47 protein-coding genes (2 of these 47 only partly in view) are annotated in these 57,671 nt (G+C 34.6%); 27 read left to right on the top strand and 20 right to left on the bottom strand.

Annotation, left to right across the window (positions count from 1 at the left end):
• From HM990_RS10360 to HM990_RS10350, 3 genes are all read left to right on the top strand, one after another.
• On the top strand, nucleotides 1-438 hold the 3' portion of the coding sequence (locus HM990_RS10360; protein ID WP_178988867.1) for a YfhO family protein. 1,989 nt of this gene lie to the left of the window's left edge; 438 of the gene's 2,427 nt are visible here — the last part of the coding sequence; its start codon lies off the left edge, out of view; it ends in the stop codon at nucleotides 436-438.
• 64 nt (nucleotides 439-502) lie between these two features.
• Complete coding sequence (locus HM990_RS10355) at nucleotides 503-1,813, top strand: glycosyltransferase family 4 protein (RefSeq protein ID WP_229719247.1); 1,311 nt, start codon at nucleotides 503-505, stop codon at nucleotides 1,811-1,813.
• Between the two features lie 283 nt (nucleotides 1,814-2,096).
• Nucleotides 2,097-3,557, top strand: coding sequence for an oligosaccharide flippase family protein (locus HM990_RS10350; protein WP_178988866.1), 1,461 nt, complete (start codon nucleotides 2,097-2,099; stop codon nucleotides 3,555-3,557).
• Nucleotides 3,558-3,884: 327 nt separating this feature from the next.
• Here HM990_RS10350 and HM990_RS10345 read toward each other — a convergent pair whose 3' ends face one another.
• Both HM990_RS10345 and HM990_RS10340 read right to left on the bottom strand, forming a co-directional pair.
• Nucleotides 3,885-5,165 carry a hypothetical protein gene (locus tag HM990_RS10345; RefSeq protein WP_178988865.1) on the bottom strand — a complete coding sequence of 427 codons (1,281 nt, stop codon included), beginning with the start codon at nucleotides 5,163-5,165 and terminating at the stop codon, nucleotides 3,885-3,887.
• A gap of 180 nt (nucleotides 5,166-5,345) precedes the next feature.
• A complete protein-coding gene (locus HM990_RS10340; RefSeq protein WP_178988864.1) occupies nucleotides 5,346-6,035 on the bottom strand; it encodes a hypothetical protein in 690 nt (229 codons plus the stop codon).
• A 232-nt stretch (nucleotides 6,036-6,267) separates the two neighbouring features.
• Between HM990_RS10340 and HM990_RS10335 the strand changes: the two genes are divergently transcribed.
• Nucleotides 6,268-7,353, top strand: coding sequence for a DUF3667 domain-containing protein (locus tag HM990_RS10335; protein ID WP_178988863.1), 1,086 nt, complete (start codon nucleotides 6,268-6,270; stop codon nucleotides 7,351-7,353).
• Here the strand turns inward: HM990_RS10335 and HM990_RS10330 are convergent.
• Nucleotides 7,350-8,018, bottom strand: a complete 669-nt coding sequence (locus HM990_RS10330) for a hypothetical protein (protein WP_178988862.1) — start codon at nucleotides 8,016-8,018, stop codon at nucleotides 7,350-7,352. The two genes, HM990_RS10335 and HM990_RS10330, sit on opposite strands and share 4 nt — an antisense overlap.
• Nucleotide 8,019: 1 nt before the next feature.
• The gene (uvrA, locus tag HM990_RS10325) at nucleotides 8,020-10,809 is read right to left on the bottom strand and encodes an excinuclease ABC subunit UvrA (RefSeq protein WP_178988861.1); all 2,790 of its coding nucleotides are present in this window, start codon (nucleotides 10,807-10,809) and stop codon (nucleotides 8,020-8,022) included.
• A 305-nt stretch (nucleotides 10,810-11,114) separates the two neighbouring features.
• On the opposite strand from uvrA, the gene HM990_RS10320 reads away from it, so the two are divergent.
• Nucleotides 11,115-11,699 carry an RNA polymerase sigma factor gene (locus HM990_RS10320; RefSeq protein ID WP_178988860.1) on the top strand — a complete coding sequence of 195 codons (585 nt, stop codon included), beginning with the start codon at nucleotides 11,115-11,117 and terminating at the stop codon, nucleotides 11,697-11,699.
• A gap of 403 nt (nucleotides 11,700-12,102) precedes the next feature.
• Here the strand turns inward: HM990_RS10320 and HM990_RS10315 are convergent, their stop codons facing one another.
• On the bottom strand, nucleotides 12,103-12,762 hold the full coding sequence (locus HM990_RS10315) for an endonuclease III domain-containing protein (protein WP_178988859.1): 660 nt from the start codon (nucleotides 12,760-12,762) through the stop codon (nucleotides 12,103-12,105).
• 35 nt (nucleotides 12,763-12,797) lie between these two features.
• On the opposite strand from HM990_RS10315, the gene bcp reads away from it, so the two are divergent.
• Both bcp and HM990_RS10305 read left to right on the top strand, forming a co-directional pair.
• The gene (gene bcp / locus HM990_RS10310; RefSeq protein ID WP_178988858.1) at nucleotides 12,798-13,253 is read left to right on the top strand and encodes a thioredoxin-dependent thiol peroxidase; all 456 of its coding nucleotides are present in this window, start codon (nucleotides 12,798-12,800) and stop codon (nucleotides 13,251-13,253) included.
• 84 nt (nucleotides 13,254-13,337) lie between these two features.
• A complete protein-coding gene (locus HM990_RS10305; RefSeq protein ID WP_178988857.1) occupies nucleotides 13,338-13,745 on the top strand; it encodes a lipocalin family protein in 408 nt (135 codons plus the stop codon).
• A gap of 77 nt (nucleotides 13,746-13,822) precedes the next feature.
• Here the strand turns inward: HM990_RS10305 and HM990_RS10300 are convergent, their stop codons facing one another.
• Entirely contained in the window at nucleotides 13,823-15,277 is a 1,455-nt protein-coding gene (locus HM990_RS10300) for a TonB-dependent receptor (RefSeq protein ID WP_178988856.1), read from the bottom strand.
• Nucleotides 15,278-15,392: 115 nt separating this feature from the next.
• Here HM990_RS10300 and HM990_RS10295 point away from each other — a divergent pair, with 115 nt between their 5' ends.
• From HM990_RS10295 to HM990_RS10285, 4 genes are all read left to right on the top strand, one after another.
• A complete protein-coding gene (locus tag HM990_RS10295; protein ID WP_178988855.1) occupies nucleotides 15,393-16,154 on the top strand; it encodes an MBL fold metallo-hydrolase in 762 nt (253 codons plus the stop codon).
• 2 nt (nucleotides 16,155-16,156) lie between these two features.
• Entirely contained in the window at nucleotides 16,157-16,663 is a 507-nt protein-coding gene (locus tag HM990_RS10290; protein WP_229719246.1) for a hydrolase, read from the top strand.
• A gap of 357 nt (nucleotides 16,664-17,020) precedes the next feature.
• Nucleotides 17,021-17,149, top strand: coding sequence for a hypothetical protein (locus HM990_RS19955; protein ID WP_317166909.1), 129 nt, complete (start codon nucleotides 17,021-17,023; stop codon nucleotides 17,147-17,149).
• Between the two features lie 30 nt (nucleotides 17,150-17,179).
• Nucleotides 17,180-17,776 (top strand): DJ-1/PfpI family protein, encoded by a 597-nt coding sequence (locus HM990_RS10285; RefSeq protein ID WP_317166908.1) that lies wholly within the window; start codon nucleotides 17,180-17,182, stop codon nucleotides 17,774-17,776.
• 19 nt (nucleotides 17,777-17,795) lie between these two features.
• Here the strand turns inward: HM990_RS10285 and HM990_RS10280 are convergent, their stop codons facing one another.
• From HM990_RS10280 to HM990_RS10260, 5 genes are all read right to left on the bottom strand, one after another.
• Nucleotides 17,796-18,440 (bottom strand): alpha/beta hydrolase, encoded by a 645-nt coding sequence (locus HM990_RS10280; protein ID WP_178988854.1) that lies wholly within the window; start codon nucleotides 18,438-18,440, stop codon nucleotides 17,796-17,798.
• A 2-nt stretch (nucleotides 18,441-18,442) separates the two neighbouring features.
• On the bottom strand, nucleotides 18,443-18,775 hold the full coding sequence (locus HM990_RS10275) for a hypothetical protein (RefSeq protein WP_178988853.1): 333 nt from the start codon (nucleotides 18,773-18,775) through the stop codon (nucleotides 18,443-18,445).
• Nucleotides 18,775-20,028 (bottom strand): dihydroorotase, encoded by a 1,254-nt coding sequence (locus HM990_RS10270; RefSeq protein WP_178988852.1) that lies wholly within the window; start codon nucleotides 20,026-20,028, stop codon nucleotides 18,775-18,777. Before HM990_RS10270 ends, HM990_RS10275 begins: the two co-directional genes overlap by 1 nt.
• Nucleotides 20,025-21,950 carry a BatA domain-containing protein gene (locus HM990_RS10265; RefSeq protein WP_178988851.1) on the bottom strand — a complete coding sequence of 642 codons (1,926 nt, stop codon included), beginning with the start codon at nucleotides 21,948-21,950 and terminating at the stop codon, nucleotides 20,025-20,027. Before HM990_RS10265 ends, HM990_RS10270 begins: the two co-directional genes overlap by 4 nt.
• A gap of 93 nt (nucleotides 21,951-22,043) precedes the next feature.
• Complete coding sequence (locus HM990_RS10260; RefSeq protein WP_178988850.1) at nucleotides 22,044-23,051, bottom strand: glycosyltransferase family 2 protein; 1,008 nt, start codon at nucleotides 23,049-23,051, stop codon at nucleotides 22,044-22,046.
• Between the two features lie 436 nt (nucleotides 23,052-23,487).
• Between HM990_RS10260 and HM990_RS10255 the strand changes: the two genes are divergently transcribed.
• Entirely contained in the window at nucleotides 23,488-25,380 is a 1,893-nt protein-coding gene (locus tag HM990_RS10255; protein ID WP_178988849.1) for a M61 family metallopeptidase, read from the top strand.
• A 58-nt stretch (nucleotides 25,381-25,438) separates the two neighbouring features.
• Here the strand turns inward: HM990_RS10255 and HM990_RS10250 are convergent, their stop codons facing one another.
• The 3 genes from HM990_RS10250 to HM990_RS10240 form a co-directional block, all read right to left on the bottom strand.
• Nucleotides 25,439-26,623: a sensor histidine kinase gene (locus tag HM990_RS10250; RefSeq protein ID WP_178988848.1), complete on the bottom strand. Its 1,185-nt coding sequence runs from the start codon at nucleotides 26,621-26,623 to the stop codon at nucleotides 25,439-25,441.
• 96 nt (nucleotides 26,624-26,719) lie between these two features.
• A complete protein-coding gene (locus HM990_RS10245) occupies nucleotides 26,720-28,207 on the bottom strand; it encodes a S10 family peptidase (RefSeq protein WP_178988847.1) in 1,488 nt (495 codons plus the stop codon).
• A 588-nt stretch (nucleotides 28,208-28,795) separates the two neighbouring features.
• On the bottom strand, nucleotides 28,796-29,566 hold the full coding sequence (locus HM990_RS10240; RefSeq protein WP_178988846.1) for a TIGR02757 family protein: 771 nt from the start codon (nucleotides 29,564-29,566) through the stop codon (nucleotides 28,796-28,798).
• A 166-nt stretch (nucleotides 29,567-29,732) separates the two neighbouring features.
• On the opposite strand from HM990_RS10240, the gene HM990_RS10235 reads away from it, so the two are divergent.
• The 3 genes from HM990_RS10235 (at nucleotide 29,733) to HM990_RS10225 (ending at nucleotide 33,000) form a co-directional block, all read left to right on the top strand.
• A complete protein-coding gene (locus HM990_RS10235; RefSeq protein WP_178988845.1) occupies nucleotides 29,733-31,526 on the top strand; it encodes an NACHT domain-containing protein in 1,794 nt (597 codons plus the stop codon).
• Nucleotides 31,527-31,639: 113 nt separating this feature from the next.
• Entirely contained in the window at nucleotides 31,640-32,161 is a 522-nt protein-coding gene (locus HM990_RS10230) for a helix-turn-helix domain-containing protein (protein WP_178988844.1), read from the top strand.
• Nucleotides 32,080-33,000, top strand: coding sequence for an IS3 family transposase (locus HM990_RS10225; RefSeq protein WP_178991948.1), 921 nt, complete (start codon nucleotides 32,080-32,082; stop codon nucleotides 32,998-33,000). Before HM990_RS10230 ends, HM990_RS10225 begins: the two co-directional genes overlap by 82 nt.
• 112 nt (nucleotides 33,001-33,112) lie before the next feature.
• On the opposite strand, the gene HM990_RS10220 is transcribed toward HM990_RS10225, so the two are convergent.
• The 5 genes from HM990_RS10220 to HM990_RS10200 form a co-directional block, all read right to left on the bottom strand.
• A complete protein-coding gene (locus HM990_RS10220; protein WP_178988843.1) occupies nucleotides 33,113-34,153 on the bottom strand; it encodes a GMP reductase in 1,041 nt (346 codons plus the stop codon).
• Between the two features lie 166 nt (nucleotides 34,154-34,319).
• Entirely contained in the window at nucleotides 34,320-35,372 is a 1,053-nt protein-coding gene (locus HM990_RS10215; RefSeq protein ID WP_178988842.1) for a peptidoglycan bridge formation glycyltransferase FemA/FemB family protein, read from the bottom strand.
• Nucleotides 35,373-35,520: 148 nt separating this feature from the next.
• Complete coding sequence (locus HM990_RS10210) at nucleotides 35,521-36,699, bottom strand: acyl-CoA dehydrogenase family protein (protein ID WP_178988841.1); 1,179 nt, start codon at nucleotides 36,697-36,699, stop codon at nucleotides 35,521-35,523.
• A gap of 224 nt (nucleotides 36,700-36,923) precedes the next feature.
• A complete protein-coding gene (locus tag HM990_RS10205) occupies nucleotides 36,924-37,304 on the bottom strand; it encodes a RidA family protein (protein ID WP_178988840.1) in 381 nt (126 codons plus the stop codon).
• 138 nt (nucleotides 37,305-37,442) lie between these two features.
• Nucleotides 37,443-40,223 (bottom strand): putative LPS assembly protein LptD, encoded by a 2,781-nt coding sequence (locus HM990_RS10200; protein ID WP_178991946.1) that lies wholly within the window; start codon nucleotides 40,221-40,223, stop codon nucleotides 37,443-37,445.
• A gap of 110 nt (nucleotides 40,224-40,333) precedes the next feature.
• Between HM990_RS10200 and HM990_RS10195 the strand changes: the two genes are divergently transcribed.
• The 10 genes from HM990_RS10195 to bshA all read left to right on the top strand — a co-directional run bounded on the left by HM990_RS10195 (nucleotide 40,334) and on the right by bshA (nucleotide 53,888).
• Complete coding sequence (locus HM990_RS10195; protein WP_178988839.1) at nucleotides 40,334-41,452, top strand: N-acetylmuramoyl-L-alanine amidase family protein; 1,119 nt, start codon at nucleotides 40,334-40,336, stop codon at nucleotides 41,450-41,452.
• 54 nt (nucleotides 41,453-41,506) lie between these two features.
• The gene (locus HM990_RS10190; protein WP_178988838.1) at nucleotides 41,507-42,454 is read left to right on the top strand and encodes an MlaD family protein; all 948 of its coding nucleotides are present in this window, start codon (nucleotides 41,507-41,509) and stop codon (nucleotides 42,452-42,454) included.
• A 12-nt stretch (nucleotides 42,455-42,466) separates the two neighbouring features.
• Nucleotides 42,467-43,780, top strand: coding sequence for a (Fe-S)-binding protein (locus HM990_RS10185; RefSeq protein WP_178988837.1), 1,314 nt, complete (start codon nucleotides 42,467-42,469; stop codon nucleotides 43,778-43,780).
• 183 nt (nucleotides 43,781-43,963) lie between these two features.
• Nucleotides 43,964-44,746 (top strand): (Fe-S)-binding protein, encoded by a 783-nt coding sequence (locus tag HM990_RS10180; RefSeq protein ID WP_178988836.1) that lies wholly within the window; start codon nucleotides 43,964-43,966, stop codon nucleotides 44,744-44,746.
• A 286-nt stretch (nucleotides 44,747-45,032) separates the two neighbouring features.
• Nucleotides 45,033-45,554 (top strand): PH domain-containing protein, encoded by a 522-nt coding sequence (locus tag HM990_RS10175; RefSeq protein WP_178988835.1) that lies wholly within the window; start codon nucleotides 45,033-45,035, stop codon nucleotides 45,552-45,554.
• On the top strand, nucleotides 45,541-47,034 hold the full coding sequence (locus tag HM990_RS10170) for a PH domain-containing protein (RefSeq protein ID WP_178988834.1): 1,494 nt from the start codon (nucleotides 45,541-45,543) through the stop codon (nucleotides 47,032-47,034). Before HM990_RS10175 ends, HM990_RS10170 begins: the two co-directional genes overlap by 14 nt.
• Before the next feature lie 34 nt (nucleotides 47,035-47,068).
• Nucleotides 47,069-47,554, top strand: a complete 486-nt coding sequence (locus HM990_RS10165; RefSeq protein WP_178988833.1) for an ABC transporter ATPase — start codon at nucleotides 47,069-47,071, stop codon at nucleotides 47,552-47,554.
• 138 nt (nucleotides 47,555-47,692) lie between these two features.
• A complete protein-coding gene (gene serB, locus HM990_RS10160) occupies nucleotides 47,693-48,916 on the top strand; it encodes a phosphoserine phosphatase SerB (protein ID WP_178988832.1) in 1,224 nt (407 codons plus the stop codon).
• Nucleotides 48,917-49,520: 604 nt separating this feature from the next.
• Nucleotides 49,521-52,481 carry a glycoside hydrolase family 3 N-terminal domain-containing protein gene (locus HM990_RS10155; protein WP_178988831.1) on the top strand — a complete coding sequence of 987 codons (2,961 nt, stop codon included), beginning with the start codon at nucleotides 49,521-49,523 and terminating at the stop codon, nucleotides 52,479-52,481.
• A 270-nt stretch (nucleotides 52,482-52,751) separates the two neighbouring features.
• Nucleotides 52,752-53,888 carry an N-acetyl-alpha-D-glucosaminyl L-malate synthase BshA gene (bshA, locus tag HM990_RS10150; protein ID WP_178988830.1) on the top strand — a complete coding sequence of 379 codons (1,137 nt, stop codon included), beginning with the start codon at nucleotides 52,752-52,754 and terminating at the stop codon, nucleotides 53,886-53,888.
• Between the two features lie 191 nt (nucleotides 53,889-54,079).
• Here bshA and HM990_RS10145 read toward each other — a convergent pair whose 3' ends face one another.
• On the bottom strand, nucleotides 54,080-54,601 hold the full coding sequence (locus tag HM990_RS10145; RefSeq protein ID WP_178988829.1) for a DUF7935 family protein: 522 nt from the start codon (nucleotides 54,599-54,601) through the stop codon (nucleotides 54,080-54,082).
• 129 nt (nucleotides 54,602-54,730) lie between these two features.
• On the opposite strand from HM990_RS10145, the gene HM990_RS10140 reads away from it, so the two are divergent.
• Both HM990_RS10140 and HM990_RS10135 read left to right on the top strand, forming a co-directional pair.
• Nucleotides 54,731-56,302, top strand: coding sequence for a hypothetical protein (locus HM990_RS10140; RefSeq protein WP_178988828.1), 1,572 nt, complete (start codon nucleotides 54,731-54,733; stop codon nucleotides 56,300-56,302).
• 229 nt (nucleotides 56,303-56,531) lie between these two features.
• Nucleotides 56,532-57,671 carry the 5' end (the start) of an ATP-dependent helicase gene (locus HM990_RS10135; RefSeq protein WP_178988827.1) on the top strand. 1,200 nt of this gene lie beyond the right edge of the window, so the window shows 1,140 of its 2,340 coding nt (coding positions 1-1,140); the start codon lies at nucleotides 56,532-56,534; its stop codon lies off the right edge, out of view.

Here is a 57,671-nt window from a genome sequence, read left to right as displayed (position 1 = left end):
GTTGCTGACGCCAACCAAGAAATTTTGGCTCTGGATAGTTTGAATACTAAGACTTCAGCGGTTATTGAAAAATCGGTTCAGACTGAAAATAGTTTAAAAACAACCTATCAAGTTGATTCTACCGCTTCAATTCAGTTAAAAGAATACCAACCAAATTACTTAAAATACGAAACGAATAATAGCAATAATGGATTGGCGGTATTCTCAGAAATCTACTATGCTAAAGGTTGGAACGCTTATATCAATGGTGAATTAACACCACATTTTAGAGTAAATTATGTGCTTCGAGCATTAGAGATTCCAAAAGGAAATCACACGGTAGAATTTAAGTTTGAGCCACAAGTTGTAGAGACTGGAAGTAAAGTGGCTTTGGCGAGTTCTGTTGTATTGGGACTTTTGGTTTTGTTGGGTCTATATTTTACTTTTAGGAAAAAATAAAACTAGCTGTCACACTGAGCGCAGTCGAAGTGTCTTTGTTATAGTAAGTTAATTATTAATATTAATGAGATTCCTGCCTTCGCAGGAATTTAGGATGGGCAAAAAGATTCTTATCATAACCTACTATTGGCCACCAGCTGGAGGTCCAGGCGTACAACGTTGGCTCAAGTTTGTAAAATACTTGCCAGAGTTTGGTATTGAGCCTATTGTTTATTGTCCTGAAAATCCAAATTACCCTATTATTGACGAAAGTTTAGTCAGCGAAATTCCAGATCACATTACCATCTTAAAACAACCTATTAACGAGCCATACGGATTGGCGAGTTGGTTTTCAAAGGGAAGTTCTAAAAAAATCAGTTCCGGAGTTATCCCTAAAGTTAAAAAGCAATCCTTGATTGAAAAAGCGATGCTCTATATCAGGGGAAATTATTTTATTCCAGATGCGCGGAAAAATTGGGTAAGACCTTCGGTTGAATTTCTTTCAAATTATATAAAAGAACACGAAATAAAAACCATAATTACTACAGGGCCACCTCACAGTTTACATTTAATTGGCTTGCGGTTAAAAGCAGCATTGGGTGTGAAGTGGCTCGCAGATTTTAGAGATCCTTGGACAACCATTGGCTACCATAAAGATTTAAAATTGACTCAAGCTTCAAAAGCAAAACATTTAGAATTAGAGCATAACGTTCTAAATTCAGCTGATGAAATCATCGTTACAAGTAATCATACCAAAAACGAATTCCGAACCAAAACCAAGCAACCGATTTCGGTAATCACCAATGGTTACGATTCTCATAATATTAGTGTAGTAAAAAAGGACGAATTGTTTACTTTATCTCATATTGGCTCATTATTATCTGAAAGGAACCCTTTGGTTTTATGGGAATCGATTTCAGAATTAATAAAAGAGAATCAAGCTTTTTCTGAAGTATTTAAGTTACAATTAATAGGTGTAGTCAGCGATGATGTTATAGAATCGATTCACAAAAATGCACTTAAAAATCACGTTGATGTAGTTGGTTATGTTAGTCATGAAGTAGCCATAAAATTTCAAATGTCATCACAATTATTGTTGTTAATTGAAATCGACTCCGAAGACACCAAAGCTATCATACCAGGAAAAGTTTTTGAATATCTAATTTCTGAAACACCAATTTTAGCTATTGGCCCAAAGGATGCTGATGTGGCCCAAATCATAAAGTCCACCAACACAGGAACGTATTTTAATTACAACCAAAAGAGCGAATTAAAAGCACAAATTTTATCTTATTTCGAAGCCTTTCTGAACAACACCTTAAAGGTAAATGCGATTGGTTTACAGCCTTATAGTAGAAAAGCCTTATCCGAGAAATTGGCTAATTTAATTAAATAATTAGGCGTAAAAAGCCCGTATGTTTATCCTACAAGGTTTTAGAAACCTTGCAGGTTAGTGAAGTAATTTTAATGAGGTCACTTTGGAATTTAAAACTTTATAGTTGTATTTTGCTCATTACCAAATAAACATCAAAATAGTCAATTAAATTTGTTTCTAATTCCTTTATATTTCAACATAAAATTGAACCGTAACTTTGGCTATGATTAAATTTTCTATTTCATCTAAAGAAGTGATAATTCAAATTTACTATCAACCATTTTAATATTCATTTGGTAAAACTATGGGAATCGTATTAAACCAATCTTTCAAAAACACCTTAACCACATATTTGGGTTTCGGGATTGGAGCCATTAATACGCTTTTTCTTTATACCAATTTTTTAACAGATCAATATTATGGTTTGGTGGCATTTTTACTTTCAGCAGCGAATATTATGATGCCTTTTATGGCATTTGGAGTTCATAATGCCATTGTAAAGTTCTATTCCACTTTTAAATCAAAAAATAGCATCAATAGTTTTCTGACCTTGATGTTGTTTCTGCCACTACTGTTTATAATCCCAACTGTTTTTATTGGTTTTTTTGCCTATGATACTATTGTAGATTGGCTTTCAAATGAAAACCAAATCGTAGAAAGTTACATTTGGCATATTTTTGTTTTGGCGGTGTCTATGGCTTATTTCGAAATCTTTTTTGCATGGACCAAAGTGCAAATGCAAACCGTTTTTGGAAACTTAATGAAAGAGATTTTTCATAGAGTCTGTATTATGTTTTTACTGTTTGGCGTGTATTTAGATTGGCTCTCAGTGGACCAATTTATCATCGCCCTCGTTGGAGTCTATGTTTTACGAATGGTAATCATGAAACTTTATGCGTATTCGGTAAGGTTCCCAAAGTTAAAATTTCAGAAATTAGAGAATCAATTTTCAATAATGAAGTATGCTGGCTTAATGATTATTGCGGGTTCCGTTGCCATGTTAATTCTCGATATCGATAAGTTTATGATTGGCCTAATGTTACCGGATATTGAACAGGTCGCTTATTACAGTGTTGCTATATTTATTGCTACGGTTGTTGCGGTCCCACAACGAGCCATGCACCAAATTATGTTACCGCTAACGGCTAAGTACCTTAATGAAAAAGATCATTTGTCTTTAGAAGATTTGTACAGACGCAGTTCTATGACGCTTTTGGTGGTCAGTGGTTTGATCTTTTTGTTGATTATTTTAAATATCAATCAGTTGTATGAGATTCTGCCGAAGGAATTTACAGGAGGTCTTTTTGTAGTCTTAATTGTTAGTTTAGCAAAACTTTATGACAACAGCTTAGGAAATAATAATGCTATATTATTCAACAGTGATTATTATAGGATGGTCTTATTTTTTGGGGTTTTATTGGCGATTATGGCCATTGTTTTGAATGCTGTTTTTATTCCTATTTATGGCATCGAAGGTTCAGCATTTGCAACATTTTTAGCTGTTTTTATTTACAACACGATCAAAATTATATTTGTAAAGCGGAAATTCAATATGTTACCGTTTACAATAGGCTCGGTAAAGATTGTTATAGTATTGATAGTGATGTCAGTGGCTTTTTACTTTTGGGAATTTCCATTTCATCCCATACTGAACATCACTTTGAAATCTGCATTAATCGGTTTTGTTTATTTAATTATGATTTACAAATTGAATGTCTCTGTGGATATTTCGAGTCAGATAAGGAAGTATTTGCGGTTGAAGTAATCTTGTGAAGTTGAAATTGAATTTGAAGTTGAAACTGAATTCGAACGTGAAAATAACCTATTAATTTGAATCACGCTTTTGTTGCCAAATGTCAAAATCGTTTTAGAAATTATTCTTATTCGCAAAGATTATTACTGAATTTAATCAGCTCATCGCTTTTTAAAGGTATATATGATTTGCTTTGCAACTAACACGTTTTTCATCTTCGTAATAAAGTAATGTGTAAAACGAGATTCCTGCTTTCGCAGGAATATAAATATAAGAATGTCCCGTAAGGTGCTCTGAGGCATACATCATACGGGACATCCAACCAACCAAAAAAACTTTTTATCCTCTTGTTCGTCTTGAGCTAGATCTTGTAGAATTTTGGTTGCTCATTCTACTTGTATTTGATCTGCTTTTTACAGACGGTGATTTTCTTTTATTCTGAACAGTACTTCGCTGTCTAATGTTTTGCGACGTTCTGTTATTATATGTACGAGAATTTGTCGCTTGCGGTTTTCTTACCGAAGTAGTTCTTGTTTTATTATTAGACACAGTTCTATTTGTTCTGGTCACATTTTTATTCGTATTTCGTGTTGAAAACGAATTAGTACTACGCGTTGTTCTTGCTGGAACTTTCACTCTTGTATTAGAAGGTGTCGCAATAGCTTTATTAGTTCTAGTCGTTCTTGTTGGAGCTTTCACTCTAGTATTTGAACGTGTGGTAATTGCTCTATCATTTCTAGTTGTTCTAGTAGGTGTCGAAACTCTAGAATTAGATCTAGAAGTTGCATCGGCACTACGAGTTGTGCTTGTCCTAGTCGCATTAGTTTCACTTAAACGTGAAGCTCTTGTGCTGGCTATTGTTCTATTATTTCGTGTCGCACGAGTCCTAATAGTTCGTTCTCTTTCATTTCTCGGCGTTTGTGCATAACTATTGGTTCTTCTTGTAGAATTAGAACGTCTCACAGCATAACCGTTATCTCGTCTTCCAATATTATAATATCTGACGTTATTAGTATAAGGTCTATAATAAATATGTCTTACAGGTGCATAATATTGTCTGTACGGATTGACATGTACAATACAAAAGTTTACATGAGGTACAGCATAAAATCGGTGCCATGGTCTGTAAACATAGGCTCTGTTATAACTGTTGATATAGCCATCATATCTCCAGAACGTATTGTTTCTATAATAAACATTAAGTCCACCAACTCTATTAATTCTACCAAGACTATTGTAGTTGATAAAGATGTTTCCAATCTGATTGACACGTCCGTAGTAATCATAGTAGATTGGCGTATTTTCAATTTGAATAATCGCTCCAAAACTATCATACTGTACATAAGGGTTGTAATCGTAACCAGAGTTAAAGCTTAAACTGAAACCAGGTCTATCAATGTTCACGCTTACATCTGGACCGTAGTTTGGTATATAAAAATCAAACTGACCATCTGCAAAAACTGAAAACTCAATTCCGGCTTCATTAAATATGAAAGAATTACCATAACCTCTCACATAGGTATTAATTGAAGCTTCTGCTTCCGATGTCGTTGTGTTGGTTGCGAATGCAGTTGTGCTTATAGCGACAAAGGCTGCAAATAAATATAGTAATCGTTTCATAATAATTGGGTTTTAAATTAAACTCGTAATATATTAAACAAACAGCGTGCCACTTTTTTAAATTACTGATTATTAGTTGATTTGTTTGAATTGATAGTAAAAATCTACTCATTATTTTATTATTAAAAACCCTGAAATGCTTGGGGAAACATTCAGGGTTTTTGGTAATCAATCAAAATCTCAAAATTTGATTTTCTTTTGCTTCAAGGTTTTACCACCTTTTCTATAATAGTAATAATCATAATCGTTGTTGTTTGAGTCATCATCATTCCAGTTATCATAATTTGAATCATCAAAATGATCTACAGAACAACCGGTTATACCACAAATACCACAATTTTGATTATTATAATTTACAAAACCTTTGGTTCCGATGACTTCACCATGTCTATTTGTTAGAATTCTTAAACCACCGACTTGCACCAATTGATGTCCTCTATATCCCAAATACACCGAACCAACACGTTTAAGTCGTCCTTGTCTATCATAATTGATAAACACGTTTCCAATTCGTCTCACGCGTCCTTCGTTGTCGTGTCTAATTAAAACACCGCTTTCACTAACATTGTAAGTTGTTCCAGGTGCACCATAAGTTCTGTTGGTGCTACGTCTTGTTCTTGTATTAGAACGTCTGTAGAAATAATTTTCGTCTTTTGGGATACGAGAAAATAATTCGGTATTAAAATCGAAGCTACCATCAGGAAAGACCAAAAATTCCACACCTCGCTCTACAAACAAAATAGGTTGTACATAACGATTGCGCGCAGTATTATAATCTTCCCCAATTAAAACAGCATCTCCTGCTGTTGTCGCTGTGGCTGATGTTAACCCTATTAACACCATTGCCATAAAAAGTACTTGTCTTTTCATAATTTATAGGTTTTTAGATTTGCCCAGTCGCTATTTCGTTTAGGACTTTTGGACTTACGCTATGGGTTATGGATTTTCAATTAGCGTGCCAAAATATTTAAGTACTTGAAATTCAGATTTTTAGTTGATTTATAAGTTTTAGATTTGAATTAATTTTAATTTAGACTCTTTTTCTAGAAGACGAATGGTGTTATAAAATTTAGTATTTTTAAACCAAGACTAACCATCAACCATGAGCACCAATCAAGTTAATTGTAAAAATTGTGAAAAACCTTATGAAGAAGGGTTTCAATTTTGCCCACATTGTGGACAAAAAACTAACGATGAGTTAACTATTGGAGTTCTGTTTTACAATACGATCAGCAACTACTTTTCATTTGATGCTCGTTTTTTTAAGAGCTTTATCCCGTTGCTATTTAAACCGGGTTATCTACCTAAAGAGTTTATTAAAGGAAAACGCTTATTGTATTTACATCCAGCGCAGATGTATTTATTTATTTCTGTGATATTCTTTTTTATTTTTTCATTTAGTGCAAGAGAACAGGCGAATACTTTAAATAAGGAACTTAAAAAAACGTTAAGGTCAGATGAGGAGGTGGTTGTTTTGGATTCGATCAAAGCAAAAGAGAAAGAGGTTAATTTGAAAATTCAAGATTCATTAACTAGAACCGAAATAAGAAAGGCACTTGAGGATAATAAATGGCTCACAAAAATGTCAGATAGGGAGATAGATTCTATTGTAAATTTAGAAAAGATTCCTAAGAAAACTGATTTTTCATTGGGTTTTAATGAGAAGGAGATAGATTCATTAATTGATGTAGGTGCTTCTGACGAAGAAATTTATAAAGTCATGGGCATGGAAGAAGACGATGGCTGGTTTATGAGAAAATTGTACGCTCAAGGACTCAAGTTTTATCAAGCTAGGGATGGCGGTAATGTGTTGCAAGCGTTTTATGATACCATACCAATAGCATTGTTCTTCCTGTTGCCAATTTTTGCACTAATAATTAAGTTATTGTATCTCAGAAAAGGTAGATACGCACATCATTTGGTCTTTAGTTTTTACTTTTTTTCATATTTGTTTACCGTTTTCAGTGTCATTTTTGGTCTTAATCTAATTTGGGAGATACCAGACTGGATTGATTGGCTTGTTGCCTTATCGACTTTTATATATTTAATGATCGCATTAAAACGATTTTATGGACAAGGTTGGATTTTAAGTTGGTTTAAATGTAGTGTGGCAACCTTTACTTTTATAGCTATAGTCATTCCAACTGCAGTAGTAATTTTGGGGCTTATCGCATTTCTATTCTATTAATCTTCAATAGAACCAGCATGCCAAATAGGAATATTTAAGAATTGGCTCAAAATTTCAGCATCAATAATAATTGCTTTGAGATTGCCATGGTCTATTATATTTTTCCTAGTAGCATCCTTCAGAACTAAGTTGAGTTCAAAACTTTTGTAAGACCCCTTATCACTTCTTACGTGTTCGCCAATAATTTGAATGGCAACAATAGATTTTAACGGTATATATTTTTTTGAAGTATCCTTTTTTATTGTGTTTACGTCAATTTTATAGGCTTTGTAATAAATGCCTAATTGCTTATCAAAAACACGAGGCATATAGAAGAAATAAAACATTAATCCGCCTGCTGTGGCAAATATTAGTCCGAATAACAATAAAAACCACTCGATTTCAGCAAAATCGAAGCCATTGTTTAATAGAGGATATAGTCCAAAAAATAAAACACCTAAACCTACGGCAAGAAATATAAAGTTGAAAAGTGCCACACCAGTTGAAGGTTTATAGAGTATTTTAGAACTCGATTCTTCTATCAGAACATGCGTTGTGAAATTTGCTCCACCTGATTTTAGAGGTAAAGTTGACACTTTAGATTTTAGCGAATTTGTCTCATTATTAATAAAATCGAATTTTCTAAAATCAATTGAAATATCATCAGACCTATTAGATAACTCCATCTTACAATTTCTCTTTCAAATATTTTCCAGTCACCGAGTTTTTATTTTTTGCAATCTCTTCAGGTGTACCAGAAGCTACGAGTTGTCCGCCATGTTTTCCACCTTCTGGTCCTAAATCGATGATGTAATCTGCACATTTAATTAAATCGATATTGTGCTCAATCACTATAATGGAATGGCCTTTAGCGATTAAAGCCTGAAATGATTTTAATAATTTTTTGATATCATGAAAATGAAGTCCTGTGGTTGGTTCATCAAAAATGAAGAGTGCATTATCGCTTTTACTACCTTTTCCTAAGAACGTGGCAAGTTTGATACGTTGAGCCTCACCACCGGAAAGGGTAGAAGAGGATTGACCTAAAGTCACATAACCCAAACCAACATCTTGAAGCGGTTGTAGTTTCTTTTTGATTTTTGTTTGCTTATAGGTTTTAAAGAAATCGATAGCATCATCAATAGTCATATTCAGAATATCATCTATGGATTTATCTTCAAACTTAACTTCCAATACTTCTTTTTTGAAACGTTTTCCACCACAAGTATCACAAGTTAAATGCACATCTGCCATAAACTGCATTTCAATCGTCACTTCGCCTTCGCCTTTACAGGTTTCACAACGGCCACCATCAACATTAAAACTAAAATGTTTTGCAGCATAATTTCTAATATCACTTAATTTTTGGGAAGCATACAACGCACGAATGTCATCATAAGCCTTTATATAGGTTACAGGATTAGAACGTGAAGAACGACCAATTGGGTTTTGATCCACAAATTCCACATGCTGAATATTACTGTAATTTCCTTTTATTTCTGAAACCTGTCCGATTTTATCGCTAAAACCCGTTAGCTTCTTTTGTACCGCAGGAAAGAGTATTTTTTTAACCAAGGTACTTTTTCCACTTCCTGAAACTCCAGTAATTACGGTTAGCATTTCTAAAGGAAACGTCACGTCAACGTTTTGTAAATTATTCTCGCGAGCACCAACAACTTCAATACCATATTTAGAGGTTCTTCGTTTGTTGGGCACTTCAATTTCCATTTGACCATTAAGATATTTTGCCGTCAATGTATCTGAATCTAAAATGGCTTCAAAATCTCCAACGGCAACAACTTCGCCTCCAAAAGTTCCGGCTTCTGGTCCGATATCAATTATGGAATCGGCTGCTTTCATTATATCTTCGTCGTGCTCAACCACAATAACGGTATTACCTAAATCCCGCAACGATTTCAAAACCTCGATTAAACGTTCAGTATCCTTTGGATGCAAGCCAATACTAGGTTCGTCTAAAATATACATGGAACCAACAAGACTACTTCCTAAAGAGGTAGCTAAATTGATACGCTGACTTTCACCACCAGAAAGTGTGTTCGATTTTCGGTTTAATGTTAAATAATTCAAGCCAACATTAGATAAGAAACCTAGGCGTGTATTGATTTCTGTTAAAAGTCGTTTAGCAATATTGAAATCATGGTCATTCAGTTGTAATTTTTTGAAAAACACCACCAGTTCATCTATCGGTAAATCAACTAAATTAGTAATAGTAGAACCATCGATTTTTACATAATTGGCTTCTTCACGCAAACGTTTACCCTTACAGACATTACATTTCGTTTTACCACGATACCGTGAAAGCATCACTCGATTTTGGATTTTATAGGCTTTCGATTCCAACTCAGAAAAAAAAGCATCCAGACCATCAAAGTATTTATTGCCTTTCCAAATGAGTGCTTTATTAGCATCACTCAATTGAAAATAGGGTTTGTGAATTGGAAAATCAAAGTGATGGGAGTTGTTGACCAATTGATCTCGATACCAACTCATGCTTTCGCCTCGCCAAGGAAAAATGGCGTTTTCGTAAATCGACAATGCTGTGTTTGGAATTACCAAATCATCATCAATACCAATGACATCACCATAACCTTCACATTTTGGGCATGCGCCATAAGGATTATTAAAACTAAATAAATGTGCGTTTGGCTCAAGAAAAGACATGCCATCCAATTCAAATTTATTATTGAAAACGGTTTGTTTATTGTCGGAAAGGGATTCAATGATACAAGTCCCAACACCTTCGTAAAAGGCAGTTCCTACCGCATCTGCTAAACGATTTAGAAAATCCTCATCATCTTTAAAAATAATTCTATCAACAACTAAAAAAAGATCTTTGTTCGTTTTGATTTTTGATTTTAAGGCCTCATCAATTCTGAGGACTTCATCTTTTACTTTAATACGAGCATAGCCTTGCTGTTGAAGTGTTTGAAGTTTATTTTCAATCGAGCGTCCTTCTTCTAATATAATAGGTGCTAAGAGTAATAATTTAGTGCCTTTTTCAAATTTTGAAATGAAATTAATGACATCGGAAACGGTATGCTTTTTTACTTCGTTGCCAGAAATAGGCGAGTAGGTCTTCCCAATTCTTGCAAATAGTAATTTTAAATAATCATAAATTTCAGTCGTCGTGCCAACCGTGGAACGTGGGTTTGTAGAATTCACTTTTTGCTCAATGGCAATTGCTGGAGCGATACCTTTAATATAATCAACTTTGGGCTTATTCAGTCGTCCTAAAAACTGGCGTGCATAACTACTTAGACTTTCTACGTAGCGTCTTTGTCCTTCTGCATACAAGGTGTCGAACGCCAAACTCGACTTTCCTGAACCCGATAAGCCTGTAATTACCACCAGTTTGTTTCTCGGGATAACAACATCGATATTTTTAAGATTATGGAGTTTTGCTCCTTTTATTATGATGTTTTCTTTTGGGCTAACGTCTAAAACAGTAGAATTCATAGGTTATTTTCGGTATCTAAGTTTGCAAAGATACTATAATAGCATATAATCATTAAAATTACACACATAATTCATTTATAGAAAGTATCATCTTTGGTCTAATTCTATTTTCATCCATAAAAGGGACTGTTTATCCGACAAAAAGTTAAATTTTACGCTTTTTTTTTGTTTTTTCGGAATGTTTGTTGTTATATTTGACACTTATTCATTTATAAAAACAACTGCGTATAGCATAATATTACTTTAAAAAAACAGCTTTTAACCCCAAACTTAGTACCAAAATACTAGGATTTAAAGTAATTATTATGAAAAGAGAACTTATCCAAGACGCGGAGTTGGTCAGCGACTACATTAACGGTAACGAGAATGCCCTTTCTATTTTGATAGAAAGGCATAAGCAAAAAATTTACAGTTTTATTTACTCTAAGGTTTATGACAGAGATGTTACTGAAGATGTTTTTCAAGATACCTTTATTAAAGTCATTAGAACATTAAAACGAGGAAAATATAACGAAGAAGGTAAATTTTTACCTTGGGTAATGCGAATTGCCCACAATTTGGTTATTGACCATTTCAGAAAAAATAAGCGTATGCCAAAATTTCAAAATGCGGGCGACTTCAGTATTTTTTCTGTGTTGAGTGATTCTAGTTTAAACGCTGAAAAAACGATAATAAAAGACCAAGTAGAATCTGATGTTCGACGTATTATTGACGAATTACCAGAAGATCAAAAGCAAGTACTTATGATGCGTATGTATCAAGATATGAGTTTTAAGGAAATATCGGAACGTACAGGTGTAAGCATCAATACGGCATTGGGAAGAATGCGTTATGCATTGATTAATATGCGTAAAGTAATAGAACAAAATAATATAGTTTTAACAAATTGATACAATAAAGCATATAAAAGTGCGTTTTTGCTATATATAAACTCATAAATAGTTAAAATGGCACAAATTTACTCTAATGCTTCCCCAAAAAATGATAACCTAAAACCAAAAGACGAAACGATAAGTTTCCTTTTGAATTATTCAAAGGCTTTAAGTGTTATAAGTTATAATAAATTGAAGTTTGAAGCACTTCTAAATTGAATTAATTTTAATGGAAAAATCCTGATGTGAAAGCATCAGGATTTTTTTGTTAAACGTAATTCTTCCTAGTTTTGCTTCGTGAGATTTTCTTGTTTTAAGGCTTTTAAATATTGAATTGTTTTTTCTTTTAATGGATGATTATCACGTAAACCGTTGTTAATGTTATTATCGTGACACTAAACACTGAGAAAGAGACTAAAAACTAACGCTTCTTCTTTTTATAATAGTCATCTAATACCGATTTTCTTCCAATAGTTTTAGTAATAATATCCTTTTCCAAATCCCAACCACGAGCAGGAGAATATTCTCGTCCATACCAAATAATTTGAAGATGCAAATCATTCCAAAGTTCTTCCGGAAAAATACGTTTAGCATCTTTTTCGGTTTGTACTACGTTTTTGCCATTGGTTAAATTCCAGCGGTACATTAAGCGATGAATATGAGTATCTACTGGAAACGCAGGAATACCGAAAGCTTGTGATAAAACCACAGCAGCTGTTTTATGACCAACTGCAGGTAATGCTTCAAGTTCCTCATAGGTTCTCGGAACTTTGCCATTGTGCTTATCAATTAAAATATGGGATAAACCATGTATACCTTTGCTTTTCATTGGAGATAAGCCAACCGGTTTTATAATTTCCCTGATTTCCTCAACACTTAGTTTAATCATATCGTATGGATTGTCCGCACGTTCAAATAACAAAGGTGTAATTTTATTGACGCGTACATCCGTACTTTGTGCAGACATCAAAACCGCTATTAATAAGGTATAAGGATCTTTATGGTCTAATGGAATCGGAATTGTAGGATATATTCGATTTAACGTATTTATAACAAAATCTACCTTTTCTTGCTTAGTCATTCATTGTATTTTTACAGAAACAAATTTACATAATTATGACACACTTAAAAGCAGGAGATAAAGCACCAGATTTTTCGGCAAAAGATGAACAGGGAAATACAGTCTCATTATCAGATTATAAAGGTAAGAAATTAGTCGTTTTCTTTTATCCAAAAGCAAGCACACCTGGTTGCACAGCAGAAGCTTGTAATCTAAATGATAATTATGAACGCTTTAAAGCGCAAGGTTACGAAATTTTAGGGGTCAGTGCAGATAGTGCTAAAAGACAATCTAACTTTAAAAATAAATACGGATTTCAATATCCATTGTTAGCTGACGAAGATAAAGCGGTTATTGAAGCTTTCGGAGTTTGGGGACCGAAGAAATTTATGGGAAGGGAATATGATGGTATTCACAGAACTACTTTTGTAATTGATGAAAATGGCGTTCTGGAAGATGTTATTACCAAAGTAAAAACTAAAGCTCATACGGAGCAGATTTTAGAATCTTAAATTGTAGTTAATAAGCTATTCTGGAAATCTAATTTTTGTACGCAACCTTTTGTAATTTTTTCATCTATTAAATAAACAGTTGATATGAAAACGTTAGTTTATTTATGTTTTGGACTATTCATATTATCATCTTGTAACAACGATGACGAATCAAATACACAAACTTCTGAAATAATTGGTGATTGGAAATTAATAGAGGTTTACATTGATCCTGGTGATGGCAGCGGAACATTTCAGGCTGTTGAAAGTGATAAGACCATAACTTTTTTTAATGATGGAACGGTTACATCTACGGGCGACTTATGTTCTATGTTTGTAGCTGGTGGCAATGCGTCTAGTGGTACGTATTCTGAAGTTGATTCTGTTATTACTCCAAATGATTGTCAAGAATCGATTCCTAATTGGAACTATTCATTTGTCATAGAAGGAAATTCCTTAATGCTATATTACCCTTGCATTGAGGCTTGTGTAGAAAAATATAGCAAGCAATAACTTGCGCTTATAGTAAATAAAAATGCATGCTGAAAATTTCAATCAGCACGCATTTTTTTATATTATAATTTGTTGGTTTAACTCTTATGCATAACTTCCTCCGATTCGTAACCAAACAAGCTTTTTTCCTTAATTAGTTTAGAGACACCTTCTGGAAGCATACTTTCCCAGCCGTCCTCGTTATTCGCAATCATTTTAAGAACAGTTCTAGAGAAAACATCAAGGTTAGATGTGTCATATTCAGAAATATCCACAACTTTACCATTGTATTTAAAGAATTTGTAAAGTTCTTTCATACGTGGATGCACTTTAAGGTTTTCACTAGTAGTTAAGCTGCCATCGTCATTTTGCATTGGATATAAATAAACCCGTAAATCTTTATAGAAGAGTTTTCCAAAGGCCTCTAAGATGCCACCACTTAGATGACGATAATATTTTTCATCAAAAATATCAACTAGATTATTAATACCCATTGCTAATCCCATTCTTGCTCTAGAATATTGAGAGAAGTATTCCACTAGTTTGTAATACTCTTGGAAATTGGAAATCAATACGGTTTGTCCTAGGGAACACAAAAGTTTCGCTCGATCCATAAAATCTTGCTCATCAATTTTTCCTTCAGCTCTTAAGTTGGATAAGGTAATTTCGAAAATTACTTGGGTTTTGTCCTTATCAACTTTATTTTCCTTAATGAACATTTCGTAAGATTTCTCAAACATATCCATATTCACCTTGGTTACAGGCCTAAAGCTACCTCTAAGTGTTAAGATATTCTTTTTGTAGAGAACACGAGCAGGTAAAACATTATTACCATCTGGTGCAAACATTACGGCATCGGTCATATTATTTTTGACCAACTGCAAACTCATTAATCGGTTATCTATATTTTTAAATACAGGACCTGCAAAATTAATAGTATCAATTTCTAACTGGTCTTTATCTAAGTGATCGTATAAATAACGTAATAATTTTCGAGGTTGATTGTATTTATAAAACGCGCCATATATTAAATTGGTTCCTAATTTACCAAGCGTCTCTTGCTGTAAACGTGCATCCGTTTCCTTAAAACGAATATGAAGAACAATATCGTTATAATCTGCACCTGGTGCAACTTGATATTTTATGCCGACCCAACCGTGACCTTTGTACTTTTTGGCAAAATCTATGGTGGCAACCGTATTAGCATAAGAGAAGAAAATTTTGTTTGGATGCTTATCTCTAGTGATGCGCTCTTCCATTAAACCCACTTCATGATTTAGCATTTTACGAAGTCTTGCCTCAGTTACATAACGCTTGTCGTTTTCAATACCATAAATGGCATCACTAAAGTCTTTGTCATAGGCAGACATGGCTTTGGCAATAGTGCCAGAAGCGCCTCCAGCTCTAAAAAACTGTCTAACCGTTTCTTGTCCTGCTCCAATTTCAGAAAAGGTACCATAAATATCGGCATTAAGATTAATTCGTAAGGCTTTGTCTTTAAGTGATGGAATATTTTCAAATTCCGTGTCGCCCGTGTACGTTACATCCTTCATAGAAATTGGGTTTATATCGTTACAAGCAAAGGTACAGTTTTACTATCGCAAACAAAAAAATAAGTTTATTTTTGTTATTCCGCTTAAATATTAAGCAGTGCTAAACTTATAGAGATTGAAAGTTACATTTTTAGGTACTGGTACATCACAAGGAATTCCCATTATAGGAAGCGATCATCCTGTATGTTTAAGCGACAATCCTAAGGATAAACGTTTGCGGGTTTCGGTTTTGGTAGAATGGGACGATTATACCTTTGTTGTGGATTGTGGACCCGATTTTAGACAACAAATGCTCAGGGCAAAAGTCACGAAAATTGATGGTGTTATCTTTACCCATGAGCATGCCGACCATACCATGGGATTAGATGATATTCGTCCATTTTTCTTTCGTCAAGGCGATATTTCATTGTATGCGCATCAACGCGTTTTTAAGGCTTTAGAGAAACGCTTCGACTATATTTTTACAACAGAAAAGAAATATCCTGGTGTGCCAACTGTGAAGCAAGTTGAAATAAAAAACGAACCTTTTTTAGCAGGAAATCTTAATGTGGTTCCTATTGAAGGTTTGCATTATAAGCTTCCTGTTTTTGGCTATCGTTTTCATGATTTTGCTTACTTAACGGACATGAAAACAGTTACTGACGCAGAAATAGAAAAACTTCAAAATTTAGAGGTTTTAGTGATAAATGCCCTAAGGATAAAACAACATATTTCACATTTTAATTTAGAAGAAGCCTTGGAATTTATTCAACGTGTGAATCCTAAACGCGCTTATTTAACACATGTTAGTCACCTTTTGGGATTTCATGATGATGTACAACAAAACTTACCAGAAAACGTTTTTTTAGCTTACGATAACTTGCAAATTACCATTTAGATATGAAGCATAAAATTTTAATGTATTTATTCATTTTTTCAGTATTACTGCTCATTTTTCAATATGTGAACTCAAAAAACATCATTGATAAATACGAAAAAGATATTGTGACCGTAAAATCCCAACTTTCAGAAAGTGAAGAACGGATTAAAACTTTGGAAGCGCAGAATTTTGAATTGGGTTATTTTAATATTGAAGGCAATGAGGATGCTTTAACGTATTTTGAAGCACAAGGTTATAACACGGAAAAATTGATTCCTGCAATTATTGAGGGTCTTTATAATATGAATGATTATGAAGGCGAGGATCACCCCATTGTGCCTTACGTTTCCATGACAGATTCTAAATTATTAATCAATAAAGTTCGGATTTTAAATCATAAATGGATCATTGCCAATTTTACTGATGGAGAATTTTGGGGTGAGATTTTTGTAACTTATGAGATAGATGAAAACAACGATCTCAAATATAAGTTGGTTGAATATTTAATGTATCCAAAAGTGGGTTAGGGCTTATTATATCTCAAAAATTATTTAAGTATATGACAAAAATATAAGGAATGAATTTTTTTGCCATGAATACTCGAATCTTATATCTGCGATAAATCGAAAGTATATAGATTTTTGGAACAGACCTTAGGTCTATTTTATTTGTGATATAGATAGTCAATTATTTTATATTATAAGAAACGATTGAATTCGTGTATTCGTGGCAAAATATATAGTAGTAAAACGTAATATTTCAAAATGAACTTTCAATCAATGCATTCGAAACGAAATTATTAGCACGAATTCTTTTCCCTTCGGCAAAATTAAAAATATACCATACTATCAATTTTTGTCATGTACTAAAAAAAATTATATAAAATGGAAAAATTAAGAAATATAACATTATTGACAGTTATAGCTATTTTGATGAGTTGTAATTCAAACAAATCAAATAAGAATTCCAATAGCGAAGCCATAAAACAATCTGATATTGAAACAGATACTTAAACCAAGCATCTAAGGCCATTTATACCGGAATTGCCAACTATTGGACTTTTAATGTACAATGGTGTGTTGCAAATTGAGGTTATTGCGACCTCAGACGTTTTTGCAAAGCCATCGGCAGACGGAAAACAATTGTTTAATGTGGTGTCTATAGCCGAGACTAAAGATCCTATCACCACCGAAGAAGGGATGCACTTTGTACCAGATTATACGTTTGAAAACTGCCCAGAATTGACCGCTTTATTTGTGCCAAGTGCTTATGATATGTTTGCACAAGTACACAATGAAAAAATCTTGAATTTTATTAGAGCGAAGAACAAGGAAGCCGAATATGTGGTCAGCAACTGTGCTGGTGCACAGCTTATTGGTGCTTCAGGAATTGCAGATGGGAAGAAAATAGTCACATGGATTGGTGGAGGCGAACAATTGCAAAAAGAATATCCGAATTTGAAAGTACAAAACGATAGTCTCGTGACATTTGTAGAAGACGGTAAATTTAGTTCCTCTAACGGCAATTTGGCAAGTTATATTTCAGCATTGAATTTGGTTGAAAAAATGACCAGTGCAGAACACCGAAAGTTTGTGGAAAGCTATTTGTATTTGGATAGGCTTCAGGATTGGGAAAACTAGCAAATAAATTCGGTTTACACTACATATATTGATCTAACCAAGTCTTCAAATCATAAAAATTCTGAGGCGCAACGCCATGTCCAACAGGATATTCCTTATACACATGGTTAATGTTCAAACCTTCTAAAAATGCAGGTGTTTTTTTAGCCCAACCCACAGGAATGACTTGATCCACAGAACCATGGGAACAAAAGAAATTAAGATGGGCAACATCAGAGGGTTCAATCTTTTCTGGTAGAATGTCTTCATTGATATAACCACTTAGGGCGATGACATTCTTTACTTTTTCAGGATAAGTCAATGCAACGGCATAACTTAAAATGGTGCCTTGGCTAAATCCTAAAAGTGTAACATTGTTTGGATCTACTGCATAAGTTCCACAAGCGTAATCAATAAAATCAGCTATTAATTTTACCGATTGTTTGGCTTGTTCATTATCGCTCCATTTGCCTTTATCGGCATCAAAATTTATGGCGTACCAAGCATTGCCATACGGTTGCATGGTGTAAGGCGCTCTTAATGAGATTACCATTAATTCCTCAGGCAATTCTGAAGCAAATGAAAATAAATCATTCTCGTCGCTGCCATAACCATGGCACATGATGAGCAATGGTGCATTTTCTTTAAGCGAAGAAGGTCTTTTGATATAGTGTAATTTCGACATGTTTATTGGCCAATTGATTTAAATAAATTCTGAAAAAAGTCGCCAAGTATTGGGATTTTGTTGAGCTTCCCAGTAATAGCGCCATAAATACCGTACAAATATAAAACGGAAAAGAAAATCCAAAAGGACATACTTGCCATCAAGCTATCCAAGCTACTCACTACAAAAGCAATCATGATGTAAAGTAGGCCTAATCCTAAACCTTGCCTCACATGAAAAGTTGTAAACGGATTCCGTTTATCTTGGTTCATAAAAAATGCAATGAGCGTACCGAACAAAGTTAAGTAAGCTACTAATGCCATTGTTTTACCCTCTTCAATAGTAGTATTATTCATTATTTTAAAACCATTTTACTATTCGCAATAACACCATAAGTTTCGCCTTTCAGTATTGAACCTAGAAACATACTATTCTTGGAACGGGACGAAATATGAGTAGTATTAAATTCGTAAGTTGTATCTGGATTAAACAAAGCTAAATCTGCAATTTGGCCTTCATTAATCGTTGTTTCAGAAATGCCAAAACGTGATTTACCTTGTGTTAATAGACTGATCGTTTTTTTAGGCGTTAAGATGTTTTGTAGCGCACCAAAAGCCGATTCTAAACCAATAGTGCCATATTTGGCATAATCAAACTCAATTTTTTTATCCTCAATATCAATAGGATTATGGTCTGTGGTAACCATATCGATGGTGCCATCTTTTAAGCCTTCAATCAAGGCGTCACAATCTTTTTGCGTTCGTAAAGGCGGAAGCACTTTAAAATTGGTATCAAATTCTTGCAAAACATCATCCGTAAAAACCAAATTATGAATGGCCACGCTGCAGGTTACATCCAGTTTCTTAACCTTTGCTGCACGAATCAATTCTACTGATTTTGCTGTTGAAATCGTTGGTATATGAAGTTTGCCTTCGGTATATTCCAATAGAAATAAATCTCGTGCGACTTGTAATTCTTCTGCCAAAGCAGGATTTCCTTTCAATCCCAATTTGGTGCTATTGATATGTTCGTTAGCAACACCAAGTCCCGAAATTTTTGATTCTTGCGGAAATGAACATACTAGTCCATCAAAATTACTGGCGTATTGCAACGCTATTTTCATTAAGTTTGGATTGGAAATCGGTTTTTGGTAATCGTAAAAAGCAACCGCTCCGGCATTGCTCATATCAAACAATTCCGCTAAATCCTCACCTTTACTTCCTTGTGTCAATGCACCAATAGGATAGAGCTTAACCACATTGTCATTCGCTTTAGATTTTACAAACGTAATATCTGCGTAGCTATCAATCACAGGATTGGAATTGGCGTTTAAAACTACCGACGTAAAACCAGAACGTGCGGCCGTTTTTAAACCATTACTTATAGTTTCGCGTTCTTCGTAACCCGGTTCGCCAAAAGACACACTGCTATCAAACCAACCTTGCGACACATGCAAGTTGTCCAGTTTTATTTCTTGGTAGTTATTAGGATTGGCAATACGTTTGGAAATCTTGGAAATACGACCTTTTTCAATTAAAATATCAACCGTTTCATTGTGAAAATCACTTTTAGAATCAACGATGGTTGCAGATTTTATGAGTGCGTTCATTTAAGATATTTTAGAAGCAGCATTTCTATAATTAAAAATACTAATGCAAAAATAACAAACCATTTCCATAACGCATTAATAGTTGTGTTACTTTTTATAGTGTTAATCGTTGTGGCTAAACTCGATTCTACATTTGCGTCTGTCAAAGCGTTTAAATCGTAATAACTGAGATTGCTTTCTGTCCTGTTATAATTGAAGCTTAAATTTTGAAGGACATTGTCCTTATTCTTAACCTTCAAAATTCCCGCAGTATTGGGGAAATCTTCCGTTTCCATAACCACAGATTTACTATAGGTTTTTTGAAGTGGAATCACAGAGGTTTCATCAGAATCTAACGTTAGTATATCATCTTGTCCGATCGATGTCTGAATTGCAATGGAATTTGGTTGACCGATGGAGTAATATAATTTAGACAATTTCAAGCTCTGTAGTCCTAAATTATACAATACAGGAATGATTAATTGTGAATTTTTAAAATTTGAATTATCAGAATTCAAGGCTGAAGAAAAAGCATAGGTATTGGTGTTTCCAACTAAAAAAGGCGAACCATCTTCATAAGACAAGACGTTGTTTGAATTTGAAGCAAAACGATAGGATCTCTCCACTTTGGGATATTGAAAATTAGTCACTTTGGAATAAAAGGCATTCTCTAAAAGTGGATGGTTATAGTTGATGCTCGTTATCCGTTTCTCGTTGGAGTTTTGATTGGTATAGCCATTAATATTAGACGCTCTAAATAATTGATTATAAGAATTTAGATCAATTTTATCAGCAGGAATTACCAAGAGTTTTCCACCATCGTTCATAAAGGAAACTAATGCGGCTTTTAGAGCATTTGAAATGGTTTCAAGTTCATTAAGGACAATGAGATTTTGCTCTGGAATTAAATTAAAATTAAGTGCATTCAACTTGTAACTTTTAAAGTCGAATTCATCATCGGTATAAATCCGATTTAAAAACGAATCATCTGTTGCTTCATTAATAGCCAACACCTTAATTTTAGGTTTCGAATTGATATTGAAATAGAACGTATTGTCATATTGCAAGCCTGCATCGTCTATGGTTAGTTTACCATTAATCACTTTATTATTGGCAACCGTAAACGTAGCTTCGGCTTCTTTGTCAATATCTATGGCACTTTTTGTAAGCAATACCTCATCATTAAGCAAGGAAATGGTCACATTATCTATTGGTTCGGCTTCATTGGATAATTTGACCTTAAGGTCTAGAGTTTCAGCCGTTGCGTTAGCCACATAGATACTATCGATACTGATATTGGAAACCAAGGTCGATTTCGGTTGCACCAATTTTAGTTGAACCGTGGAATCTGTTTCAAAATTCAATAGATTTCCTTTTTGCTGAAAATCGGACACCAAAACCAAATTTCGAGTCGCAGCACCTTGATTTAAAAACAACTGTTTTCCTTTAAGATAAGCCGCATCATAATTGAGCTGTGTTGGGGAATGTGACAACTGAATCAAATCGTTTTTCAATGCTTTTACGGTTGTGTTTCTAAAGGTTTTATCATTAGTAAACAAACTGATGGTCTCATCTTCCGGTAAGGTATTTATGATATCTTGAATGGCTTCGTTTAGCAAGGTGCCATTGCTACCTTTGGCTTGCATACTAAAGGAATTGTCCAAATATACAACCGTCTCTTGGGCTTCATTAAAATCTTCTGTATTCGGAAAAAAAGGTTGGGCAAATGCTATGATAACACAAGCTAAAAGAAGCATTCGTGTTAAAAGTGTCATCCATTTTTTTAGTTGTGAGCTCTTTCGTGTTTGAAGCTTTACCGATTTTAAAAACTTCACATTCGTAAATTCAACCTTTTGAAAACGACGTAGCTGAAATAAATGTATAAGAATAGGAATGACCAGCAAAAATAGGGCGTAAAGTAATTCGGGATTTTTGAATTGCATTCCTGTTATTATTGTTTTTAAAACCTGAAAGGTCTTTTATAGCTTCAAATATATAGAATGCTAAGAGATTACCTAGTTTCGCTTTTGAGAAATTTAACAGAAAAAGAAATAATCAATCATAGATTGCATTTTTTTGGTTTTAAAATATCTTGTGATTTCGACTTGCGCCTTAGTGTTGGCAACCGTTACAATACTTTGCGGTTTTTGTAGTTCAGCTAAATAATCAAAATTATAAAGTTCTTGGTCGTAAATATGTTTTCCTATTTTCTTTGGGTTATCACAAATCCAGTAAAACGGAATGTTCTTTTTCAGAAGTATTTTTGCTAATGTTTTGCCTTTGTGTCCTGCGCCCCAAATGGCTAAAGGTCTTGAGGCATCATAATTCAACTCTAAAAAATAATGCACTTTAAGATCGAGAAATGAATTCTCCGCATAATGCTCATGCGTTCTTGAGGTTCTAGTACTGTAATCGCGCCAATGTAACAACACTTTATCACACGGAATACAGGTGTAGTTAGCTTTGAAAAACCGAAACGCTAAATCATAATCTTCAGGATAAACATCAGAATTAAAGCCACCACAGACATCAAAATCTTCACGATGCAACATCCAACACGGTGACGGGATAACACATTCCTTATAAATTTCAGAATAGTTTTTGCCTTCAACTGTTAAACCGTTTAGCCATTGTTCATAACGTGCAAAACCGTCACTTAAACCATCTGCTCTAAAGTATTTTACTTGTCCGACGGCTAAGTGTTTTCTACCGTATGATTCAAGATTGGTGATCATGGTTTTAAGCCGGATTGGTGTCATTAGATCGTCGCTGTCCATTCTCGTGATATAATTTCCAGAGCTATGTTTGTATGCGGTTTTTAAAGCGTCGATAATTCCGGAGTGTTCATTTTTATAGACGTTGATTCTGGCATCTTTTTCAGCATAACGTTCAACAATAGCGTATGAATCATCATCAGAATGATCATCAATAAAAATAGCTTCCCAATTGGTGAAGGATTGCTTCAATATAGAATCCAAACATTCGGCAATAAATGCGTCCGTGTTTTTGAAAGGGACTAAAACACTAACTAAATTGTTGAGCATTGTTTTCAATTGAAATTCAGAGTTATTAGTTTTTCAAAATTAGACATAATAAAATGTCGCAAAGTAAATCAATATTAGTATCAGCATTAACCATATAATATTAATGATTTTATGATTCCGAATAAAATAAAGCCCAATATAAACTAGAATAGGTAATCCAATAATAAACAAAGTTGAATTAAAAAAACCTTGAAAAATACCTTCATAAAAATCTGATATCAACCAATACAGAAGGCAGAATGTGAACCATATAAAAATTCGTTTTGACTCTTTTAAATAATTAATAAATTTTGATGGTTTTGGCATACTGCAAAATAGCATTTTTAATTTTTAAACAGAGAAAAACTAAAAAACATCTTTTTAACAAAACCTTTAGATTTATAGTGGTAACAGATTGTAGATTTGCAAGACTTGTAAAAAAATAAATATTTAAACAATGAAGAATTATTTAGCCATTCTTGGCTTGAGTATCGTTTTAGTAGGTTGTGGATCTGCAAAACCAACGGTAGACGATTTGGCTATAAGCAATCCTATTATGACGGCTTTGGATTTAACTGCGGTCAATAATGATAGAGTACCAGTAACTATTAATCCTGGTCGTTTTACAACAGAAACTGTAACTTACAGATTGCCAAGAGTTGTACAAGGCACCTATTCCGTAAGTGATTTCGGAAAGTATGTTGATGATTTTAAAGCATTGGATTACGATGGCAATGAATTAACGGTAACCAAAGTAGATGATAATACATGGAGCATTACGGATGCTACAAAACTAGATAAACTTCAATATTATGTGAATGATACGTTTGATATTGAAACTACTGGTGGCATAGGAGGTGAGGATATATTTTCGCCAGGTGGTACTAATATAGAAGACGACAATTATGTGTTAAACCTACATGGCTTTGTTGGTTATTTTGATTCTTTAAAGAATAATCAATATGCTGTGGATGTTACTGCTCCTGCCTCTTTTGAGAGAACCTCTGCTTTAGAAAATAAAGGTACGACAACAAGCGCAGATGGTACGGCAATGACAAGTAGCTATTTTGCAGATCGTTATTTTGATATTACCGATAACCCAATGATGTATGGAAATTTGGATGTTGAAGAATTTATGGTAGGTGATATCAAAATTGTTCTAAGTCTATACTCGCCAACAGGCAAACATACTGCAGCAAGTTTAAAGGAGACGGTTTACAAAATGATGGAAGCGCAAAAACGTTATTTAGGCGATGTGAATACAACACCGCGTTACGATATTTATTTATACTTATCCAGAGGTGGTGAAAATGACCCTAAAGGTTTTGGAGCCTTAGAACATCATACGTCAACGGTAGCTGTTTTTAGCGAAAGTGAAAGTTTAGAGTCACTTAAGAGTTCTATTATTGATGTGGTGTCCCATGAGTTTTTTCATATTGTAACACCATTGTCTGTACATTCTGAAGATGTACACTATTTTGATTACGCTAAACCAACATTTTCCAAACATTTATGGATGTATGAAGGGGTTACGGAATATTTTGCACAACATTTCCAAGTGTACGAAGACTTAGTCGAAAACCAAACATTCTACAATACAATATATTCTAAAATACAAACGTCTAAGCGTTTGGATGATGCCATGAGTTTTACAATTATGAGCGAGAATATCTTAAAAGAACCATATGCCAGTAATTATATTAATGTGTATATGAAAGGTGCACTCATCGGCATGTGCGTTGATATTTTAATGCGAAAGGAAAGCGATGGTAACCGAAGTATGCTGTCGTTAATGAAAGAACTCTCTGCAAAATACGGAAAAGAAAAACCGTTTGAAGATGATAAACTGATTGCTGATATTACGGCAATGACCTATCCAAGTGTTGGTGAATTCCTTAAAACACATGTTGAAGGTGATGTGCCTATCAATTATGATGACTTTTTTGCGATGGTTGGCTTAAAGACGGGCGAAACCCAAGTAGAAACTAATTATATTTTTGCAGGTGAACAGAATGTTATTTTTGATGCTGATCAAGCAAAAGGGACTATTTTCTTTGCACCTATGGCTTTACAGAATTCATTTTGGAAATCACAAAATATACAGGCAGGTGATGTCATAAAGAAAGTAAACGGCATGGATTTAACTATGGCAAATGCACAACAAGTGATTGGAGGCATGTTTATGTGGAAAGAAGGTCAAGATATCACCATGGACTTAGAGCGTGATGGCAAACCCGTTAGTATTAAAACAACCTTGACAAAACCATATGCAACGGGTGAATCTATTGTTGAAGATGAAAATGCAACCGACGCACAGAAAGCTTTAAGAGCTGCTTGGCTGAAAGGTTAATTATAATGTTAGGTCAAATTGAAAGCTGTTAGACAATTTTGTTTAACAGCTTTTTTAATTATAATCCTATCGTAAATGTAAACGTACTCCCTTTTCCTAATTCTGAATCTACGGAAATTTGCCCATTTAGTTTTTCAACCAGATTTTTCACCGTACTTAAACCAATTCCTGTACTCGACTTTCCAAAATCATTTTTTACGGTTCTAAAGATATCAAAGATCTTATGTTTTTGGTTTTCTGGAATTCCTATACCATTGTCCGAAACTTTAAATCGGTGGTGGTCCGATAATGTTTCATATGCAATAGTCACAATACGTTCAGCCTTATCATTATATTTTAAAGCGTTATCCACTAAATTAATGAGAATCTGTGAGAGTGCAGCTTTGTTTATATGCTGAATGGTAGCATTGGGAGCAATGATTTTGTCAGCATTTGAAATTAAAACACGCTTTATGTCTTCAGCTAATTCGAACAGGTCCACATCTTCCTTTTTTGCTTTTAAAAGTTCGTCAGATTTGTAGTAACGCAAAATACCATCGATGTACTCTTTCAGCACTGTCGTAGACTCTTCAATATAGTTTAAATAGCCTTTTGAATCTTCCGATAAACGCGACGCATCGTCTTGTTTTAATAAATCGGTTAGCGATGTAATATTGGCTAATGGCGACTTTAAATCGTGCGAAACATGACTGGCAAATGCGGTCAGTCGATTGTTTCGTTCTTCCAGTTCTGTTTTGGTTGCTTCTAATATGGAATTTTTGCGCCTTAATTCCAATAGGTTTACCACTTGTTTCCCAAGGGACTTTAGGGCGTTGATTTGAGATTTATCGAGATCTCTTGGCTTATGATCGAAAACACAAATGGTTCCTAATGGGAAACCTTCCGGATTAATTAATGGTACTCCTGCATAAAATATAGCTTGCTGCTCTGATACGAGTGGGTTATCAATGAATCGTTTGTCTTTCCTAGCATCTTTTACAATTAAAATATCCCCATCCAAAATGGTATGACCACAAAATGAAATATCTCTAGGTGACTCGTTAAATGGAATACCATGATGCGATTTAAAAAAATTACGATCCGTATCCATTACCGCAATCAACGCAATAGGTATATCGCAAATAGAGGCGACCAATGCAGTAATATTGTCATAGTCCTCTTCTGGTAAGCTATCTAAAATATTATACGATTTTACAGCTTCTAAGCGCTGTAATTCGTTTTTTGGAAATTTTGGAGTTATCATATTAGGAGAAATTAGTATCAAATAGTAGCCTATATATACTATTTACGTTAAAAATAATTAAGAAGCTTTATAATAATTCCCAAAAAAAACACAAATTTAGTACTTAGCCGATTTTCCTTGTGGTAATGAGTTACTTATAAATTCCCTTAAATCGTTATTGGCTTTTTTAAGATCTTCATTTCGTAAATACATCATATGGCCACTTCTATAACCTTTAAAAGAGAATCGGTCTTTCATTTTTCCACTGGGATCAATTTGCCATTGCGAGTATTTAGCCGAAAAATAAGTGGTGGCTCCATCGTAATATCCAGATTGGGTCAACACTTTTAAGTACGGATTCTGTGCCATGGCTTGGCGTAAATTTTCCCTAGTATTATCATCCGTTCGGTCCCAATTGCCAACGTCTCCAAAAACATTGTACTTAATATCGGTTTTAAAACCCAATTCATTCTGGATGTAATAATTTATCGCAGGTGTAAAGGAATGCACCCAAGAGCTAAGTTCTGGACTATAATCTGGACTATCGCCAGTTTCAACTTTGTCGATACCAATATATCTGGAATCTAAACGACCAATAGTTTCCCCAGTTTTATCACGTAACAATTCTTTCCAGAAAAAACGGTTGGGAACGTCTAGGTTTTGTTGTAAAATCACTTTTTCAGATAAGCCCGAATAGTAGCTCATTTTCTTAGCGATAGCATTTTTTTCGGTTTCGCCAATGAATCCACCTTTGGCAAGCGCAGGCATTAAATCATTAATGGCAAAGGTTTCAGCTTCAGGTAAAATATCCAATAAATCCTTTTTCTGAAGCGCTGGATCTAGCATGTTATGATACCAAGCTGCAGCAGTGTAGTAAGGTAAATATAAACTAGACGATAATGGCCCACCAACACGCAACACTTTATAATCTGCAGGAGATACTAAAATTACACCATTGAGATATAACCAGTGGTTATTTTGAAGTTCTAAAGACAATCCCATAACGCGCGTGCCGCCATAACTTTCGCCTATAATATATTTTGGGGATTGCCAACGATTTTTTCGTGTAGTGAAGGTATTCATCCAACTGGCGAGATATTTGATATCGGCATTCACACCAAAGAATAATTTATCATCTGGCATTTTACCTTCCTTATCAGCTACTTTTCGCGAATAACCAGTATTTACAGGATTTATAAACACAATATCGGCCACATCCAAAATAGAATTTGGATTGTCTTTAATGCCATACGGTTGTGTAGGATAGCCTTCGTCATCAATGTTTAAAATCTTTGGGCCTGTGTAAGCGATATGCATCCAAAGTGAGGCCGAACCTGGTCCACCATTAAAGGAATACATAATAGGTCTGTCGTTGCCTTTGCTGTCATTGGTACGTTTGTAATAGGTGTAATACAGCGAGGCGATGATTTTTCCGTCGTCGTTCCAAACCGGTTGAAAACCTGTTTCGGCCTTGTAGGTAATGGATTTGCCTTTAATGGTCACAGAACCGTTGCTCACAATAGTGGTGTCCACAGGAATTTTTAAATCTTGTGAAAAACTAAAAGCAAAACAGCATATTAAAAGAAGTGTAAGGCGACATTTCATTTTGAAAGATTTTTGGTTGAAGTTCTAAAGATAGTAAATTAAAGAAGCCATTTAAATGCCCTTTTGTTTTCCGCACTTTAAAATATCAATTTTATGAAAACTGGATTTAGTGATTCTTAAAATTCATATTTTTTTAGGTGTCGTATTGAATTTTTTGGTTAGTTTAATCCATATTTTTATTTATTCGTTCATTTTGCCTTGATGCAAAACGAACCAAAAAATCAAAACGATTTATTAGGAATTACTCAGGGATTCATAGTGTATAATTTTGAATTCGTGAATGCTTCGTATTTCGCTAAAGCGCCATTCGCTAATACATTAATTATAAAGGATTTTAATTTTCTCATTATTCCAATCCTAGATATATTTTCAGAACATTATTTATTGCTCATTATTTCTGAAAATCGTTGATTCCGACACTGTCGGAATTTGGGATTTGAGCCCTAACTTACTCTGTTCTGCACTCTTAAAAAAACGAATTTGCGATATGTATAGAATTGGAATCAGACTGTTTCAAGCCTTTCTATTTAAAAAACCTCAAAGGTGTCCTAATGAGTAAAACAGAATAGGTAGAAATTAAAAAATTCATTAAAAGCCCTCAAAAACACCCAAACCGAATAAAGCAAAATCATACTTTACGGGATCTGTTGGGTCTAGTTTTCGTAAGGCCTGGTCTAATTCCACTAAAGCTTTACCGTCATTTTGTTTACGTTTTAGCAGGCCTAATTTTCTGGCCACGTTCCCTGAATGCACATCGAGTGGACAACTGAGTTGTGAAGACGACACCGATTCCCAAATCCCAAAATCCACACCATTGTTATCGTTACGAACCATCCAACGCAAAAACATATTGATACGTTTGGCTGCTGAATTTTTAAGTGGATCGCTCACATGTTTTTTGGTACGTTCTAAATGTGGTAATTCAAAGAATACATTTTTAAACTGATGAATACTCTGTTGAAGTGACGCTTGCTCAGCATACTTGGCAAAAACCGCTTCCAAGCCTTGATGCTGTTGATATACATATCGCAGACTTGTGACAAACTGTTTGAAATCATCACTATTAAAAGTACGATGCACAAAGCCCTCAAAACGCTCTAAGTCGGAAGCTTGGTGTTGCATCACAAAGTCAAAAGGGGAGTGGTCCAATAAGTCCATCATTTGGTGCGCATTTTTAATAATGCTTTTACGGTTTCCCCAAGCTATGGTAGCCGTTAAAAAACCAGCAATTTCAATATCTTCTTTTTTTGAAAATAGATGTGGAATTTGAATAGGATCACTCTCAATAAATTTGGGATGGTTATAGAGATTGACTTTTTCGTCGAGAAAGTCTTTTAGTTCTGATTTTTTGAGTTTCAAGGCTTGCTTTTTGTTTAAAGCACAAAAATAAGGTATGTTTTTTTGAAATATACGTAATGTTACGTATTGACAACTAAAATTAAAATATCTAGTTTTGCTAACGATTGATATAAGTTATTAAAACGGACTCATATCATTAAATTTGTACGCAATTATAAAAATTAATATGGCACTAACACCAAACATTGAAATTACAGGATTAATTAAGCCCTTAGTCGATGGATTTAAAGCCGTAAACAACGAATGGGATAATTTTTTTGAAATAGGATTAACCGACTATCTGCACTCACAAACAGAAAAGTATTATTTTACAAACACATTTCTTCATAGAAGTGAAAAGGTTAGATTTAACGATATATATTTCCCAATTAAAGCAACTTACAAAAAGTTAACAACTGATTTCAATGACCTTGATGAGCTATTTACAAATTATAACAATATAACAATTGTTGGTTCGGCTGGAAGTGGTAAAACGACTTTAATAAAACATATTTTTCTACAAACAATTTTTAATCAAAACCGCATTCCAATTTTAATTGAATTAAGGAACCTAAATGAATTCAAAGGAGATTTTGAAAAACTTATCACCGAGAAAATACTTAAATCTAAAGTTAAGCCTAGTGATAGTATATTTAAAAGAGCATTAGAAAGTGGTAAATTTTTGTTTTTATTAGATGGATATGACGAAATTTTTTCAGACAAAAAACAAGATATAAACAGGCAAATAGAATTGTTTGTTGATTCTTATTCAAATAATAAATTTCTAATAACAACTCGTCCTGGAAGTGGGGTTGAAGGTTTTCCAAGGTTTCATGACTTTAAAGTATGCCCATTAGATGATGACGATGTAATTGGGTTTATTTCAAAAATTGTCGAAGAAGGAGAAAGAAAAGACCGAATAAAAAATATAGTTCTCGACCCAAAAAATCAAAACTATTATGAATTCTTAAGAAACCCATTATTACTTTCAATGTTTATAATGGCATTTGAAAACCACCCAGAAATTCCTAAGAGAAAAACAGCATTTTATAGAAATGTATTTGACACTCTATACTCTCGACACGATGGTATAACTAAAAATAGTTTTCCAAGAGAAAAATTAACAAATCTTCAAAGAGATGATTTCGAAGATATATTATCAATATTTTCATACCTCACCTTAATTGAAGGTCAATATTCTTTTACAAATGAATATATGACTGATATTTTAGATAAGGTAAGAGACTCATCTGATTATGAATACATTACCGAAAGTTTAATTTATGATTTAAGAACTTCAATTTCTATTTTAATTCTAGACGGTTTTGAATATTTCTTTCCCCATCGTTCGATGCAGGAATATTTTACAGCGATGTTTATCAATAGACTTCCAACTGACAAGAAACATAAAGCATATAAAAACTTATCAAGTGTATTACAGCAATCAAGTACTGATTATAGTTTCAATTTTTGGAGTCTGTGTTTTGAAATGGATGAAACAATTTTTATATCAAATTTCTTAATTCCTCAACTAAAAAAAATTTATAAACCGCTTGAAAATAAAAGAGGGAAAGAACTTGTAGAATCTTACTTTAAAATAATTAAACCTACTTTGTGGAAAAGAGATTTTGATAAAAACGGAACGACAAAATTAAGGATTTTAAGACACGCAAATTTTCAAAATGCAATTTTAGACTTTTGCGAGATTTACGACTATTACGATATATGGATGTTTCCCGAAAAGCACAATTGTGAGGATGATTTTATAAAAATTTATGATAAACAATTGGAGAAATCTAAAAAAGAACAAAGAGGAATACCTAGTCTTTTAAAAAATGATGAATTACTTGAATTTTTAGTTTCTAGTGGTATAGATAAAGTAGTAGAAAATATCAGAAAGAAAATTGAGAATAAAATACAGAAGTGGGATATGACAATAAAGAAAAAGAAATCGAATATTGATGATTTATTAAATATATAAAGCTGCGTACAACAAAGATGTGTATAATTCTTTGCTAGTTAGAGCTTCTAACGAAAGTCCTCGGGGACTTTGAACTGCACCCAAAAAGTTAGACACTATTCAAATGTGTTTTTATGGGAAGAAAAGCTAAGTATAGTTATGAATTTAAACTTCGTTGCGTAAAGCAAGTTTTAAATCATCATCAAACAGTGGAAGCTGTTTCAGAATTAAATGGTTGTCATCACACAACACTTCATGATTGGATTCGTTTTTATGAGAAATATGGCAAAAAAGCGTTGTTACCAAGAAAAAACAAAGTCTACAGTTTACCTTTCAAGATCAAAGTTTTAGAAGCTATTGAAGAAGATTCGCTATCTTTTAGTCAAGCTTGTTTGAAGTTTAATATTCCTACTAAATCTGTAATTATGAATTGGCAGAAGACCTACAAAAAGTCAGGTATCAAAGGCTTAAACAATAAATCTAGGGGGAAACCAAAATCTATGCAGTTTAAGAGAGCAAAAAAGAAATCCAGCAAACCGTTAACTAGAGAGGAAGAACTTCTATTGGAAAATGAATCCTTACGGGCAGAACTGGACTTGCTAAAAAAGTTACAAGCCTTAATTCAAGAAGAGCAAAGCAAAAAACGCAAGCCATAACAGAATTAAGGCATAAGTATGATTTGGAACTATTACTAAAACATACCAATATGGCAAGAAGCAGTTATTATTATCATCGAAAAAGAAATAATCTAGAAGATAAATATAAAGAGATAAAGCAACTAATCAGCAAGGTTTATCATCGTCATAAAGGCAGGTACGGTTATAGAAGAATAACTCTAGAGATCAATAAGAGAGGTTTTGTGATCAATCACAAGACCATACTCAAGCTAATGGGAGAACTAGGTTTAAAAAGCCGTATAAGAGCTAAAAGATATAAATCTTATAAGGGGCAAATTGGTGAAACGGCACCCAATATATTACAACGTAATTTCAAAACCATTATGCCCAATCAAAAATGGGCAACTGATATTACTGAATTTAAAGTCTTTAAAGATAAGCTATACCTGTCGCCAATAATTGATCTGTACAATGGAGAAATAATAAGTTATGAACTCTCTGAAAAACCTAATTTTAAACAGGTAGTGTCAATGCTCAAAAAGGCTTTTAAAGAGACTCCTGGCCAGACCGAATTAATATTACATTCAGATCAAGGTTGGCAATATCAAATGAAGCAATACCAAAGATTATTACAAGAAAAAGGGATCACCCAAAGTATGTCTCGTAAAGGAAATTGCTTAGACAATGCAGTAATAGAAAATTTCTTTGGAATTATAAAATCTGAATTGTTTTACTTGAATAAATACAAATCCATATCCCAGTTAAAAACTGATATAAAGGAGTATATAGATTATTATAACAGGGACAGGATTAAACTAAATTTAAAAGGAATGAGCCCGATAGAGTATCGAACTCATCATTATCAAAATAAATTATAAATTTGTCTAAGCTTTTGGGTTCACTCTACTTTCTATCTGTGATTTATTTGCTAACTTTAATGCTTAAACACGCAACGAAAACATACACTAGACCGTTAACCAAAGGAAAACCCTACCCACCATAAACCAAATTCTCCTGCTCAGCCACCCGAATAAAAGTCGTACGCTTCGTTAATTCTTTTAAACGTTCCGCACCAACATACGTGCAGGTACTTCTTAAACCGCCTAAAATATCTTGTAGTGTATTTTTAACGTCACCTTTGTAAGGCACTTCAACGGTTTTGCCTTCACTCGCTCTATATTCGGCAACGCCACCAACATATTTGTCCATTGCAGTAGAAGAGCTCATCCCATAAAATTGTTTGTATTGTTCGCCATTTCGGGTGATGAGTTCGCCACCACTTTCGGTATGGCCAGCAAACATACCACCAAGCATTACAAAATCGGCACCAGCACCAAAAGCTTTGGCCACATCGCCAGGCGTGGCACAACCACCATCGCTAATAATTTGGCCGCCTAAACCATGAGCCGCATCAGCACATTCTATAATCGCAGAGAGTTGCGGATAGCCAACACCTGTTTTTACTCGTGTCGTACAGACGCTTCCAGGACCAATGCCCACCTTCACGATATCTGCACCAGAGAGTAGGAGTTGTTCCACCATTTCGCCAGTCACCACGTTGCCAGCAATAATAACTTTATCGGGATATAGTTCTCTCGTCTGTTGTACAAAGTTGACGAAGTGTTCAGAATACCCATTGGCCACATCGATACATATAAATTTTAGTTCAGGATGGATGTCAAAAACCGTTTTTAGCTTTTTGGTGTCTTTTTTACCTGTACCAGTACTAATGGCGATATAATCGGTAATATTTTTTGGCGCTGAGTTTAAAAACGCATGCCATTCTTCGGTAGAATAGTGCTTGTGTATGGCGGTGAATAATTTTTGTTCGGCTAAAACCAAAGCCATTTCAAACGTCCCGACTGTATCCATATTGGCAGCCATAATGGGAACGCCTTGCCAGTTTGTTTTACTGTTTAGAAATTTGTAGTCACGCTCTAAGGTCACTTGGGATCTACTTTTTAAGGTAGAACGCTTTGGACGAATCATGACATCTTTAAAGCCTAATTTTATATCGTGTTCTATGCGCATCTTTGAAGAAATATTAGTTCTTTCAAAAATACGGGTTCTTTAAAAACACAGGAACCTTAAATGATAAGTTAGCCTAACGTTTTATCAACAATTGTTTATGGCTTTTAAAGCCATGACTAAAATGGGTTGACTACAACAGAAAATTCTAAAACTGAACACATGTTTTTTAAACCGAATGCGCTTTTAGTGGCGCACGATACGCAGGAAAGAAACCAGTGTTGAGATCCTCTGTTTTTATTTCAGTGCCTAAATGATTTTTGGTCAAGGTTTTATATGCGTCTTCATCGACGATGTATTTCCAGATTTTAAAGGTTTCAAAATCTTTAGAAAAACCACTTTTAAATTTGAATAGTGAATCTTCCTCACTACCTAAACCACCACCAAGATTGAAAATTTTATAGCCTTCGTTAGTAGAAGTTATACGCACTTCATCAATAATGAGTTTAATGGGGTTGAGCTCAAAATAGTCGTCGCTAAGTCCTGATAAATGATACTGTACAATATTGCCCGTTTTCATAAAAAGGGCTCCTGCAATAATTTCTTGGGTTTCATTATAGCGACAAAGTATTAACTGGGTTTCAAAGTCGGTACTCGATAACAAACGATGGTAATAATCCTTATCAAAGAAATATTCTTCAGTAGCATCAACACGTTTCATATTGTCTTCATACAAATTAATAAAGGTGTCAAGATGCTCCTCTACAGTCCCTTCAAATACGGTACAAAGCTTGCGAGCTTTATTGATATAGGTTTTTAATCGTCGGTTATAGCGTGCTCTTTGAACTTCAATGGCATCGGTTAAATTGATATACACGACTTTACCAAGCGACACAATTTTACCCAAACCGTTGTGCAATTCTTCCTGATGTTCTATAAACGGATGAAGTCTTGAGAAGACGGATATAATTTTATTATCATTGAAATAAGCATTCAGCGCTTTATGGAAATTGTCTTTTTTAAACTGCTCACCTATATTTATAGCTAGTAATCCAGCATAACCATAAACAGAAGTAGCGTCTTTATAATCTGAATTTTTAATAGGTCTTAGCAACAACGGAAGTACTAAAGTAGTGTTGCCTTCTGTATATTTAAGAAGCACTGCGGATTCATCTTTTGTTTTTGAAAGATGATGATAGTCGAACGTATGGTATAGATCTAAGTTTTCTGCCAAAGCCAACTGCTCACTCCATTCTTTTTTGTCTGTGATAACTTCAATCATTTGATGGTATTTTAATACTATTTTATTTAATCATTAAATGTAAACCCTAAAAAAGCGTCGTAATTACAGATTGATTAACATCTGAACATTAAGAATAGATAGGGGTTTTATGTATTTCCGCTATAATGGTTTACGAAGAATATATGGATTATATTCTAAACATTGCGCCATTTGGTTTCAGTCCAACATAAGCCATACCTGCTTGGTTTAACCAATGCGGTTGCACAATACCATGTTGTAATACCGCATGAACATCTCTATGGACGCGTTCAATTTTATACTTAGTGTATAGGGAAGCTGTACCTGTAACGGCGAATATTTCGGAAACTAAAGCTCTAGATGCTGTTGCCGCTTCAATGGAAGCCGCCCAAACATCAGCCAATTGTATATCAGTAAATTCATTGCCTTTAAGGGATTCTTCCCATAAGGTTTCAACGGAACTGTGCAATTGTGCACGCATAGTCGCTAATGTGTTTTTACTTTTTGCTATGGCTGTTTGAATCGAAGCTCTATCCCTTAGGTCTGGATTTTTCCCAGGCGTAACGCGCTCTAAGCAAAGATTGATCAATTCATCTGTAGCAGATTTCAATAAGCCCAAAGCTATCGATGCACAACCAGCAGCATTTAAACAGCCAATTGGTAATCTATTATAAGCATTATCAACATGTACTGTGTCTTCAAAATCAATAGCATATTTTTCTTGTACAAAAGCATCTTTAATTTCAATATCATGACTTCCAGTACCTCTTAGTCCACCAACACTCCAAGTGTCAATTACTTTGATGTCTTCTTTAGGAATAAAAAACAATTTCAATTTTGCTCCTGGACCCAAGGTTTTTGGCAAATCGTCAGAGGTCACAAGGCAACGCATTACAAACCAATCCGATAATTCACATCCAGAGACTAATGACCAGCGACCAGAAACGTTATATCCACCATCAACTATTTCCGCAAAGCCTTCTGGGCGAGCCGAGTTGGCATACACATGGGAATAGTTTTTGTAAATTTCCCTCATACTGTCTTCGTCTAAAAAGCGTCCAAAAGTACAGGCCAAATGGTTGTTCCAAACACTCCAAGCCACAGCAGCTTCTCCGCTACTCAATATTTCATAGGTCTTTAGAACTTCTACAGGATTGTCTTCCCAGCCACCCAGGAATTTAGGTAATCCCATTCTAAAAAGTCCAGATTCTTTAATACGCTCAACTACGGCTGGCGCAAGTCTTCTTAGTTGTTCTGTTTCTTCCCTATGGGAAATTGCTAATTCGTAAATTTCTTTGGCGGCTTCTGTAGGAAGCATAGTTTTGGTTTGGACTGTAGATGTATTCATAAAATGAATTGTGTTAGGTTATTCTATAAGAGATGTGATTGATTTTTAATAAAAACAACGCACACTCAACTCTTTAAAATTTAAGGCATTATATAATGTAAAGGTATTGTTATTACCCAATTAGGAAATAATTAATTGTTCAAATGCAAAAATACTTGATAACGTGAATTTTATAAATATCACAGGAGTGCCTATTTACTTAAATTTATTATTGAAGCAGGAGCTTACTTTACCGCAATCATACTTATTTCAACGTTCACAAACTTCGGTAAATTAGCAACTTCAACGGTTTCTCTTGCTGGAGCCGTAGCTTCATCAAAGTATTTACCATAAACCTCATTAATCTGTTTAAAGTTATGCATATCACTAATGAATATGGACGATTTAATCACGTTTTCAAAGGTCATGTCGGCTGCTTCCAAAACGGCTTTCATGTTTTCCATAACTTGTTTGGTTTCCGTTTTGATATCATCCATAACCAATTCCATGGTTTCTGGATGCAAGGCGATTTGCCCAGAGGTGTAGAGCGTATTTCCTGTTAAAACCGCCTGATTGTATGGTCCTATTGGAGCTGGTGCTTTTGTGGTGTGTATTATTTTTTTCATACCATCTTAACCTTCCCAATGGGAAGGGATTTTTTATGTATTAAATCATTTTATTCAAATTTAAGATAATTTTCTTGATAACACTTTCAATTTAGTCCTTCCAACTTCATGCTTCAATCTTCTTGATTCCAACTTAAATCAATTCCCAACTTGCTGATCTGGTTGTCTGCGTTGATCGTACTTTAAATCTTTAAGTAAGCTCGATTTTATTCCGATAAAGAAATTCCAGGAACTACGGTCGCTAAAAGGTATCCAAGAAAAATTCATTCGCCAACTTAGTAAATCACGCTCAAAACGGAGTTGCGTATAGGTGAATCCTTGGTTTAAAAAATCATAACCAGAAGAGGCACCAACACTCCATCTTGGCGATAAATCGATATCACCGGAAAACATTAGAGAATGTGAGGAGATCTGGTTTTCACGCCTTGTGTTGCCATAATTGGCAGAGTATGCCAATCTAAGACTCCATGGCATTTTGTAATTATAGAATTCGTTATTTTCTTCTTTATCATCCTTATTTTTATCACGGTCTGAAAGTCGCTTATCAGCAAAATCTTGGGATTTACCAAATAAATCATCCGTTCGTCCACCAGAGCGTGCAGATTCTTGAGAAGAGGCATTATCTTCATTAGATTCTCGTCCGGAAAAGCTCTCATTAGATAAGGTATAGCTCATATTGATGTTGGCGGATGTTAGCCTAAACAAGCTACCGCCATTATTGATGTTATAGGTGTTAACGACACTATTGTTGCTGTCTAAAGCATAAGGGTTCAGCGTCATCCCAAAATTAATACTCATTTTTTTATTTAAAATTTGAGTACCACCACTAACACGAACAGGACTCCAATTGAGGGAATCTGCAGCAATATTGTAGGAGGTTGAAAAATTAAGGTTATTTAACAAGAATATTTTTTCAGGTTCTGTCTTTGTGGAATCTTTGGCTCGGATTTTAGCTTCAAGATTATTGCCGAGTGAAAGACCAACACTACTAGAGTAGTTGTTGCCAGGACTGCCATACAACGAATTTTCGAATCTTGAATATTCCACCTGATCTGTCGTTGTGCCATCTGCATCTATGACATCATAAGTTTCGTAATACTGGTCGAAAGCTGGACTAACTGAATAACTTATGGAAGGTCTCATGACATGGCGAATCGCCTTTATCTTTTTATTCTCACCTTTTTCCTCAAAATTATACATTCCATAAACTGTGGTACCAACACTTGCACCAAAGTTGTACGTTAAAAAACGATCAAAACCATTTTGGTCTATCTCTACTTCTTCTTGTTCAGTTTGGCTCCAGAATTTCTTAACGGTTTTAACGGTCCAAGTTTCTTCAAAATTAGCATTGGTACTCACGCTAAAATGATCAAATACTTTAAAATTGGTAGTTAATGGGATACTGTGTCGCATGCCTGTTCTGGCATCATCGAACATTTCACTTTTACCGAAGATAGAATCGTTGGTCTGAATGGAATATTCACCTCTAGTATTCAACTGAAAGTTAATGTTATGAATCGCACCTTTTTTTGTTCCTGTTTTTGGAGCAAAAGGATAAATTCTACCCATGGACATTTGCAATGTAGGTAAGGTTAAATCAATATCTCCAGTATTTGTATTTTGTCTGTGTGAAGCCGTTAAGCTCACATTTACCTCTGGCTCACCAGAAAATGTCTTTGAATAGGACACTGAGGATGCTAATGTATTGTTTAAAAAGTTGGACTGGTTTAATTGGTTAATGGATTCTTGAAAATAAGTACTACTTCCCAAGTTGACGGAAGCAGAAAAACGTGAACTAGGATTAGCTTTACTATCTTGGCTATGCGACCATCTTATATTGTAAACCGTGCTCTTGCTAAAATCTGGAAAGCCACGCTCACTTCGGAGTAAATTTTCATACCTAAAACTTACATTTCCTCTGTATTTATAGCGTAAGGCATAATTGTTTTCTAGTCGTAAACCATAACTACCATTGGTGTAATAATCCCCAAGAACAGCCAGATCTAGGTAATCGCTAATCGCAAAATAGTAACCGCCATTTTGTAAATTGTAACCTCTATCATTGTCTTCACCAAAAGAGGGGAATATGATACCAGACGTCTGTTTTTTGGTCATTGGAAAAAAAGCAAAAGGCAAGGCAATTGGCGTTGGTACGCCGTAAATTTCCATGTAAGTCGCACCGACAATCACTTTTTTATTGGGTACCAATTTCATCTTTGTGGTTACAAATTGGTATTCGGGATCTTCTTCATCTTCAGCCGTGGTAAACTTTCCGTTTTTCATAAAATAAACGGAATCATTTTCTTTTTTTGTTATTGGAGAATACACTTTAAAACCTTGTTGCTCTGTTCTAGAATTGAAGACCAAGGCTTTTTTGGTTTCCGTATTAAAAACGATGGAGTCGGGCTCAATAACATTGGTGCCTTGTTTAAAAACGGGATGTTGGGAATAACCTGTGGAATCTTTTATTCGACCAGCATAGACGAGATTTTTACTATAATCAATGACAATAATGCCTGCTTTAATTTCCATGTCTTGGTATAACACTTCGGCTTCGTTATAGAGGTATATTTCTTTCTTCCGTTGATTCAGCGCCACATAATCTGATGCTCTGTAATTGACGATTCCCGCCAAAAGACCTTCTTGCTTGGTGGAGTCTTTTTTTGTGGAGTCAATTTCTTTAATATTAACAGGTGGTTTTATAATGGAATCAATTACAACTGAATCGACCGCAACTGTTGTAGAATCTTTCAGTTGTTCAGCAGGAATGGAAGGGTTCTTTTTAGGTAATTCTTGGGCGAAGCTAAAAGTGTTAATAAACACTATAAAACTCATGGTAAAAAGTATGTGTAATCTATTTGTACGCAATCCTTTTAAATGTATTTTTGTAAAAGTATGGCTCGGTTTTTGAAACGCCAAAAGTACAGATATTTTTTGTGAATAATTTATTAAAATCATAAAGTTGAAAAATACTGTTTTTACATTGAGTACAGTGTAATAAACCGAGTTTATAAACCGTTAAATTAAATATGCAAACGACACAAAAACCTTCAATAGTATTACTAATTCTTTTATTTATAAGTACTTTAACATCTTATGCACCTTTGCATGCGCAAGAAGATAAGTTTGTTGTGGTTTTGGATGCTGGTCATGGCGGTCATGATTCCGGAAATATTGGCAATGGTCATAGCGAAAAAAATATAGCACTTAAAGTGACCTTGGAAGTAGGTAAAGAACTAGCTAAAAATCCAAACATTAAAGTCATTTACACGCGCAAGACAGATGTTTTTGTGGAGTTACACGAACGTGCCAATATTGCTAACAAGGCCGATGCCGATTTATTTGTATCTATCCATTGCAATGCACATAGCTCACAGGCTAGTGGAACGGAAACTTTTGTCTTAGGCGAGAAAAATACCGGTCGTAATTTTGATGTGGCAAAACGAGAAAATGAAGTGATTTTTTTAGAGGATAATTACAAGGAAAATTACGAAGGTTTTGACCCGAGTTCCCCAGAATCAACAATTGCCATAGGAATTGAACAAGAAGTTTACGTAGAACAAAGTATCGTTTTAGCACGAAAAATTGAAGATAATTTTATAAGCAAAGCCAAGCGAAAGAGTAGAGGGTTAAAGCAAGCGAGCTTATTAGTAATTAGAAACACCTATATGCCAAGTGTTCTGGTTGAAGTTGGTTTTCTAACCAATAAAAGTGAAGGCAGTTATCTCAATACTGCAGCCGGCCAAACCAAAATGGCAACCGCTATAAAGACCGCAATTTTAGATTATAAGAAAGAATTGGATTTAAATGTTGGAAGTCATATTATGAGTGCCGATCCAGAAATTACGATAGGCATAGAAGCAGAAGATCCACCTAGAATTATAGAAGGCGTGACGTTTAAAGTCCAGATTGCAGCCAGTTCTAGGGACTTAGAACCTAAATCTTACAATTTTAAGGGGCTTTCGGATATCACAAGGGAATATACAGGTAAGGTTTATAAATATTTTAGCGGAAAAACTTCAGATTATAATGAAATTATACGACTTCAAGAAGCAGCTAGAAAAGGGTATTCGGGTGCGTTTATTGTAGCCTACAAAGGAGGCAAAAGAATTAGCATGTCTGAAGCTTTGAAATCTGACTCCGATTAAAAATTTTATTAAAATATTTATTCCTAATTTTGTTTCAAATCAAAAATAAGCCCATTGAAAATTTCAAGAGAAATTAAAACAGCAATACTAGTCATATCTGGTATCGCCCTTTTTATATTTTTATTCACGTATCTAAAAGGCGAAGATATATTTACAAGCTCAAATACCTATTATACGGAATTTGATTATAATGGTTTAACGCAATCGTCTCCAGTAACTATAAAAGGTAATAAGATTGGAAAGATAGAAGAGATTAAATACGATTTTGATTCCGGTAAAACCTTAGTAGCTTTTTCGGTAACTCCCGAATTAAAATTTTCAAAAAATAGTGTAGTCAGGCTCTACCAAACCGGATTAATGGGAGGAAGTGCCTTGGCAATTATTGATGCTAAAGACGGTAATATAGCCCAACCGAGAGATTATATTAAGTCCGAAGTCAAGGAAGGTGTTATATCGTCATTGGGAGAGGATTTCTCTGGTTTAAGTGAAGGATTGGGTACAACGCTTAAATCTGCAGACACTTTAGTGAGTAGTTTGAATACCTTAGTTGTTGACGACTCCGAAGATGGATTAAAACAGGCCATTGCTGAATTAAATGCCACTTTAAAATCGTTTAAGAATGTAGCATTCACCGCCAATAACCTGATTAGCAAAAACGATGATAAAATTGCGTCTTTATTAGAAAACTTTGACAATACAGCCGCAGAATTATCTGTTTTAGTCAAAGGCCTAAATGAAGCGGATTTAGCCAATACAGTTAAGAATCTTGACGACATGATTCTGAAATTCAATCAATTGGCATCTGGTTTAGAAGCGGGAGAAGGGTCTATTGGCAAATTATTGAAAGACGAAACTCTCTATGATAATTTAGAAAGTGCTTCAAAAGAATTGGAGCTTTTACTATTGGATATTAAGCTGCATCCTGCACGATATAGACGTATTTTGTCTAAAAGGGAAATTCCTTATGAGGAACCTACCCAAGAGGAATTAAACAACAACTAGAGTTATCCAAACATGGAATATTTACCAAATATCATATTTGCCATATTTTTAATCGCTGGTATCGGCTATTTTGCTAAAAATGTTAAAAAGCTGATCCGTAACATTAAGTTAGGTCACAAAGTTGATGCAAGCGATCACACTTCAGAACGTTGGAAAAACGTCGTGAATATTGCTTTGGGACAGAGCAAAATGGTGAAACGACCGGTTTCTGGTTTTCTTCATGTCATTGTTTATGTTGGCTTTGTGATTATCAATATTGAAGTCTTGGAAATTATTATCGATGGTATCTTTGGGACACATCGCATAGGTCTGTCCATATTACCAGAATCTGTATATGGTTTCTTAATTGGATCGTTTGAAATATTGGCGCTTTTGGTCTTGGTATCGGTAATTATATTTTGGATTCGTAGAAATGTTATCAAAATTAGACGTTTCATTGGTTCAGATTTAAAAGGCTGGCCAAAAAGCGATGGAAATATTATTCTCTATTTTGAAGTGGTGCTCATGATTTTATTTTTAGTGATGAATGCTACCGATACGTCATTTCAAAACATGGAAGCAGGAAATGTAGTTTCACAATTTATAGCTCCTTGGTTCGAAGGCTTATCAGCAGGAACACTTTTCACAATTGAAAGAACCGCTTGGTGGTTGCATATTGTGGGTATTCTTGTGTTCTTGAATTATTTATACTTCTCAAAACATTTACATATTCTCTTGGCATTCCCAAATGTGTACTATGGAAAAGTGGTACCAAAAGGAAAATTCAATAATCTAGGTGCCGTTACGGCCGAAGTAAAATTAATGATGGATCCAGATGCAGATCCTTATGCTGCACCAGCGGAAACTGCAGAAGATGAAGTGCCAGCAAAGTTTGGTGCCAGTGATGTAATGGACTTGTCTCAAGTACAATTACTAAATGCATATACCTGTACTGAATGTGGTCGTTGTACAAGTGAATGTCCTGCGAACTTAACAGGAAAGAAATTATCGCCTCGTAAGATTATGATGGATACACGCGATCGATTGGAAGAGGTCGGGAAAAACATCGATGCCAACAACGGTGAATTTAAAGATGATGGGAAACAATTATTAGGCGACTATATTACAAACGAAGAGCTTTGGGCTTGTACCACCTGTAACGCCTGTGTAGAAGCTTGTCCTGTAAGTATTGATCCACTATCTATTATTATGGATATGCGTCGTTATTTAGTGATGGAGCAAAGTGCTGCACCAATGGAACTGAATAACATGATGACCAATATAGAAAACAATGGCGCACCTTGGCCTTATAACCAAATGGACCGTTTGAATTGGAAAGACGAGTAGACATAAGTTATGTATTAAACATTAAATAAGTGTTTTAATGTCAGTCTGAGCGCAGTCTAAGACATTATAGAATATTTAGTTTCAAATCATTCCGACTGCCTACCTGGTCGTAAGACAGGCGATCAATGTGACAGCTAATTTGTCATAATAAGCAGAGGAATTTAAAATTTTAAACTCAAAACAATGAGCGAGCAACTAAAAGTGCCAACCATGGCAGAAATGATGGCAGAAGGCAAACAACCGGAAATTTTATTTTGGGTGGGCTCTGCTGGTAGTTATGACGACAGGGCAAAAAAAATAACCAGAGCTTTTGTAAAGATTCTAAACAAGGCAAATGTCAATTTTGCCGTTTTGGGAACAGAAGAAAGCAATACAGGCGATGTGGCCAAACGTGCTGGTAATGAATTCTTATTTCAGATGCAAGCCGTTATGAATATTGAAGTGCTCAATGGTTACGAAGTCAAACGTATTGTGACTTGCGATCCACATTCTTATAATTGTATTAAAAACGAATATCCAGGTCTTGGTGGAAATTATGAAGTGATTCATCACACCCAATTTATAAAGGAATTGATAAGCTCTGGACGATTAACGTTAGAAGGAAACACGTATAAAGGCAAACGCATCACATTTCATGATCCCTGTTATTTGGGAAGAGGCAATGGTGTATATGATGCGCCAAGAGATGTGCTTAAAAAAACCAATGCAACGCTTGTTGAAATGAAACGCCACAAAAGCACAGCCTTGTGTTGTGGTGCAGGAGGCGCGCAGATGTTTAAGGATGCAGAACCAGGAGATAAGGAAGTCAATGTGCTTAGAACCGAAGACGCTTTAGAGACACAACCACAAATCATTGCTACAGGTTGCCCTTATTGCAATACTATGATGACTGATGGTGTTAAGTTTAAAGAAAAAGAATCTGAAATTAAGGTATTGGATATTGCGGAGTTGATTGCTGATGCTTAATTATTTGCAATCTGTTCATCGAGTGGATTGTCCCCTTGAGGATTAGTGAGAAATATAATAATTTTGTTTCGAAGCTACCGAGCAAAGCTCATTAGTGGTGTAATTCTAATGGTAACTATTTTTTTTGAGACTGAGGGCTTTCAGATTTTTAAAATCTAAAAGGTCTGGAAATGGTAAAATGAATTTTAGACCAATAATCTAGCGTATCGAATTTTGTCCAGATTAGAGATAATTCATGAAATCAGTGTCGAAAAAATATTCAAAAAAAACCTAATCTAAACAAACAATGAACTTCACAAACCTCCAAATAGAAACCGATAGCTTACCAAAAGTTGAAGACCTCGATTTAAAACCAATTTCAAAATCATATTTCAAAATTATTATACTGAATCAGTTGGCCCTTTATGCGATTTTAATAGGTTTGGTTTTTGGAATACGCTATTTTATCGAAAAGGAAGAAGAGGTACAGCTCAATTTAGGTTATATGCTTGCCATAGTCTTAGGATTTTGTGTTGTCAATTTCTTCATTAGTTTTTTAGCCTTTAAAAAACGGAAATATGCCATCCGCGAGCATGATGTGGTGTATTCCAAAGGTTTAATTATTCATTCCGTAACCACAGTGCCGATGTCCAGGATACAGCATGTGGAAGAATCCCGAAGTTGGTTGGCACGACATTTTGGGTTGGCCACACTCAAAATTTTTACAGCAGGAGAATCAGGAAGCGATTTAAGCATCAAAGGGTTGCCACATCTCGAAGCCAAGCAAATAAAGGAAATCATTAGCAATAAGGTTAATGGAAACAACTGATTTCTCACAACCACAAAGGCAATCTTCTAAAGGCATCATTATTATTTTTGCGTTTAATGCCGTGACGTTTTTTAAAAAGTTCTTTGTGCTTTTTATTGCTTTTGGAATTTCCATACTGAAAAGCAAATCCATTGGAAATGTGACACCAACGATGATGTTTTTGGCATTAATCGCTGTATTGCTCATTATTTTGGTGATTGCCATTCTAAAATATCTCAATTTCAAATTTCATCTCAGTAATGACGATTTCCATCTAGCAACAGGAATCATCAATAAAGACAATACCATTATTCCCAAGTCAAAAATTCAGAATGTCTATATCAAACAAAATTTTTTACAGCAAGTAATAGATGTTGTTTCAGTAAAAATTGAAACGGCAGGCGATAAAAAATCTGAAATTGAAATCAGCGCTTTGGATAAACCAACTGCTTTACTATTAAAAAAGAAGCTATTCCATAAATCCACAGTTGAAAATACGCAAATTGAAGACATTGAAGAAAAGAACATATTCTTTAAAGTTACGCCAAAACGCCTATTGTTAGAAGGTTTGTCTGAAAATCATTTTAAAAGTTTTCTGATAATATTTGCCTTTGTTTTCGGACTCTACAGTGAATTTGAACAGTATTTAGAAACCTTAAGGGTGGAAGATCATATCGCAGATCTTGTAAGACTCGATGACGATACATTTTTTAACCTATTAGTGACTAATCTAGTGATTATTATAGCGGTTGTATTCATTTCGTTTTTATTTTCAGTCGTAAAAACCTTTATCATTAATTTTAATCTTGAAGTTGTTGAGCATCAGAAAACCGTAGAAATAAACAAAGGTCTTTTCAATAAAATATCTTTGAGCTTAACACCAAGTCGCATTCAGAATTTGGTGATTACCACAAATCGGGTGAAGCAGTATTTTAATTTACATAGCCTGTCCGTGAAACAAGCCATGGTAAATGCCAAGCAGCAAAAGAATTTTAAAATAGTTGCATTAGAGAAGGAGCAGCTCAACTATTTAACCGATAAACTCTTAACAAATTACAGCAACAATGGCGAGACCGAAAAACCCAGACCATATTTTATGCGAATTTCGGCAATGAAAATGTTATTTTTTCTATTGGTTATCAATGGTATGCTTTTAGGTTTATTTGGCATGGAATTATTATGGATGAATATTCTTTTTGTTCCCTTGGCAATGCTTTATGTTTATTACGCCTATAAAAAAGCGTATTATAGAATTTCCGACGACTTTGTAACCATTGGAAGTGGCGTCATTGATACCACAACCAATATTCTTGAAATTCATAAAATTCAAGCCGTAAAACTGAAACAGACCATTTTTCAAAAACGAATACAAATTACTTCTGTAGTGATTTATACGGCTTCAAAATCGGTAATGATTCCGTATATCAACGAAAAAAGGGCCTGTAAAATTTACAATTTCTTATTATATAAGGTGGAATCCCAGGAAAGAGATTGGATGTAATGTGTTATTTTTGCTTTTAGAAATTATAAAAAATATGCTAGTCGAATTCAATACCTTACCAGAAACATCCAGAGTTTGGATTTATCAAGCCAACCGTTCGTTTTCAGACGAAGAGTTGGAGCAATTGAGAACACAATTAGATACCTTTATAGAAGCTTGGACAGCGCATGGCAAAGATTTAAAAGCCGGTTATAAGTTGGTTTACAAACGATTTATAGTAATTGCCTTAGACCAACAACTGAATAAGGCAACGGGTTGTTCCATTGATGCATCGGTAAATTTTATTCAACAATTAGAACAGCAATACAACGTGGATTTAATGGACAAAATGAATGTCTCTTACAAGCAAGGCGAATTTATTGCGCACAAACCATTGATCGACTTTAAAAAAATGGCTCAACAAAAAGCTGTTTCTAAAAACACTATTGTTTTTAATAATCTCGTAACGAATATTGCGGAATTCAATGAAAATTGGGAAGTGCCTGCGAGTGAAAGTTGGCATAGTAGGTTCGTGAAGTAGTTTTGAGTTGAGGGTTTCGAGTTATGAGTTCAGAGTTCAGGTTTCGAAAATTAACCATCAACAATCGTAAATCCCTTCGTAATTCTAAAATTGTATATCGTTATTCTTAATTCGTAAATCAAAAAATCGTAAATCAAATTGGCAACAGACATTTTTTTATTAAACATTTCAGGACAAGATAAACCTGGATTAACTTCAAGTTTAACAGGTGTTTTAGCGGAATACGATGCTAAAGTGTTGGATATCGGACAAGCTAATATTCATGATACCTTGTCTTTAGGAATCATGTTTGAAATTAAAAAAGGCAAAAAATCCTCGGCTGTTCTTAAAGATTTATTGTTTAAGGCCTATGAGCTTGGAATCAAAGCCAAATTCACACCGATATCATTGCAAGATTATGAGAGTTGGGTGGACCAACAAGGAAAGGATCGTTATATCGTTACTATTCTAGGGGAAAAATTAGCCGCGGAACAAATTTCAGAAGTTACTAAGATCATTTCAGAAAAGAACTTAAACATCGATTCCATCAAACGATTGACCGGACGCTTGTCATTGGTGAAAAAGGAAGAGTATCCAAGAGCCTCTATACAACTGTCTATTCGAGGAAAAATCAGTGACAAAACGGATTTTACCACAAAATTCATGGAAATTTCCAAGGAGCTGGATGTGGATATTGCGTTTCAAGAAGATACGATGTTTAGGCGTAACCGACGATTGGTTTGCTTTGATATGGATTCTACTTTAATTCAAACCGAAGTTATAGACGAGTTGGCAGAACGTGCAGGAGTAGGTGCGGCAGTGAAAGCGATTACAGAATCTGCGATGCAAGGCGACATCGATTTTAATGAAAGTTTTAAACAAAGAATGAAACTATTGGAAGGTTTGAGCGAATCTGTTCTACAAGAGGTTGCTGAACATCTTCCGATTACCAAGGGGGCAAAACGCTTAATAGACACCCTTCATTATTACGGTTATAAAACAGCAATTCTTTCAGGTGGCTTCACCTATTTTGGACATTATTTGCAAGAAAAGTTAGATATCGATTATGTCTATGCCAATCAATTGGAAATTAAAGAAGGTAAGTTAACAGGTGGCTATCTTGGCGACATTGTAGATGGCAAGAAAAAAGCAGAATATTTACAACTGTTGGCAGATAATATGCAGATAGATATCAGTCAAACGATTGCAGTTGGAGATGGTGCCAATGATTTGCAAATGCTAAATTTGGCAGGTTTAGGTATAGCGTTTCATGCAAAACCAAAAGTAAAGGATAATGCGCAAAGTTCTATTTCAAGTATTGGATTAGATGGTGTGTTGTATTTATTGGGCTACCATGACCGCCATATTGATTTGATGTCGTAGGTTGTTCTGTTAAAATTTACGGATCTTTTGTTAGAGAACAAGTATTGAGGTTTACCGAGTTTCCATGGTAGATTTTCATATTATATTATGTAAGCCTACATAAAGCTATATTTCAACACCTAAATTCCGGCAACGTCGGAATCAACGATTTTCAGAAATAATGAGCAACAATATAGTTATGAAAATATCTCTAGGATTGGAATTAAATGGTAAAATAAAACACGCAAATCTTAAGGTATTAGCGAATGGTGCTTTAGCAATTTCCTAACAAATCGTTTTGATTTTTTGGTTCGTTTTGCATCAAGGCAAAATGAACATATTAAAAAATGACCTTATTAAAAATACATTTACCTGTCGAATGATGTTTTTGAAATTTCCTCAATCAACAGAATGGTATTATACAACGTATTATATTGTGTAGGCTACCTTGTCCGACATATTGAATTGTTAGGGAAGGTTGTTCCTGAAAACTTAATTAACCCATTAATCTAAAAACCATATCAGCACAATCAAAAATCTATCATAAAGTCTTTTTACTTCCTATTAAATATGCTAATTTGGCACATTATTCGTTATCAAACCTATAAACGATAAAAGATTTTCAATGCGTTACTTTGCCCTTTTTCTTATATGCAGTTACTTTCAAGTTAGTTTTGCACAAAATTATACTGAAAAGCCACTTCAAACTAAAGACTCTATCCAACAACAGAAATGGGTAAATAATCTTTATAACTCCATGTCACTTGAAGAGAAAATCGGCCAATTATTTATGGTTCAAGTGTTTTCGAATCAGGGAAGAGCCCATGAAAATGATATCGCCAAGTTAATTACCGAACAACATATTGGAGGTTTGATCTATTCTAAAGGTGGTCCTATTCGCCAAGCAAAACTGAATAATGAATTACAAGCGGCTTCTAAAATTCCATTGTTGATAGGTATGGATGCAGAATGGGGTTTGAGCATGCGCTTAGATTCCACTTATGCCTTTCCTTGGAATATGACTCTTGGTGCAATTTCAGATAATAAATTGGTAGAACAAGCCGGACGACAAATCGGAGAACATTGCAGACGCCTTGGTGTTCATTTTAATTTTGCACCAGCCGTAGATATCAATACCAACCCCAAAAATCCGATTATTGGTAACCGATCTTTTGGAGAAGATCGGGATAATGTTACTGAAAAAGGCTTAGCCTTTATGAAAGGTATGCAAAGTGCAGGAACTTTGGCTAATGCTAAACATTTTCCTGGTCATGGCGATACGGAGAAAGATTCGCATTTAGAGTTGCCAACTGTTAATTTTAGTGCCAAACGAATCGATTCTGTTGAGCTTTATCCCTATAGAAAACTGATAAAGGAAGGTTTAGCGAGTGTCATGGTGGCGCATTTGAATGTACCGAGTTTAGAAGCACGACGAGGATTCCCTTCATCGTTATCCAAACATATTGTAACTGATATTTTAAAAGGGCAATTAGGTTTTAATGGTTTGATTTTTACAGATGCCTTAACCATGAAAGGTGCTGCAGATTATGTTGAAAAAGGCGTAGATGGCGCAACGAGAACAAAGAGTTTGGTAAAAGGAGGCGAAATTGACTTAATGGCATTTTTAGCAGGAAATGATGTGATGTTAATGTCTGAAGATCCAGAAAAAGGTATCGCTAAATTTGTTGAAGCCTATAATAATAAAACCATTACAGAAGAACGATTAGCACATTCAGTGAAGAAAATTCTGATGGCTAAATATAAAGTCGGACTGAATAATTATTCGCCGATTGGCATTTATAATTTAGAAAAAGACTTAAACCGACTTAAAGATGATTTACTCTATGAAGAACTCATGGAAAATGCCATTACGGTTGTAAAAAACACCAATTCATTGTTACCACTTCGAGATTTACAAACGAAGAAAATTGCGTATGTAACCCTTGGCGATGATGAGGGTTCCGTGTTTTTGGACGAATTGAAAAAATACACCAAAGTTCATGAGATCAAAGCCGATAAATTGGATGCTATAATTACAAAACTTCAGAATTACAACACCGTCATTATTGGTTTTCACAGGTCTAATGCCAGTCCTTGGAAAGATTTTGAATTCTCACAAAAGGAAATGGCTTGGTTGTACGAAATTGCTAGAACCAATACCGTTATCCTAGATGTTTTCGCTAGACCCTATGCGTTAAACGATTTGTTATCTGTTGAAAATATAGAAGGTATTGTAATGAGCTATCAGAACAGTAAAATAGCACAAGAAAAATCGGCACAATTGATTTTTGGAGCCATTCCTGCAAAAGGAAAACTGCCAGTTAGTACTGGGCAATTTTTTCCGGTAGGTACAGGAGAATCATATAATTCATTGATGAGTTTAAGTTATGGTTTACCGGAACGCGTTGGTATGGATTCTCAATTATTAAGCCGAATAGATTCTGTTGCCAATCTTGCTGTTAATGGTAAAATGACGCCTGGAATTCAATTGTTGGTCGCGCGAAAAGGAAAAGTGATTTATAACAAGAATTTTGGTTATCATACTTATGCCAAAAAGAATAAAGTTGATTTTGATGATATTTATGACGTAGCGTCATTGACAAAAATATTGGCAACATTACCTGTTTTAATGGAGCTTGAAGAAAAAGGGTCCTTAGCGCTCGATGATAAACTGAGCAAGTTAATACCAGAATATAAAAACACAAATAAGAAGAATGTAACCTTAAAGAAAATGTTGTCGCACTACGCGCAGCTCAAACCGTGGATTCCGTTTTATTATGCCACATTAGATACGGTTTCTCAAAAACCAGATCCTAAATATTACAGAAAAAAACGTACTAATGGTTTCGAAATAGAGGTTACTAATACGCTTTTTATGCGCAATGATTATAAGGATTCCATTCAGAAAATCATACAAGAAAGCGATTTACTATCAAGTTTACGATATCGCTATAGTGATTTACCTTATTATATTCTGAATGATTATTTGGAAGACTTTTACGATAAGCCCTTAAGTGAAATTGCTGAGGATCGTTTTTATAAATCCTTAGGAGCAAATCACACCACCTACAATCCACGAAAAAAGTTCAGTTTAAAAGATATTGTACCAACAGAAATAGATAACTATTATCGCTATAAAAAAGTGCATGGCTATGTCCACGATATGGGAGCTGCAATGCAAGGCGGTGTAGGAGGTCATGCAGGTATTTTTAGTAATGCCAACGATGTAGCGAAAATAATGCAAATGTATCTGCAAAAAGGCTTTTATGGAGGCAAACGGTATCTTGAACCTGAAACAATAGATAAATTTAATTACTGTTATTATTGTGGTAACAATAACCGACGCGGCATCGGATTCGATAAACCTCAGTTGGGCGATGAAGGACCAACCTGTGGTTGTTTATCCATGACCAGTTTTGGGCATTCAGGATTTACTGGAACTTATGCTTGGGCAGATCCCGAAGAAGAAATTGTATATATCTTTTTAGCCAATAGAACCTATCCTCAAGCTGGTAAAAACCTATTACTCAGAGAAAATATTAGGACTGAGATTCAACGTTTGATTTATGAAGCGATTATTGAATGAAGTGCCTAGAGTTAGAAGTACTTAAAGTGCATAAAGTTTTTATAAAGTGTTTAAAGTTACAAGTTAGAAGTACTTAAAGTTAAAAAAGGACTTCGTTAAAAAGTACTTAAATTTAAATCAGGACGAAGTGAAATCACTAACTTTATCAACTTAGAACTAGAAAAAGACTGACATAATAAATGTGCAAGAAGTCTGGATTGAAAACAACCATAACCAAACACATAACCTTAAGTACTCAAAACTTTAGGCACTTATAACTTAATACAAAACATGAAAATAGGAATAGTTTGTTACCCAACATTTGGAGGAAGTGGAGTAGTAGCTACGGAATTGGGCTTAGAGCTTTCAAAACGTGGTCATGAGATTCATTTTATAACCTACAGTCAACCTGTACGATTAGAGTTGTTGAGTAATAATGTTCATTTTCATGAAGTCCATGTGCCAGAATACCCATTATTTTTGTATCAGCCTTATGAGTTGGCTTTATCGAGTAAATTAGTAGATATGGTAAAATTGCATGGGATTGAATTATTGCATGTGCATTACGCCATTCCTCATGCTTATGCGGCATATATGGCACAACAGATGCTTATGGATGAAGGGATTTTAATTCCTATTGTCACCACATTGCACGGCACAGATATTACGTTAGTGGGAAGTCATCCATTTTACAAACCTGCAGTAACTTTTAGTATTAATAAATCTGACGCTGTAACTTCGGTTTCAGAAAGTTTAAAGGAAGATACCATGCGTTTGTTCAATATTAAAAGAGATATTCACGTCATACCTAATTTTATAGATTTAGAAAAATACGATCATAATTTTACAGATTGCCAACGTGAAATGATGGCCACTAATGAGGAGCGTATTATAACACATATTAGTAATTTCAGGGAGGTTAAACGAATTCCGGATGTGATCAAGATTTTCTATAACATCCAAAAAGAATTACCGGCAAAATTGATGCTGGTAGGCGAAGGTCCGGAAAAAGAAGCTGCAGAGTTACTTGTTGAGGAATTGGGGATTTCCAATCGTGTGGTTTTCTTTGGGAAAAGTCACGAAATAGATCGAATTCTATGTTTTAGTGATCTATTCTTGTTACCCTCAAAAACTGAAAGTTTTGGTTTAGCAGCCCTTGAGGCTATGGCGAGTAGTGTACCAGTTATTTCTACCAATACAGGCGGATTATCTGAAGTAAATGAAGATGGTTTTTCAGGATTTTTAAGCGATGTTGGTGCTGTGAATGATATGTCGGAAAACGCCATAAAAATCCTATCTGATATTGATACCCTGAATCAGTTTAAGGTCAATGCCAAAGCACAGTCCAAAAAATTCGATCTCAGAAAGATAGTACCTATGTACGAAGCTATTTATGAGGAAACTTTGAAGTCCTTTATGGTACATTGAAAGGGGGCTAAGTCCGCAGTTGGCAGTCTTCAGTTCTCAGTCCACAGTAAAAAGTGTAAAGCAGTCAGAGTAGAGTTTTAGCAGATGCCTCCGTATTTTTAGAGTTTAGGCTTTTAATATGACTTGGCTTTCATCTCCAGATCCAACCTTCCAACTTCATTATTTATTTTTAATTCTTCGTTTTTCATTATTCACCACATCTCACTTACTTCCTGTTTAATAAAAGAAAGCGCAGCTTTACTAGGCGCAGGTTTGTCCATAAGTTCTGTTAAAATCACCTCTCGAAGTTTGTTTGCTGTATCCGTTTTTTCGTTTATGGTTGCTTTTCTAATCAACTGAATAGTCGCGTTTTTTGCCGCTTGTGTTATCGACCAACATTGGTCACTAACATAAATCTGCTGCGATAAATTATGTTCAAATTCTTGCTCAATTGTTGCTATGAGTAAGCTTTCGTAATCTTCCTTATATGAAGAAGTTGGATTAACTCTTGTTAGTAATTTTGAAGGTGCAATGCGCTCTAAAAAAAGTGCCATACGCTCGTAAGCTTGTAAACGCAAAGGGAAGGTTTCTTTTTGCAAATCTTTCTGTAAAAGAAAGCGTCTTCGGCTGTTTTCATTTTCAATATGTTGCTTAAAGAAATAATAGGCAATTGCACCAACAACTAAGGCAGGAGCGATACTAAAAATGAGTTCTATGATGTTATCAATATCCATTGAAATTATTTTATTAGGTTAAGATTAATATGTTATTCGTTAAGAAATTCTCAGGCTTATGCGTAAATTCAATCACGAATCTGTAAAGTTAATTTATTTTAAAGATTTTGAAAACATATCAATGAAACTATGAATCAAAAGCAAAAAAAGTTCGGGATAATAATTGCTATAGTAATAGCGATAGTGATACTATTAATTGTTATTGCAAACCTAATTATAGAAAATAAAATAACTTCTGCTATTGAGGAATTGCCTGAATCGGTAAAAGTGGATTATGCTTCAATAGATGCCAATGTTTTAACAGGCAATTTAGAATTTGTCACGCCATCAATTACTATTACTGGTGAAACTACGAGTAAAACTATTATCGATGCGAAACTTAACGCCATAAAAATTAATGATATCAGTTATTGGGATTTCTTATTTAGTGATAAAATTTCAGTAGAAGAATTGAGTATTGATCGACTGATAACAAAATACAAGCATAATCCTGTGGTACAGAACGAAGATTACAAAAGTGGATTTGTAGATAAAATAAAACAGATTATTGCTATCGAAAAAATCAACATTAATAATGCAGACCTTTTAGTTGCCGAGTATGATACTGATTCAATAATTTTAAGTGTCCCGAAATTGAATTTTGAATTAAAAGACTTTCAGATCAATCCAAAGGCATCAAACAAAGAAAAGAAAATTAACTGTCAAGATTTTAAATTAACGGCTATAAACTTGAAATGGGCAACCAATGAATTTGATGACTTGTTCGCAGATTCGATTCTTGTTACGAATAACAACGCGACTTTAAAAAACTTCAAACTAAAAACAAAATATGACAGAGATGAATATTCAAACATTCTGAAAACTGAGCGCGATCATTTTAATATTATTGTAAAGGAAGTCAAAATATCTGATATGGATTTTGGTTTTAATGATGCTAATCAATTCTTTTTCAATTTGAATAAAGTCCAGTTAATTACACCTAAAACCGAAATCTATAGAGATAAACTAGTAGCGGATGATGAAACTTATAAACCTTTATACGGCACAATGCTAAGAAATTTGAATTTTGAATTAGGATTGAATACTGTAGAAATATCAGAAGGAAAAATTTCATATTTAGAGAAGGTAAAATCAGATAAAAAAGCAGGAATACTTGATTTTACCAATATGAATGCTACAATTAAAAATTTAGGAAACATATATGGCGAAGCGGAAACAGTTATTAAGGTGAATACAAGTTTTATGGAAGATTCTCCTTTAGAAGTCAACTGGAATTTTAAAGTCTCAGATACAACAGATCAGTTTATATTTAAAGCAGATCTCGGTTATGTAAATGCCGCAAAGATGGATCAGTTTACACAACCTAACCTAAATGTTGATTTTAATGGCGAGTTGGAACAGACCTATTTTACAATTAATGGAAATCCCAGAAATTCAAATGTGGATTTAAAAATGAAATATGAGGATTTTGAAATTGCAATAATGCAAAAGGATGGAAAAGAGAAAAACAAGTTTTTATCGACCATAGCCAATTTGTTTGTTTCGAAAGATAGTGAAAACGATAAAGATGCTTACCGCTATGGGCATGAGAACAATATAGAGCGTGATGTAACCAAATCCGTGTTTAATTTTATTTGGTTAAATGTGAGGGAAGGCTTGCTTTCAGCAATGACAGGTGATGGTAAAAAGGAGACTAAATAATTTTAAATCATTTTTAAATTGCCGTAATCTTAAAGGTTCTTTTTCTGTGAATCTCATTCCCATCTTTGGACATCGATGGCAATCTGTTAATATTATAAAGTCTTTAAGCGAAACAATCTTATATCTAATAGCGAAGCGGTCTTTTAGTCTTATGTTTTAAAATTTATCCTATTTCAATGCGGAAAACTATAAGACAATCCGTAATTTTACTCCTTCAAAAAAAATCAGCTTGGAAAAGTATCTCAGTCAACTTAATGACGCACAATTAGCACCTACATTACAGGTCGATGGCCCAATGATTATCATTGCTGGCGCAGGTTCTGGTAAAACCCGTGTGTTGACTTATCGTATTGCTTATTTAATGAGCAAAGGTGTGGATTCCTTTAATATTTTGGCTTTGACCTTTACAAATAAAGCGGCTAAGGAAATGAAGGGGAGAATCGCTGATATTGTTGGCGATAGTGAAGCTAAAAACCTTTGGATGGGAACGTTTCACTCTGTTTTTGCCAAAATTTTACGCTTTGAAGGGCATCATTTAGGTTTTCCAAGTAATTTTACAATTTACGATACTCAAGATTCACAGAAATTAATGGGTGCCATTATTAAAGAAATGGGGCTTGATAAGGATATTTATAAAACGAAACAGGTATATAGCCGCATCTCATCTTATAAAAACAGTCTCGTCACTGTAAAGGCGTATTTTAGAAACCCAGAACTCATGGAAGCCGATGCTATGGCAAGGCGACCGAAAATGGGAGAAATCTACAAGGAATATGTGGAGCGCTGCTTTAAAGCAGGAGCCATGGATTTTGATGATTTATTGCTAAGGACCAATGAGCTATTAACCCGTTTTCCAAATGTGTTAGCGCAATATCAAAATAAGTTTCGCTATATTTTGGTCGATGAGTACCAAGATACCAACCACTCGCAATACCTCATTGTAAGAGCATTGGCAGATCGTTTTCAGAATATCTGTGTGGTTGGAGACGATGCGCAAAGTATCTATGCATTCCGTGGCGCAAATATCAATAACATCCTGAATTTCCAAAAGGACTATGATGATGTTAAAATGTACCGTTTGGAACAGAATTACCGTTCTACAAAAAACATTGTTGGTGCTGCAAATTCGGTAATTGAACACAATAAAACCAAACTCGATAAAATAGTTTGGACAGCAAATGATGTTGGGGAAAAAGTGATTGTTCACAGAGCCATGACCGATGGTGATGAAGGTCGTTATGTAGCTAGTACAATTTGGGAAACCAAAATGAACAACCAACTTCATAACAGTGATTTTGCCGTTCTATATCGTACCAATGCGCAATCTAGAGCTATTGAAGATGCGTTGAGAAAACGTGATATTCCATAC

Origin of the sequence: Winogradskyella schleiferi (assembly GCF_013394655.1) — a bacterium.
Lineage (GTDB): Bacteria > Bacteroidota > Bacteroidia > Flavobacteriales > Flavobacteriaceae > Winogradskyella > Winogradskyella schleiferi.
This window is presented reverse-complemented; position numbering and strand designations above follow the sequence as displayed.

Coding starts and splice junctions, on each gene's coding strand:
- HM990_RS10355 (WP_229719247.1), top strand. CDS start 503: ATGAGATTCCTGCCTTCGCAGGAATTTAGGATGGGCAAAAAGATTCTT.
- HM990_RS10350 (WP_178988866.1), top strand. CDS start 2,097: ATGGGAATCGTATTAAACCAATCTTTCAAAAACACCTTAACCACATAT.
- HM990_RS10345 (WP_178988865.1), bottom strand. CDS start 5,165: ATGAAACGATTACTATATTTATTTGCAGCCTTTGTCGCTATAAGCACA.
- HM990_RS10340 (WP_178988864.1), bottom strand. CDS start 6,035: ATGAAAAGACAAGTACTTTTTATGGCAATGGTGTTAATAGGGTTAACA.
- HM990_RS10335 (WP_178988863.1), top strand. CDS start 6,268: ATGAGCACCAATCAAGTTAATTGTAAAAATTGTGAAAAACCTTATGAA.
- HM990_RS10330 (WP_178988862.1), bottom strand. CDS start 8,018: ATGGAGTTATCTAATAGGTCTGATGATATTTCAATTGATTTTAGAAAA.
- uvrA (WP_178988861.1), bottom strand. CDS start 10,809: ATGAATTCTACTGTTTTAGACGTTAGCCCAAAAGAAAACATCATAATA.
- HM990_RS10320 (WP_178988860.1), top strand. CDS start 11,115: ATGAAAAGAGAACTTATCCAAGACGCGGAGTTGGTCAGCGACTACATT.
- HM990_RS10315 (WP_178988859.1), bottom strand. CDS start 12,762: ATGACTAAGCAAGAAAAGGTAGATTTTGTTATAAATACGTTAAATCGA.
- bcp (WP_178988858.1), top strand. CDS start 12,798: ATGACACACTTAAAAGCAGGAGATAAAGCACCAGATTTTTCGGCAAAA.
- HM990_RS10305 (WP_178988857.1), top strand. CDS start 13,338: ATGAAAACGTTAGTTTATTTATGTTTTGGACTATTCATATTATCATCT.
- HM990_RS10300 (WP_178988856.1), bottom strand. CDS start 15,277: ATGAAGGATGTAACGTACACGGGCGACACGGAATTTGAAAATATTCCA.
- HM990_RS10290 (WP_229719246.1), top strand. CDS start 16,157: ATGAAGCATAAAATTTTAATGTATTTATTCATTTTTTCAGTATTACTG.
- HM990_RS19955 (WP_317166909.1), top strand. CDS start 17,021: ATGGAAAAATTAAGAAATATAACATTATTGACAGTTATAGCTATTTTG.
- HM990_RS10280 (WP_178988854.1), bottom strand. CDS start 18,440: ATGTCGAAATTACACTATATCAAAAGACCTTCTTCGCTTAAAGAAAAT.
- HM990_RS10275 (WP_178988853.1), bottom strand. CDS start 18,775: ATGAATAATACTACTATTGAAGAGGGTAAAACAATGGCATTAGTAGCT.
- HM990_RS10270 (WP_178988852.1), bottom strand. CDS start 20,028: ATGAACGCACTCATAAAATCTGCAACCATCGTTGATTCTAAAAGTGAT.
- HM990_RS10265 (WP_178988851.1), bottom strand. CDS start 21,950: ATGCAATTCAAAAATCCCGAATTACTTTACGCCCTATTTTTGCTGGTC.
- HM990_RS10260 (WP_178988850.1), bottom strand. CDS start 23,051: ATGCTCAACAATTTAGTTAGTGTTTTAGTCCCTTTCAAAAACACGGAC.
- HM990_RS10255 (WP_178988849.1), top strand. CDS start 23,488: ATGAAGAATTATTTAGCCATTCTTGGCTTGAGTATCGTTTTAGTAGGT.
- HM990_RS10250 (WP_178988848.1), bottom strand. CDS start 26,623: ATGATAACTCCAAAATTTCCAAAAAACGAATTACAGCGCTTAGAAGCT.
- HM990_RS10245 (WP_178988847.1), bottom strand. CDS start 28,207: ATGAAATGTCGCCTTACACTTCTTTTAATATGCTGTTTTGCTTTTAGT.
- HM990_RS10235 (WP_178988845.1), top strand. CDS start 29,733: ATGGCACTAACACCAAACATTGAAATTACAGGATTAATTAAGCCCTTA.
- HM990_RS10230 (WP_178988844.1), top strand. CDS start 31,640: ATGGGAAGAAAAGCTAAGTATAGTTATGAATTTAAACTTCGTTGCGTA.
- HM990_RS10220 (WP_178988843.1), bottom strand. CDS start 34,153: ATGCGCATAGAACACGATATAAAATTAGGCTTTAAAGATGTCATGATT.
- HM990_RS10215 (WP_178988842.1), bottom strand. CDS start 35,372: ATGATTGAAGTTATCACAGACAAAAAAGAATGGAGTGAGCAGTTGGCT.
- HM990_RS10210 (WP_178988841.1), bottom strand. CDS start 36,699: ATGAATACATCTACAGTCCAAACCAAAACTATGCTTCCTACAGAAGCC.
- HM990_RS10205 (WP_178988840.1), bottom strand. CDS start 37,304: ATGAAAAAAATAATACACACCACAAAAGCACCAGCTCCAATAGGACCA.
- HM990_RS10195 (WP_178988839.1), top strand. CDS start 40,334: ATGCAAACGACACAAAAACCTTCAATAGTATTACTAATTCTTTTATTT.
- HM990_RS10185 (WP_178988837.1), top strand. CDS start 42,467: ATGGAATATTTACCAAATATCATATTTGCCATATTTTTAATCGCTGGT.
- HM990_RS10180 (WP_178988836.1), top strand. CDS start 43,964: ATGAGCGAGCAACTAAAAGTGCCAACCATGGCAGAAATGATGGCAGAA.
- HM990_RS10175 (WP_178988835.1), top strand. CDS start 45,033: ATGAACTTCACAAACCTCCAAATAGAAACCGATAGCTTACCAAAAGTT.
- HM990_RS10170 (WP_178988834.1), top strand. CDS start 45,541: ATGGAAACAACTGATTTCTCACAACCACAAAGGCAATCTTCTAAAGGC.
- HM990_RS10165 (WP_178988833.1), top strand. CDS start 47,069: ATGCTAGTCGAATTCAATACCTTACCAGAAACATCCAGAGTTTGGATT.
- HM990_RS10155 (WP_178988831.1), top strand. CDS start 49,521: ATGCGTTACTTTGCCCTTTTTCTTATATGCAGTTACTTTCAAGTTAGT.
- bshA (WP_178988830.1), top strand. CDS start 52,752: ATGAAAATAGGAATAGTTTGTTACCCAACATTTGGAGGAAGTGGAGTA.
- HM990_RS10145 (WP_178988829.1), bottom strand. CDS start 54,601: ATGGATATTGATAACATCATAGAACTCATTTTTAGTATCGCTCCTGCC.
- HM990_RS10140 (WP_178988828.1), top strand. CDS start 54,731: ATGAATCAAAAGCAAAAAAAGTTCGGGATAATAATTGCTATAGTAATA.